The sequence below is a fragment of the Mesorhizobium sp. WSM4840 genome, assembly GCF_055811755.1.
Genome location: NZ_JBVVQD010000016.1, coordinates 1 through 57,065 on the forward strand (window position 1 = coordinate 1; position 57,065 = coordinate 57,065).

Below are 57,065 nucleotides of genomic sequence, written 5' to 3' on the forward strand. Positions count from 1 at the left end.
CAAACCCCCCTTTGGGGGGGGGGGGGGAGGCCGCCCGCGGGGGGTTGGCGGGGGGGGGGGTTGGCCGATGGCGCACTGCTCGGCCGACCCCACCCGCCTCGCTTCGCGAGGCACCCTCCACTCAAGAGGGAAGGAAGGCACCCATCTTCGCCGCTATATCGCGCAGGACTGCCTCGTCGGCCGCCGCTCGCGTCTTCCGCGACGCGACAAGGCAGGCCTGCGAGCGCAGGATGACGCCGTCGGCCAGCACCTTCAGATGATTGGCGCGCAGCGTCGAGCCTGACGTGGTTATGTCGACGACGACATCGGCCAACCCCGCCGCCGGCGCGCCCTCAGTGGCGCCCAGGCTCTCGACGATGCGATAGACCTGGATGCCGTGCTTTTGCGAAAAGAACTGCTGCGTCAGCCGCCAGTATTTGGTGGCGATCCTGAGCCGCCTGCCGTGGCGCTGGCGGAAATCGGCGGCGACATCGTCGAGATCGGCCATCGTATCGACGTCGAGCCAGATGTCGGGCACCGCCACCACGACATCGGCATTGCCGAAACCGAGGCGGGCGACAATCTCCGCATGCGCCTCCCAGTCGGCGAGGCTTTCGCGCAACAGATCCTCGCCGGTGATGCCGAGGTCGACCGAGCCCTGGCCGATCTCACCTGATATTTCGGACGCCGACAGGAACGCCACCTCGACGGCTTCGACGCCTTCGATGCGGGCGCGGTATTTGCGCTCGTCGCCGGGCAGGCTGACGGCAAGCCCGGCCTTGGCCATCACCTCCAGCGCCTGCTCCTTGAGCCGGCCCTTCGACGGGATCGCCAGCGTGATCATTGCGCCTTCTCCCGCAGCGCTTCGATGCGGTCGAGCCAGACGGAAAAGCCGACGCCGGGGATCGGCGTTTTCGCGCCGAGCAGCGTCAGCAAGCGGTCATAGCGGCCGCCGCCGGCCAACGGCCGGTCGCTGTTTTGCGCCGCGATCTCGAAGACCAGGCCGGTGTAGTAATCGAGCGGGCGGCCGAAAGCGGCATCGTAGCGGATTTTTGCCGTGGGCAGGCCAAGGGCTTCGATCGCCTTGGCGCGTGCGGAAAAATTCTCCAGCGCCGCACCCAGCGAAAGCCCGGCGCCGGCCGCGAAGATTTCGAGCGCTTTTGCCGCGCCGTCGAGCGCCACATCGATCGCCAGAAAATCCTTCAGCGCCGAAAACGCCTCGTTCGATAGCCTGACGCTGCGCAATTCGGCCTTCTCGATCAAGCGTCGCGCAATGTCGGTCGGCGAGCGCCCGGCAGACGCCGACAGACCCGCTTGCTCCATGCCGCCGGCGATATGCGATGAGAGCGCTTCCAGATCGCCGTCGAGGACAAGGGCAGCGACCGGGCCGGCGAGTTGGCCATTGCGCGGCGGGTTGGCGAGGTCGGCCAGCGCTGCCTCCAGCATCGCCGCCGAACCGAAGGCCCGCGCCAGCCGCATACGCCAGCCGCGCGGCAGGCCGAGCGCAGCGAGCACCGCTTCGAATATGGTCTGGTCGCCGAGCGTGATCGCCAGTGCCTGGTCCGGCAGCACCAGCGAAAGCAGCGCATGCGCATCGGCCAGCGAACGGGCATCGGCCTGTGCGATGTCGCCATCGCCGAGATCCTCGATGCCGGCCTGGAAGAACTCATTGCCGCCCTCGCGGCGCTGGCGAAACACCTCGCCGAGATAGGAATAACGGCGCGGCGTGCCGGCCTGGCTGGCGATGTGGTCGAGGCAGACCGGAATGGTGAACTCTGGCCGCAGGCAAAGTGTGAGGCCGGTCTCGCTTTCGGTGAGGAAAATGCGGCGGCGCAGATCCTCTCCCGCCATGTCGAGGAATGGGTCGGCCGGCTGCAGCACCGCCACCTCGACCGCATGGGTGTTTCGCGCGGCGAAGAGTTTTGTGATGTCTGATGCGATGGCGGGGTAGCGGGAGGTCATGGCAGGCGCCCTTCCCTTCTCCCCCTGTGGGAGAAGGTGGATTGGCGCGAAGCGCCAAGACGGATGAGGGGTGCTGGACGGAGCACCGGCGTTGAGTTTCTTCCAACACCCCTCATCCGACCGAGCTTCGCTCGGCCACCTTCTCCCACAAGGGGAGAAGGGAAGACTGGCGTCCTACTTGCCACGCGCCCGCTCCTCGGCCTGCGCCGCAAGTATCTTCCTGACCTCGGCGACCAGCTCGCTTTCCGCCGCCGTCACCTGCGCCGGCCGTGCCGCGCGCCATTCGGCGTTGTCGGCGATTTCAGCCGACATGCGGGCGCCTTCGATCAGATCCTTGATCTGCACCTCGCCTTTGGCGCGCTCGTCGCCGCCCTGGATGATGGCGACCGGGCTGCCGCGGCGGTCGGCATATTTGAGCTGCGCCTTCATGCCGGCGCCGCCGAGATACATTTCGGAGCGGATGCCGGCGGCACGCAGCCCGGCCACCATCTTCTGGTAGCGGCCGAGGCTGTCCGTATCCTTGTCCATGGTGAGCACGACGACCGGTGCGATCACATCTGACGTATCGAGCTTGCCGAGGTTCTTCAGCGCCGTCATCAGCCTGGAGACGCCGATGGAAAAGCCGGTCGCCGGCACCGGCTCGCCGCGGAAGCGCGAGACAAGGCCGTCATAGCGACCACCGCCGCCGACCGAGCCGAAGCGCACGATCTGGCCGTCCTCATTGGGGATTTCCGCGAGGAGCTCGGCTTCATAGACCGGGCCGGTGTAGTATTCGAGGCCACGGACGACGGAAGGATCGATGCGGATGCGGTCCGGACCATAGCCGGCAGCCAGGACAAGCGCTTCAATCTCTTTGAGTTCAGCAAATCCTGCTTCGGCGGTGTGGTTGGCCTCTAGTGCCCTGTTCCATTTTCCTACATCGTTTTTGAGCCCAGCCTCAACGTGTTGGTTGTGAAGAACGACGGCGACAACGAACGCTGCTTGGACTTCGTCTAGCCCAGCCCCCTTTGTGAAATCCCCCTCGCCCTCTTTACCGCCGTCCCAACGACCTTTGCCCAGCAAAAGCTTGACGCCTTCCGGTCCAAACTTGTCCAGCTTGTCGATCGCCCTGAGCACCTGCAACCGGCGACCAATATTCTCATTGCCGCCAAGGTTGATCGCCTCGAGCACGCCATCGAGCACCTTGCGGTTGTTGACGCGGATGACGTAGTCGCCGCGTTTGATGCCGAGCGCCTCCATCACGTCGGCCATCATCATCGCCATCTCGGCGTCCGCCGCCACAGCCGGCGTGCCCACAGTATCGGCGTCGAACTGCATAAACTGGCGGAAGCGGCCGGGGCCGGGCTTCTCGTTGCGGAACACCCAGCCGGAGCGGTAGCTGCGATAGGGTTTCGGCAGGCGCTCGTAATTCTCGGCGACGAAGCGCGCCATCGGCGCCGTCAGGTCGTAACGCAGCGACAGCCACTGGTCGTCGTCGTCCTGGAACGAGAACACGCCCTCGTTCGGCCGGTCCTGGTCGGGCAAAAATTTGCCCAGCGCATCGGTGTATTCGATCAGCGGCTGGTCGACCGGCTCGAAGCCGTACAGCTCATAGACCGAGCGGATCGTCGCCATCATCTTCTCGACGGCGCGGATATCGTCTGCGCCGCGGTCGACAAGCCCGCGCGGCAGCCGCGCTTTCATCTTTTCCGATTTGTCGGCCATGGCATGGGTCTTTTTGCTAAGTAAAAACTGACTTATTTCGAGTGGGCGTGTCCTAACCGATGGGGCTTGGCGCGGCAAGGGTTTGCCGCCCTGCCTTCTCCCCCGTTCGGATGAGGGGTGCTCCAGCTTGGCATCGACCGCGCTCCGTCCAACACCCCTCAACCGTCTCGGCGCTGCGCGCCGATCCACCTTCTCCTACAAGGGGAGAAGGAAAAAGCTGAAACAATTCCGCCATGAGCGCGGCATCGTACCGACACAATCGCAGCCGATAAAGCACGCCGAAACAAGGGGTTCGGGCCATGACCACGGCACGGAAATTCGACATCATCGACAGCGGCGCCCGCGAGCTGCTCCGGCTGCGGCCGGCCGATCATCATGCACCGAGACCTGCAGCCCAAATGGCGGGACCATTCGAGGTTGCCGCAGACAAGCGTACGGGACCGACCATGCGCGATGCGCTGATAACTGGCCTGCTGGTCATCTATCCGGCCTTCGCCACCGTGGCGGCCATCGTCGCCGGGCTCGTTCTCGCGGGCGCCAGCGGCGCTTGAGTTTTTGAGTGCTCCTTTCCTTCTCCCCTTGTGGGAGAAGGCAAGAAGGATGCTACTTCGGCCGCTTGAACGCCTTGCGCTCCGCCTCGACCTGCTCACGGCAGACGCAGCCCTCCAGATGGTCGTTGACCAGCCCCATGGCCTGCATGAAGGCGTAGACGGTGGTCGGGCCGACAAAGCTCCAGCCGCGCTTTTTCAATTCCTTCGAAATCCGCACCGAGACCGCCGTGGTCGGGTTGGCGCGCAGATGGGCGAGATCGACGATTTCGGGCCGTTCGTCCGGGCTGGGTTCGAACTTCCAGAACCAGGCCGCCAGTGAGCCGGCCTCGTCGGCCAATTCACGCGCGCGCTTGGCGTTGTTGATAGTCGAGACGATCTTGCCGCGGTGGCGGATGATGCCGGCATTGCCGAGCAGGCGCTCGACATCCTCGTCGGTAAAGGCGGCGATCTTGTCGACATCGAAGCCGGCGAACGCCTCGCGGAAGTTCTCGCGCTTGCGCAATATGGTCAGCCAGGACAGGCCCGATTGAAAGCCTTCGAGACAGATCTTTTCGAACAGCCTGCGGTCGTCGGTGACCGGCCGGCCCCATTCATGATCGTGGTAGTGCAGATAATCCGGCAGATTGCCGTGCCAGAAGCAGCGCGCGATACCATCGGGGCCGGCGAGCAGGCCTGTCTTCTCATCCATGGCGGAATTCCATTCGTTAATGCGCCTCAGCGCTGCCTTTACCGCGGCTTTACCAGATTCCTGAACCGGCCGGTAACCACACCGAAAGCTTTACTGACAATGGAGCATTTTACGCATTCCGATTCATGTTTCGGTTGCTGCTCCGCGCCCAATGTCCGCGAACCGGGGACGCTTTTGCGCCCGGCGTGTTCGACGATCAAGGTGCGTTCCGATGAAGACATTTTTGTTCCCGCTGCTCGGCGCGGCAGCCGTGCTGGCCACTGCCGCTACATCCTCCAGCGCCAACGACCGCTATGCTGACAGGCCGCCGGTGATGGTGAGCCCCGACCTTTCGGCGCCCTGGGTGCTGCAGCTTGGCCGCGCGCCGGGCATCGTCCGCCAGAACCGGCAAGAGATGCAAAAGCCGCAGCGCCGTTCTCAACGGCAGGCGCAACCGGCTCAGCTGCACACGGCGGCGATGCAGGCGCCGGCCAAGAAGCGCCTGGTGGCGCGCCCGCAGATCAACCCGATCTACCTGCCGCAGGAAGTCGCCTATGACGGTCCGGAGAAGCCGGGCACGATCGTCATCGATACGAGGGAGAATTTTCTCTACCTAGTCGAGAACAACGGCAAGGCGCGGCGCTATGGCGTCGGCACCGGCAAGCCGGGCTTCGAATGGGCCGGCACGCACAAGATCAGCAACAAGCGCGTGTGGCCGGACTGGCGCCCGCCAGCGGTGATGATCGCCCGCGAGGCCGCCAAGGGCCGCTATCTGCCGACCTATCTTGCCGGCGGCATGGAAAACCCGCTCGGCGCGCGCGCGCTTTATCTCGGCTCGACGGAATACCGCATCCACGGCACCAACCAACCCTGGACGATCGGCGGCGCGGTGTCGTCCGGCTGCATTCGCATGCGCAACGAGGACGTCGTCGACCTCTATGAGCGGGTCGATGTTGGCACGACGGTTGTGGTGATGTAATCTGCAGTTGATTTTATCGTCGATTCTGTCCAGAAGACTCTGGATCATCGGATACGGGGGACGGGCCGTGTGGGGATGCGGTCAGTCACGAAAGGGCAGCGCGGTTTGCCGCGCTGCCCTTTTTGTTTCTGGGAAACGATAGGATCAGGCGTGGCGGGATCAGGCTTGGCCGGTACGTCGCGCCAGAGGTATGGCGGTTCGCATTCTCGCTGCCATTCTTCTCGTTATTTTGCTATGTCGGCTGCAACGCTTCCAGACAAAGGCCTATCTCCATGTCCCTGTCCGATGACAGCCGCTATCTCAAAGGCGGCCCGGTCGCCCAACGCATCATCGCTGCCGTGCGCGAGGATGCAGCGGTCGCCACCGCCGAAGGTTTTCCGCCCAACCTGATATCGATTACCGTCGGCGACACAGCTGCAGTCGATGTCTATGTGCGCAACCAGCGCGCCAAGGCGGCATTGGCCGGTATCGGCTTCGAGGAAAGGCGGTTTGCCGCCGACATCACCGCCGGCGAACTCGAAGCGGCGATCCACGGCCTGAATTCCGATCCGCGCGTCACCGGTATCATCATCCAGCGGCCGGTGCCGGCGCATATCCCGATCAAGATCCTTCAGGCGGCGGTGCATCCGCTCAAGGATGTCGAGGGCATGCATCCGGCTTCGATCGGCAACATCGTCTATAACCAGCTCGACCTCGCGCCGTGCACGGCGGCAGCCTCGGTCGAACTGCTCAAGGAGACCGGTCTCGATCTGAAGGGGCTCGAGGTCGTCATCGTCGGTCACTCCGAGATCGTCGGCAAGCCGATCGCCTTCCTGCTGATGAGCGAGGGCGCGACGGTGACGGTCTGCCATCACATGACGCGCTCGGTGGCAGCGCATGCGCGCCGCGCCGACGCGCTGTTCGTCGCCGTCGGCAGGCCGCGGCTGATCAAGGCCGACATGGTCAAGCCTGGTGCAGCCGTCATCGACATCGGCATCAATGCCGAGACAGGACCGGACGGGGAGAGCCGCATCGTCGGCGACGTCGACGCCGAGAGCGTCAAGGAGGTGGCGTCATGGATCACGCCGGTGCCAGGCGGCGTCGGCCCCATCACAGTGGCGATCCTTTTGCGCAACACGATGGTAGCGCTCAGCCGGCAACGCGCGCGCTACCAGGCGACCTACGGGACGGCGGAGAGGCTCGCGGCGGAGTAGCTGGTGGCGTCACGTGTATTGCGGCAGATGGCATGTGATCCGGCTATCCTCATCCCAAAAGACGTAAAGCATCCCACCGCTGCCCCAGCACAAGCCGGCGAGTGAATCGAACTGAAGAAGAAATTTCATTTTCCGGTCCGTTCCGGGAACGACTGGAAACTGGGGCCCCTGAATCCATGAGGGCAGCCCGCCAAGCCGAAACAGGTTTTGCCTTGAATTGCTTATCCCGTACGACTGCCTGAGCCATCGCTGCGGCGTCGGCGCCAGACGGGCGATGCTCTCCTTGGTCGCTCGTTCGGAAGCGAAGTCATCGGAGGAATGGAACGGCGCGATCGGTGTCGGCACCCCGGCGGCGTTATGGGAATAGTAGGTCGGCTCGAGAGACCCCTCGCAAGTTTCAAGGCGGAGCCGAGGAAATGCGCCTCTTTGCCCTCCAAGATCGTTCAAGGTGACGAGATGCACCAGCCTGTTGCCGCAAGCCGGACAGGTGGCCATCCCCTCGCCGCCAACCGCAAATTACGGTCCTGCCTCCGGCAGGTGCCAGGTGGGATGGTTGCGATGCGTCGGAAACGACATGTCGCTCGGAGCGCCCTCCTCAAAGATGAAGTGATGGCACGCGGGCGGCGAATGAGGATCATCATGCGTCAGCCAGTCTGCGAAATCGGGAATGTCGCCCAAGGTGCTGGCTGGCAACAATTCCGGCGCCTGCAAGGCGACGTGAGCAACCAGATCCTCGACGTCTATTTCGCGTTTCACTTTTCCTTGCAGAAAAAATGCCAGACGGGCCAAATGCGTGTCGTCGAGAAACGAAATCACGTCGTCAATCAGATTGGTCTGGTGAACGTCGGCTTCGACTGCTGCCTTTATCAGCTCAAATAGGAATTCGGACCCGTCCTTGAGATGCAGAGCGATGATTGTCTGGCATTCGCTATAGCGGGCCTGGATCGTCGTGCGCGACCCGTCCGATAGCAACCGAACGATGGTTTCAATCTCTTCGGACTCTGAATCGAGCACTTCTGCATTCTCATTAGTAGGTGGGCCGCAATCAACTCATTCTTGGTGGTTCGCCACCATAGGCCCAGTCGAGCAGTTTTATCGTGTGCACCACCGGCAGCTTCGCAGCCGAGGCGATCTGGGTGATGCAGCCGATGTTGCCGGTGGCGACGATTTCTGCACCCGTCGCCTCGATATTCCTGACCTTGCGGTCACGCAGCTGAGCCGAAATCTCGGATTGCAGGATGTTGTAGGTGCCGGCCGAGCCGCAGCACAAATGCCCCTCGCGCGGTTCGCGCACGATGAAGCCGGCTTTGGCCAGAAGCTCCTTCGGCTGGCGGGTGATTTTTTGGCCGTGCTGCATCGAGCAGGCGGAGTGATAGGCGACGATCGTGCCGGGCTTGCGCACCGGCTCGGGCAGGTCGAGGCTCACGAGATATTCGGTGATGTCCTTGGCCAGCGCCGACACCCGCGCCGCCTTTTCGGCATAGGCCGGATCGAGGCGCAGCATGAAGCCGTAGTCCTTGATCGTGGTGCCGCAGCCGGACGCGGTGATGACGATGGCATCCAGCCCGCCCTGGTCGATCGCGCGTGTCCAGGCGTCGACATTGCGCCTGGCCGAGGCAAGGGCTGCCTCCTCGCGCCCCATGTGATGGACCAGCGCGCCGCAGCAGCCCTCGCCCTCAGGAACCACGACATCGACGCCGAGCCGCGTCAGCAGCGCGATCGTCGTGTCGTTGATGGCGGGATCCAGCACGGATTGTGCGCAGCCGGTGAGAATGGCGACGCGGCCGTTTTTTGTTGCGCCCTGCCCAGCATGGATGCCCGGCGAAGCCATTGGCGAGGCCGCGGGAATCGACGCCGGGGCGAGCATGAGCATCGCGCCCAGCGGCATCAGCGCCTGGATCTTTTCGAACAGACCGGCGAATGGCTGCGCGAGCCTCGCCAGCTTGAGCGCAGCGCGAAAGCGCGAGGGATAAGGCAGGACCAAGGCCAGCATGGCGCGCGTCAGCCGATCGGGCAGCGGGCGCTTGTACGTCTCCTCGATATGGGCGCGGGCATGGTCGACCAGATGCATGTAGTTGACGCCTGACGGGCAGGTTGTCATGCAGGCGAGGCAGGACAGGCAGCGGTCGATATGGGTGACGATCTCCTTATCGGCGGGGCGGCCGTTCTCCAGCATATCCTTGATCAGGTAGATCCGCCCGCGCGGCGAATCCAGCTCGTTGCCAAGCGTCACATAGGTCGGACAGGTGGCCGTGCAGAAACCGCAATGCACGCATTTGCGCAGGATCTTTTCCGATTCCGCGACATGCGGATCGGCAAGCTGGGCAGCTGAGAAATTGGTCTGCACGCAAAAAGTCCTTACCGTTTGAGCATGATCTTTTCCGAAAACCGGTTCCCACTTTTCGGGATCATGCTCTACAATCCGAGGAACCAACTTTCCGGGTCTTTGACCGCCTCGCCACGCTGCAGCGCCTGCAGGCCGAGAATGCAGCGGGCGATGAACCAGACGACGACGGCGAAAATCAGCACGACGCCTATCGCCACCATCATCAGCACAACCGAAATCAGCGCATAAAGCAGGCCGATCCAGAAGGTGCGGATCAGGAATGTGTAGTGGCTCTCGACGAAGCCGCCAGCCTTGCCGCGGTTGATATAGGTCAGAACGATGCCGACAATACCGGTGACGCCGATGACGAGGCTGGCGAGATAAAGGATGTAGATGACCAGTGCGTTGGTCGAACCCGGCTCCAGCCAGCGGTCGGTCTGGCGCGGTGCGGGCTTTTTTGAATCAGCCGGGCCTGAATCAGCCGGGCCTGGATTGATGTCGCTCATGATGCTGCTCCCTCGGTTGCCGGGCCAAGAGTAGCAGAGCTTGCCGCCGCCGCCATACGGCCGGGATTGAGGATATTCTTGGGATCGAATTCGGCTTTGAGCCTGGCCGACAACGCTGCCAGTTGCGGCGCCTGCGGCTCGAACACCGGCACAGCGGCGCGATGCGAAGGGGCGGCGCGCACCAGCGTCGCATGGCCGCCGCCATACTGCCTCAGCAGTCCGCGCAGAAGATCGGCTTCGGGATCGCCATGCTCCATGCGCAGCCAGATCAGTCCGCCCTGCCAGTCATAAAAGGCATCGACGGCCGCCTGCATGCGCAGCGCCAGCACCATCTGGTGGCCTTGCGCCGGCGCCATCGACACGCGCCACACCGGCTTTTCGCTGCCGTCGGCAAACGGCGCACAATCGCGGATATCGAGCCAGACGGAGCGCGAGATCTCGCCCGAAATTTCCTTGAACGGCCCGGCTTTTCCGAGCAGGTCTTTCAGCGCGGCGATGCGGTAGGCAACAGACGGACCGAAGCCCTCGACGCGCAGCAATGTCGCCGCGGCGCTGCCGAGACTGCCGCCGGCGACCCGTGCGGCAACGCGTTCGGGAAGATGGGCAGCGCTCGACACTTCGGCGCTGGAGCCGAGCGCCAGCGCCATGGCGGCAGCGGCATGATCGTCAAGCAGGCCGCGCAAAGCGAGCGTGACTTCGGTCTCGGCTGATGGCAGCACCTTGAAGGTGACGTCGGTGAGGACGGCAAGCGTGCCCCAGCTGTTGGCCATGAGCTTGGAGAGGTCGTAGCCGGTGACGTTCTTGACCACGCGACCGCCCGACTTGAACGCCTCGCCCCGACCCGAAACCGCTGCTATGCCAAGAATATGGTCGCGCGCCGACCCCGCCTTCAGCCGGCGCGGGCCGCAAAGGTTCGCAGCCAGCACGCCGCCGATCGTGCCTTTTCCCTTTTCGCCGCCGAGCAGCGGGCCATAGTCCAGCGGCTCGAAGGCCAGCTGCTGGCCGTTTTCGGCGAGCAGTCTTTCGATCTCGGCCAGCGGCGTGCCGGCCTTGGCCGACAGCACCAGTTCGGCCGGCTGGTAGAGCATGACACCGGAAAGTTTCGACAGATCGAGCGTGTGTTCGGTCTGCAGCGGACGGCCGATGCCGCGCTTGGAGCCATGGCCGATGATTTCGAGCGGCGATTCTTCCGCGGCAGCCCAGGCGACGGTGGCGAGGGTTTCGGCGGCGCTGGACGGGGTGAAGGTGGTCATGGGACCGACGCGCCATTTGCAAATTCGGGAACGCCGCGTTCCTTCGCGCCCCCCTCTGTCCTGCCCTCTTTGCCAAAACTTGGCATCTCCCCCTCAAGGGGGGAGATCAGATGTCGCGTCTGGCTTCGCCAATCTTCAACGTTGAAAGAAGGGTGAGGCGCGCGAGCTGCCAATCTCCCCCCTTGAGGGGGAGATGTCCGGCAGGACAGAGGGGGGTGTTCAAGCGCCAACGTACCCACTCAAAACCTCGGAATGTCCGGAAACGCCGTCTGGCCGCGATGCACGTGCATGCGTCCGAGCTCGGCGCAGCGCCGCAGCTGCGGAAACACCTTGCCCGGATTGAGCAGATGGTTGGGGTCGAAAGCGCATTTGACCCGCATCTGCTGGTCGAGGTCGATCTGGTTGAACATTTCCGGCATCAGGTCACGCTTCTCCACCCCCACGCCGTGCTCGCCGGTCAGCACGCCGCCGACCTTGACGCAGAGCCGCAAAATGTCGGCGCCGAAACTTTCCGCCTTGTCGAGCTCGCCCGGCACATTGGCGTCATAGAGGATGAGCGGATGCAGATTGCCGTCGCCGGCATGGAAAACATTGGCGACGCCGAGCCCGTATTTTTCGGAGAGTTCGCGCATGCCGTGCAGCACCCGCGGCAGTTCCTTGCGCGGGATGGTGCCGTCCATGCAGTAATAGTCTGGCGAAATGCGGCCGACCGCCGGAAAGGCAGCCTTGCGGCCGGCCCAGAAGCTCAGCCGCTCCTGCTCCGATTGCGAGATGCGGCATGTGGTCGAGCCGTTCCTATAGGCGATCGCCTCAACCAGGCCGATCAAATGATCGACCTCGACGCCCGGCCCGTCGAGTTCGACGATCAGCAGCGCCTCGACATCCATGGGATAGCCGACATGGACGAAATCCTCGGCCGCGTGGATCGCCGGGCGGTCCATCATCTCCATGCCGCCCGGGATGATGCCGGCGCCGATGATGTCGGCGACGCATTGGCCGCCCTGCTCGCTGGTCGGGAAGCCGATCAGCAGCGCGCGCGCCGTCTCCGGCTTCTTCAGTATGCGCACGGTGACCTCGGTGACGACGCCGAGCAGCCCTTCGGAACCGGTCATCACCCCGAGCAGGTCGTAGCCTTCCGCATCGAGATGCTTGCCGCCGAGCCGCACCACCTCGCCGTTCATCAGCACCATCTCGATGCCGAGCACATTATTGGCGGTGAGGCCGTATTTCAGGCAATGCACGCCGCCGGAATTCTCCGCGACATTGCCGCCGATCGAGCAGGCGATCTGGGAGGATGGATCGGGGGCGTAATAAAAGCCCTCCTGCTCGACGGCGGTGGTGATGCCGAGATTGGTGACGCCCGGCTGGGCGACGATGATGCGGTTGGGAAAATCGATCTCGAGAATGCGGTTGAACCTGCTCATCACCAGCAGCACGGCGTCTTTCAGCGGCAGCGCGCCGCCGGACAGAGAGGTGCCGGAACCGCGCGGCACAACGCGGATGTTGCGGTCGTTGCAATATTTCAGCACGCGCGAGACCTGCGCCACCGTTTCGGGCAGCACCACGACCAGCGGCAATTGCCGATAGGCGGTGAGGCCGTCGCTCTCGAAGGCGCGCATCGAATTGGTCGCGTCGACGACGCCCTCGCCGGGCACGATAATGCGCATATCGGCGACGATCTCGTCGCGCCGGCGCATCGTGGCGTCGTCTGGCTTCGGCATCAGCAGGCCGGACATCAACAGTCTCCTTCGATCGACTGGTAAAAATCTTTTACCAGCGGCAGGCGCCTGTTGCAAATCCTGCTTTGGCCGAAATCGGAGCCGACACCTGCACCGCCTTCCGCGGCGACAATCTGCCGCTGCAGTTTTACCCTCTCCCTTGTTTGGACCGGGACATCGCGAACAGGTGTGCGAGGACATCGCGAACAGTTTGGCGCGCTTTGCGCCGGGAGGTTCGAGATGCCATTCGAGGACACGAGCGCGATGTCCCGGTCCAAACACCCCCTTGTGGGGAGGGTCGCGAACGAAGTGAGCGGGTGGGGGTCGGCGAGAGGGACGCGCTTTATGAGCATCCCCACCCCGTTTCGCAAACTTCGCTTCGCTCAGCTTGCTCGCCGACCCTCCCCACAAGGGGGAGGGTAAGGCTTTTACTCCGCTGCCTGCTTGGCGGGTTCGGAGTGCAGGCGGCGCACACGGCGCACGCCCCACCAGACCAGCAGGATGGCGAGCGGCACCGAGGCGGCGGTGACGACCTCGGGCGCGAAGGCATGGCCGAAGATCGAGGCACCCTTGGCGACGTAGCCGATCAGGCCGACGACATAATAGGAGACGGCGGCGACCGAGAGCCCTTCCACCGTCTGCTGCAGCCGCAATTGCAGGCGGGCGCGATTGTTCATCGACGCCAGCAGATCGCGGTTCTGCTTCTCGACCTCGACGTCGACCCAGGTGCGCAGCAGCGTGGTGGCGCGGGTGAGCTTCGTCGACAGATTGGCCTGACGCTCCTCGACCGAACGGCAGGTGCGCATGGCTGGGGCGACGCGGCGCTGCAGGAATCCGCCCCAGGTGTCGTAGCCGGGCACCGCCTCTTCTTCCAGCGCCTCCAGCCGTTCGCGGACGATGCCGTCATAGGCGCGGCTGGCGCCGAAGCGATAGAGGCTGGAGGCTGCATCGGCCTCCAGTTCGGCGGCAAGCTCGGTCAGGTCGGCAAGCAGCGTCTGGTTGTCGCGGGTTTCGGCGACTTTCATTTCCAGTGTGGTCTGTGCCAGCCTGTCCTCAATGCGGCGCGCGCGACCGGACAGCATCAGCGCCAGCGGCAGGCCAAGCATGGCCAGCGTGCGGTAGGTTTCGATATCGATCAGCCGTTGCGCCAGCGCGCCGGTGCGTGCCGGCGTCAGGCCGCGGTCGAGCACCAGCATGCGGGTCATGCCGTCACCGTCCTGGCGGAAATCGGTGACGATGGCGGCGTTGCCGCGCTCGACCAGCGAATAGCACAGGCTGGTCGGGTCGAAGCCGGCGATCAGCCTTTCGCTCGCCTGCGTCCATTTGCGGATTTCGAGTCTGATGCCGGAAATCACCGTTCCCGGCGGCGAAAACCCGTTGCCGAAAGGCGAACCTTCCTGGCGCTGGCCGCTCTCCGAGAGCGGTCCTTCCCACAGATAGGTGGAGAATTCCGTGTGCCGTTCCCAGCGCAGCGAGCCCTTGCCCCACTTCATCGCGTGGTGGCGGGCATGAGGGTCAGGCACGGCGATGCCGAGGCGCCGCGACAATTCGGAAAGCACGGCTTGGTCGACGCCGGACCCAGCTTCGGTCATGAACGAAAGCTGCACCAGCACGCGCGGTTTCTCGACCAGCGGATGCGGACGGGCGTGAACCTCGCCGAGCGCGCCAGGCCGTCCCTCATGCGCGGGAAAGCCCATGACGCTGCCCTCGACGCGCGGCTGAAATTCGAGATTGGACGGGTCATCTGCCACGGCTGGTCCCCCGGGCTCGGTGCACTCGCGTCCCTCTAGAGCCAATTGCCGGGGGACGCAAACGACAAGTTAGCCGAAAGCGATATGCCTCGACGGGGCTGGACCCGGCCAAGCGGGCGAATTGGATAAATAATTTGACCAGTTGCTGACGCTGGCTTTATCTTGCGCGTCACCGGTTCAATCCCCAGGCATCCCCGTTGAGCGACATTTTCTCCAGGATCGAGCATTCCCGCACCGCCGACGAGGTGGTGCAGCAGATCGAGAGTCTGATCCTCGAAGGCGTTCTGCGCACCGGCGACAGGCTGCCGGGAGAACGCGAGCTGGCGCGCCGGTTCGAGGTGTCGCGGCCGATCCTGCGCGATGCGCTGAAGGCGCTGGAGGGGCGCGGGCTTTTGACCACGCGGCCAGGCGGCGGCACCCATGTCGCCGACGTCATCGGCCAATTGTTCACCAAGCCGGTGACGGACCTGATATCCATGCACCGCAAGGCGGCGACCGACTATCTGGAATACCGCCGCGAGATCGAGGCGGTGGCGGCCGAGTATGCGGCGCGGCGCGTCACATCAGACGACCTGGCGCTGCTCGACCGCATCATGGCGCGCATGGACGAGGCGCACCGGACCGGCAATTTCGACGACGAGGCGGAAATCGACGTCGAGTTCCACCACGCGATCTGCGAATGCGCGCACAACATCATCCTTTTGCACACGCTGCGCTCGTGCTACCGGCTGCTGTCGGAGGGCGTCTTCCAGAACCGGCTCCTGGTGTTCAACGTGCCGGGCGCGCGCGAAGCGCTGCTCTCGCAGCACCGGGCGATCTACGCGGCGGTGAAGGCCGGCGATCCGGCGGGCGCGCGGCAAGCGGCGATGGACCACATCACCCATGTCGAACGCACCATGGCCGAGGCCGAGCGCAGCGGCGACTGGCAACGTGTGTCGCGGCTGAGGCTGATGCAGCGCTCCGAAGCCGCCGACAGCGAGCCGGCAAGAAAACGCTCGTGAGAGCCGGCTAAGAATTACGACGAATTAACGAACAATCAGCGGGAAGCCCATGAGCATGATCCTTACCATCGCCGATCTCAAGGACCTGGCGCGCCGCCGCGTGCCGAAGATGTTCTTCGACTATGCCGATTCCGGTGGATGGACCGAAAGCACCTACCGGGCCAACGAGGAGGATTTCCAAAAGATCAAGTTCCGCCAGCGCGTGATGGTCGACATGAGCAACCGCTCGCTGGAATCGACCATGATCGGCGAGAAGGTGGCGATGCCGGTGGCGCTGGCGCCGACCGGCATGACCGGCATGCAGCACCCCGACGGCGAGATGCTGGCGGCGCGGGCGGCGGAGGAATTCGGCGTGCCGTTCACGCTGTCGACGATGAGCATCTGCTCGATCGAGGATGTTGCATCAGTGACCAAGAAGCCGTTCTGGTTCCAGCTCTATGTGCTGCGCGACAAGGATTTCGTCCTCAGTCTCATCGACAGGGCGAAGGCGGCGAAGTGCTCGGCGCTGGTGCTGACGCTCGACCTGCAGATCCTCGGCCAGCGCCATAAGGATATCCGCAACGGGCTTTCGGCGCCGCCGCGCTTCACGCCGAAACACATCTGGCAGATGGCGACCAGGCCGGGCTGGTGCATCGGCATGGTGGGGACCAAGCGCCGGACCTTCCGCAACATCGTCGGCCACGCCAAGGGCGTCGGCGACCTCACCTCGCTGTCGTCATGGACGACGGAGCAATTCGATCCGCATCTGTCGTGGAAGGACGTTGCCTGGATCAAGGAGCGCTGGGGCGGCAAGCTGATCCTGAAGGGCATCCTCGACAAGGAAGACGCGCTGATGGCAGCCAAGACCGGCGCCGACGCGATCATCGTCTCCAATCATGGCGGACGCCAGCTCGATGGTGCGCCGTCGTCGATCGAGGTGCTGGAAGAGATCGCCGACGCGGTCGGCGACACGATCGAGGTGCATATGGATGGCGGCATCCGCTCGGGCCAGGACGTTCTGAAGGCGCTGTGCCTCGGCGCCAAGGGCACCTATATCGGCCGGCCTTTCCTTTACGGCCTCGGCGCGCTAGGCAAGGAAGGGGTCACAAAAGCCTTGGAAATCATCCGCAAGGAGATGGACATAACGCTGGCACTGTGCGGAAAGCGTCTGGTAACCGACATGGGCAAGGATCAGCTTCGGCGTTAGACGCCCGTGACGGCATGATCACGGAGATGGACGCATTGACCACCCCCGGCATCCACTTTCTCGACGCGCGCGGACCGGAAGGCATGCGCATCTATGCGGTCGGCGACGTGCATGGCCGGCTCGACCTGCTCGCCGCCATGTACCGACGGATTGCGGTCGAGATCCGCCAGGCGCGGCCGGCCGACTGGCGTGTCATCCATCTCGGCGACTATGTCGACCGCGGCCCGGACTCCAAGGGCGTCATCGATTTCCTGATCGAAGTGCGAAAACGCGACCCGCGCCACCTGATGCTCGCCGGCAACCACGATATCGGCTTTCTCGACTTTCTCGATAGCCCTGATCCGGACGGGCTTTTCATACGCTATGGCGGCATCCAGACCGCGCAATCCTATGGCGTGGCGATCAATGAAGGCGGCGGCGCGTGGTTTGGCAGGTCCGAGGCGGCACTGCGGCAAGGCCATGCCGCGCTGGTCGAGGCCGTGCCGAAAAGCCATGTCGACTTCCTGCAGTCGCTGCCGTTTTCACTGACGTTCGGCGACTTCTTCTTCTGCCATGCCGGCATCCGGCCAGGCATTGCGCTGGAAAGTCAGAGCACGCAGGACCTGATCTGGATCCGCGATGTCTTCCACAACCATTCCGGCCTGCATCCGAAGATCGTGGTGCATGGCCACACGCCGGTGCCCGAGGCAGAAGTGATGGTCAACCGCGTCAATATCGACACGCTCGCCTACCAGACGGGGAACCTCAGCGCGCTCGTTGTCGACGGCGCCGACAAGCGTATCCTGGTGGTGTCAGGCGAGAAGGCTTAAAGCGCGTGGCGCTTCAAGGCTTTGTTTTAGCGAAGCGCGGCGGTGACGCCGTAGCCGTCGACGGCGTTGTGGTTGTTGGCTGCGTCGCCGGCGTAGGTGCCGAAGCCGCACAACACTATGGCCGACAACATGACAAAGGACAGAAGCGCTGCTTTCACGGACGTCATCTCTTGTTGAGCTTTCTGCATCTGTGCACGAGGCGGGTTACGAATGGGTTGAAACGGAAAATGCGTCTCAAGGTTTCGACGATTTCGCGCTTCTAGGCAGCTTCTGTATCGGCGGTGTGTCGCGCGAGTGACACAAAAGGTTCATCGCGTTGCACGGAAGATGCAGAGCGCGTGCCTTCTAAGGTGGCGGGCGGCCACAAGCCAAGGAGGAAACAAGCTGTCCACAGCGGATTTTTGCCGGCGTGCCAAATATGCAACGTCGGCACCGACAGCCGTCAGATCGTCGCCACCCAGGCGCGGGCGATGGCCAGCCCGGCGGCATCGGCATCCGCTCCGTTGCGGGCCATTTCGTCGTCGAGCCGGTCGCTCCAGTCTGGATGCCGTTCGGCAATGAGCGATGCGAAGGATGTGCTCCAGTCGCGGACCATCGGCCGGTCCGCCTCGAAATGGAACTGAAAGCCGTAGACGGCGCGGCCGATGCGAAACGCCTGGTTCTCGGCGATTTCGTTGCCGGCGAGCCGCACGGCATCTTCTGGCAGCACAAAGGTGTCGTCGTGCCACTCGAAGATGGGGAAATTTTCGGGCAGCGCGGCGAGCACCGGATCGGCCTTCGCCGCCTCAGTGAGCGAGACCTTGTGCCAGCCGAATTCCGAGGCGCCGCCGATCCGGTTCTCGCCGCCGAAGGCGCGAGCCACCAGCTGGCTGCCAAGGCAGATACCGAGCACGGCGCGATCCTTGCCGGCAAAATCGCGCGTCAGGTCGAGCAGTTCAGGAAAATACGGGCAAATCTCGTCGTCCAGCGCATTCTGGGCGCCGCCGAGCACGACCATGGCGTCGTGCCCAGTGCTGTCGTGCGGCAGCGCCTCGCCACAATAGGGCCGGCGCAGGTCGATATCGGCGCCCGTCTCGACAAGAGCTGCGCCGATCTGGCCAAGGCCCTCACTGTCGAAATTCTGGACCACCAGCACCCGCATCGACAAACCTGCTGACATGAAAATGATGCGACGAGCGATATCATGCTGCCGTCATTCCGGCCAAGATGCGTATTCGGGGAGAAAGCTATGCCACTGCAGAATCGGGTCGACCCGTTCGGCGTCATCCACGCCGTGCCGGAGCGCGGCCTGTTCATGGGCAATCGCGGCATCATCCATGACCCCGAAACGAAGACGCTGCTGAAAAAGCGCTGGGCGCTGCAGGCCTGGATCATCTGCGTCTGCGAATTCCGCGATGTACGGCGCGAGCCGATGGGCCGCAACAGGAATGGTGGCAAGGCCGGCTGGACCGAGCTGTTTTTCCTGGACGAGGTGACCGCGCTCTCGGCCGGGCATCGGCCTTGCTTCTTCTGCCGGCGCGACCGGGCCAGCGATTTCGTCCAGCGCTTCGGCATGGCCTTCGGCATTGCCGAGCCGCGTGCGCCGCAAGTCGACAAGCGCCTGCATAAGGAGCGGCTGGCGTCGGGTGGGCCGGCACCGGTCGTATCTGCAGAAGAGCTTGCCGGGTTGCCGGACGGCGCCATGGTTGCGGACGGCGGCAACGCCTACGCGATGCGCGGCGGCAAGGCACTGCGCTGGTCGTTCGCAGGCTATGGTGATCGCGTGGGGGGCGAACCGGTAGCGTTCGGCGGCTTCGCCGACCGCCCAATCCGCCTGCTCACGCCGACAACCACCGTTTCCGTGCTGAGGCAAGGCTACGAACCGGTCTGGCACGCGAGCGCTGAGGCTTGACGTCAAGGTTTGGCTCGCCCATTCCTCGGCGATGCGCGCCAATTACAAGATGCAGCGGCTGTTCGTGCCGGACGACCTCGGACCGGATATCGAGTTCGAGGCGAGCCCGCAGCATAGCCACTACCTGATGCATGTGCTGCGGCTCGGCGAAGGTGCCGAAGTCCTGTTGTTCAACGGCCGCGACGGCGAATGGTCGGCGGCGATCGCCGCCAAATCAAAAAAGGCGGTACGCCTGAAGGTGCTGGTCTTGCAGCGGCCGCAGCCGCCGCTGCCAGATCTCGTCTACTGCTTTGCGCCGATAAAGCAGGGTCGGCTCGATTATCTGGTGCAGAAGGCGGTCGAGATGGGCGCCGGCGTCCTGCAACCGGTCATCACCCAGCACACGCAAGTGGCAAAGCCCGGCATCGAACGCGTGCGTGCCAATGTCGTCGAGGCCGCCGAACAATGCGGCATCCTGGCGGTGCCGGACGTGCGCGAAGCGGAAAAATTCGAACGCCTGCTGGCCGGCTGGGACAAGGAGCGGCGGTTGATCTTCTGCGACGAGGATGCCTCCACCAACAATCCGCTGCCGGCGCTGCAAGCGCTACGGGAGAAGAAGTTCGGGCTGCTGGTCGGGCCCGAGGGCGGGTTTTCCGACGAGGAACGGAGGATGCTGAGGGCGCTGCCTTTCGTCACGGCCATTCCGCTCGGTCCGCGCATCCTGCGCGCCGACACGGCTGCGGTGGCGGCACTGGCGGTGATACAGGCGACGGTCGGGGATTGGTGATCAATTCCAATTACCCTGTGGCTCAGGATTTTTCGCTTGATCGCCTACTGACATTTCGTCCATCTAGCGCCGGCGGTCGTCCGGCCGCCTACAGCGCCGCGTGTCCTTTCGGACGCGCATAGGACGTTGTAGCACTTGGTTTGGCGCATGATCCCCAGCGAAAATCGATGCCGATTTTCGGGTCATGCGTCGGAGGGCTGTTCATGGCGCGCGACACAACCGATTTCCGGCCGATCGAAGGCGTCGACGAGCTTGTCGAGCATCTGGCTGAAGGCAACAAGCCGCGCGACAAATGGCGCATCGGCACCGAACACGAGAAATTCCCATTCTATGTCGACGGCAATGCGCCAGTGCCCTATGGCGGCGATCACGGCATCCGCGCCATTCTCGAAGGCATGCAGGAAAAACTCGGCTGGGATCCGATCATGGATGCCGGACGCATTATCGGCCTGGTCGAGCCGACCGGCCAGGGCGCGATCTCGCTGGAGCCCGGCGGCCAGTTCGAATTGTCCGGCGCGCCGCTGGAGACGATCCACCAGACCTGCCGCGAGGGCAATGCGCATCTGGCGCAGGTGCGCGAGATCGCCGAGCCGATGGGCATCCGTTTCCTCGGCCTCGGCGGCAGCCCGAAATGGTCGCTGGCCGAGACGCCGAAAATGCCGAAATCGCGCTACGAGATCATGACGCGCTACATGCCCAAGGTCGGCACCAAAGGCCTCGACATGATGTACCGCACCTGCACCATCCAGGTGAATCTCGACTTCGAGAGCGAGGCCGACATGCGCCGCAAGATGCAGGTGTCGCTGAAGCTGCAGCCGCTGTCGACGGCGCTGTTCGCCAACTCGCCGTTCACCGAGGGCCGGCCCAACGGATTTCAGAGCTGGCGCGGCGACATCTGGCGCGACACCGACAACCAGCGCTCGGGCCTGCTCGACTTCTGCTTCTCGCCCGATTTCGGCTTCGCCGACTATGTCGAATGGGCGCTCGACGTGCCCATGTACTTCGTCATCCGCGACAGCCAGTACCACGACATGACGCACGTCACCTTCCGCCAGTTCATGGCAGGTGCGGCCCTCAACGAGATCCCCGACGGGCTGCCGACGATGGGCGATTGGGCGAACCATCTGTCGACGCTGTTTCCCGACGTGCGATTGAAGCGCTTCCTTGAAATGCGCGGCGCCGATGGCGGACCGTGGCGGCGCATCTGCGCGCTGCCGGCCTTCTGGGTCGGGCTGCTCTATGACGCGGCGGCGCTCGACGCGGCCGAGGCGCTGACCTCGAGCTGGACCTATGAAGAAGTGCTGGCGATGCGCAACGCCGTGCCGGAACAGGGCATTTCGGCGCCGTTCCGCAACATGACGCTGCGCGAGATCGCCCGCGACGTGCTCGTCATCTCGCGCATGGGGCTGAAGAACCGCGGCCGCAAGAACCGCGACGGCTACGACGAAACGTCGTTCCTCAGCACGCTGGACGAAGTCGTCGCACGCGGCACCACCAGCGCCGAGGAGCTGCTCTCCGCCTATCATACCCGCTGGGGCGGCTCGATCGAGCCGGTGTTCATGGAATATGCGTATTAACCGTTATGGAAGCGAATAAGGGCGCCGCGCGTCCGTTTGGACCCGCGAAGGACGCTCTAGGTCTCTTTGAGCCTACGCATCGGTGCTTTTCCGAAAATCGATTCCGATTTTCGGGCCGATGCGATAGGCTCGCTCCTACGAGAATTTCCCCGAGGAGAAAACCAATGCCTTCCTTGTTCGACATTCTGGCGCAGGCGCAGAACGGCAATGGCATGCTGGCCCTGGCCCAACAGTTCGGGCTTTCGCAGCAGCAAGCGCAATCGGCGGTCGAGGCGCTGCTGCCGGCCTTTTCACAGGGGCTGAAGCGCAGCACCTCCGATCCTTACGGGCTCGGCGCGTTCATGACGGCAATGGCCAGCGGCCAGCACGCCAAATATTTCGAGGACGCAAGCCGGGCCTTCTCGCCGCAGGGCGTCGATGAAGGCAACGGCATTCTTGGCCATCTGTTCGGCTCAAAAGAGCTGTCCCGCGCCGTTGCCAGCCAGGCTGCGCAGGCGAGCGGCGTCAGCCAGCAGGTCCTGCAGCAGATGCTGCCGGCCGTGGCTTCGATGATGATGGGCGGACTGTTCAAGCAGACCACAAATCAGATGCAGGCAGCAGGCGGATTCGGCGGCGGCGGCAATCCGCTCGGCGAGATCATCGAGCAGATGATGCGGCAAGCTGGCGGCGGCGCACAGGCGCCGGCACCACAGCAGCGCCAGGGGCCGCAGCCCGGCCCGATGGACAATCCGTTCGGCAAGGTGCTGCAGGACATGTTCGGCGGCGCGCAGCAGCCGCAGCAGGCACCCAATCCCTATGGCGACAATCCGCTCGGCAAGGTGCTGCAGGATATGTTCGGCGGCGGCGCGCAACAGCCGCAGCGCGAAGCGCCGCAGCAGCGCGAAGCGCCGCAGCCACAGGCCAATCCGAGCGGCAGGCCACGCAATCCGTTCGATGATTTGTTCGGCAAGATGTTCGAGGCGGGCGCGCAGCAGCGTGACGATTACCAGAAGGGCATGGAATCGATCTTCGATCAGTTCAAGCGAGGCATGGATCGGCGCTAAACCGACGAGGCGGCCGCAATCTGATCTTGAGCGTCGCCCAAAGAAAAATGCCCGATCCTTGGGAGGACCGGGCAGTGTGCAGGCGGGCCGGCGGGGAACCGGCAGGGAGTGGGAGCCTGCGAAATCCTATAGCGCCGCGCACCCCAAGGGCACGCAACCAACGCGATCAGGTCACTTTGCGGGCAAGATCCTCGATCGTGTCTACGCGATCGGCCGCGATGACGCGAAGCCTCTCGGTTGGATCGCGGCCGAACGGCACCTCGATGGCGACGTGGAGATCGGCGCGCGTCAAGCCGATGTCGGCAAGTTCGGCATCCGACATCTCGCCAAGGCGATAGAAGGCGCGGCGGTTTTTCCAGGCGCGGTAGACGTTGGAGATGGTGTTGACCACGCGCGTCGCAATAGCCGGACGCGACGTGATGCGCGAGGTCTCGGTGGCGAAATCAAACGTAGCCATGTCAGTCTCCTTCAGTCGAACGGACGAAGACGGGCGATCGGCGCTGGTAAGCGGCCGTTCCGGTCCCGATTCACATGCCGTCATGTGGACAGTCGTAAATTTGCCATCGTTCGATTGATTAATCCAACGAATGTTTCTAATCTTTAACATCAACAGCAGTGATGGATGGGAACGATGAAAGCGCCACTCGATCTCGATCAGTTGCAGACCTTCGTCTCAATCGTCGACACCGGCAGCTTCACCCGCGCGGCGGAAGCCGTGCATCGGACCCAGTCGGCGGTGTCCATGCAGATGCGCCGGCTGGAGGAACGGATCGGCAAGCCGCTGTTCGAAAAGGACGGGCGCACCAACAGGCTGACCGAGGAAGGCGACAGGCTGCTCTCCTACGCAAGACGGCTGCTGTTCCTCAATCGGGAAACGCTGGCCGCCTTCGACGACCGGCGGCTCGAAGGCACGATCCGCATCGGCACGCCGGACGACTATGCCGATCGTTTCCTGCCCGAGATCATGGCCCGCTTCGCCCGTTCCAATCCACGTGTCGAGCTGACCGTGATCTGCGAGCCGACGCCGGGCCTGGTCGATCATATCAAGCGCGGCAATCTCGATCTGGCGCTGGTGACGCACAATGACGCACACGGCCAGTCGGAAGTGGTGCGGCGCGAACCGCTGCTGTGGGTCACTTCGGCCAACCACGCCACGCATGAACAGGAAGTTCTGCCGATGGCCTTCGGCCGGCCGAACTGCATCTGGCGGCGGGCTGCGGTCGACGTGCTCGACCGGCAGAACCGCGACTACCGCATCCTGTTCACCAGCTTCTCGGCAACCGTCATCACCGCCGCGGTGCTTTCCGGCCTGGCGATCTCGGTGCTGCCGGAATGCGCGCTGCGGCCCGGCATGCGGGTTCTGGGCGAACCCGACGGGTTCGGCGCGCTGCCCGATTGCCGCATCGGCATCATGCGCGGCCAGACGTCGCGGCCGGAGATCGTCGACGCGCTGGCCCGCCACATTTCGGAAAGCCTCGACAATATTTCAGTGCCGCTCGGCGAAGATACGGGAAGCTTCGACTTCCCGGCATTTGCCTTCTCTAAGACGAAGCGGACCAAGCCGAACCAGATCTCGCCGGGCTGGTGAAAAACCCCCGCAATTGGCCGGCACCGGACACAGCCGTCTTGACGCGGACGGACAACCGCCCCCCAATCGGCCAATGAGCGACGCAGTATCCGAATCACGCACCAACGCCACCGAATACACGGTGAGCGAGATTTCCGGCGCGCTGAAGCGCACAGTCGAGGACGTCTTCGGCAATGTGCGGGTGCGCGGCGAAATATCAGGCTATCGCGGGCCGCATTCCTCCGGCCATGCCTATTTCTGCCTCAAGGACGACCGCGCACGGCTCGACGCCGTGGTCTGGAAGACCGCGATGAGCCGGCTGAAATTCCGCCCCGAAGAAGGCATGGAGGTGATCGCCACCGGCCGGCTCACCACCTATCCCGGAAAGTCCACCTACCAGATCGTCATCGACAATCTGGAGCCGGCCGGCGCCGGGGCGCTGATGGCGCTGCTGGAAGAGCGCAAGCGCCGGCTGCAGGCCGAAGGCCTGTTCGATGCCGGCCGCAAGCGTTTGCTGCCGTTCATGCCGCGCGTCATCGGCGTCGTCACCTCGCCGACAGGCTCCGTCATCCGCGACATCATACACCGGATCAAGGACCGGTTTCCGCTGCACGTGCTTGTCTGGCCGGTACGGGTGCAGGGCGAGACGGCAGGCGCGGAAGTGACCGCCGCCGTCAACGGCTTCAACGCGCTGGCGCAGGATGGCATTATTCCGCACCCCGACCTGTTGATCGTGGCGCGCGGCGGCGGCAGCCTCGAGGACCTTTGGGGGTTCAATGACGAGGCACTGGCCCGCGCCGTCGCCGCCTCACGCATTCCGGTGATCTCCGCTGTCGGCCATGAAACGGACTGGACGCTGATCGACCTGGCGGCGGATGTGCGGGCGCCGACGCCGACGGGTGCCGCCGAAATCGCCGTGCCCGTGCGCGCCGACCTCGAAGTAACACTTGCCAGCCTTGGTGCGCGGCTCAAGACTGCGGCATCGCGCAATTTCGAACGCAAGCGCCAGGCGGTGCGTGCCGCCGCGCGCGCGCTGCCCTCGCCCGACCAGCTGCTGGCGCTGCCGCGCCGGCGTTTCGACGAGGCGACGAGCCGGCTCGGCCGGGCGCTGTCCGTCAGCGTCCAGCGCAAGCGAGCCAGGCTTCAAGCGGAGCGGCTGACGCCGGCCACCCTGTCTCGACGCATGAACGAGGCGCGCACGCTGGCCGGCCGTGATCTCGCCCGTGCGCAGGCGGCGTTCTTCGCCATCGTGCGCGAGCGGCGAACGCGGTTTTCGCGCACCGCGGCGCGGTTGTCGCCCGCGCCGATCGCAAGGCGGCAGAAATTGCAGGCCGATGCCCTGGCGGCGCTGTCGCGGCGACAGGACCGGGTGATTTCGGTGCGGCTCGAACGCTTGCGCGGAAAACTGACCCAGGCCGACCGGCTGCTGGCGACGCTGTCGCACAAGGCGGTGCTGGCGCGGGGCTTCGCCTTGGTGAAAGACGCCGACGGCGCAGTGATCAAGCAAGCTGCGGAAGTGGTGCCGGGTATGGCACTTTCGCTGGAGTTCGCTGACGGAACCGCCGATGCGATTGCGACCAGCGGTACCGCAAGACCGAAAACAATTGCAAAGCCGGCCGCCAAAGCCAAGGAGCCCGGCAATCAAGGCTCCCTGTTCTAAGTGCCCAATGATTATTTTCAGGCGCCCATAATCCCGATGACTTCTGAATGCCCATGACCGGCAATCCACATCACCGGACGCCTTCCGGCAGGTCGCGTGCAAGAGCCTTCGGCATTAGTTTTGACGGCACGCCCGGACCGTTCAACGCCATCACCGATGTGGCTGGCGTTGCGGTTGGCTATTCGACGCTGATTTCGGGCGATGGTGCGCTGGTGGTCGGCAAGGGACCGGTGCGCACCGGCGTGACCGCTATCCTGCCCAGACCGCGCGACGATCTCGCCACGCCGGTCTTTGCCGGTATCTTCAGCCAGAACGGCAATGGCGAATTGACCGGCTCGCACATCATCGAGGAAACCGGTGCCTTCAATTTGCCGATCACCATCACCAACACGCATTCCTGCGGCGTTTCACGCGACGGAACGCTGCGCTGGATGCAGCGCGTGCTGCCGGCCGCGCTCGACAGCGGCTGGGGTCTGCCGGTGGCGGCGGAAACCTATGACGGCTTCCTGAACGACATCAACGGCCACCATCTCAGGTTCGAACATGTCGCCGCGGCACTCGATGGCGCGACCAGCGGATCGATCGAGGAAGGCAGCGTCGGCGGCGGCACCGGCATGATCGCCTTCGCTTTCAAGGCAGGCTCCGGCACGGCATCGCGCATCGTCGAATGGCACGGCCGGCGCTACACGGTCGGCGCGTTCGTGCAGGCGAATTTCGGCAAGCGGAGCAATTTCACCATTCGCGGCTTGCGCGCCGGGCCAGATCTCGTGGAACCGGCGATCCGCGAAAGCACGCCGCGCGCCGAAAAGGGCTCAATCATCGGGATCGTCGCCACCGATGCGCCGTTGCTGCCGCATCAGATGAAGCGGCTGGCCCGCCGGGCGCCGCTCGGCGTCGCCATGACCGGCGGCTTCGGCTATCATAGCTCGGGCGATATTTTCCTCGCCTTTTCGACCGCCAACCGCGAGGCGGCGCTGGCGCCGTCAGGCCGCATCGCCAGCGCCGATTTTATCCCGGATACCGACATCGACCCGTTCTTCGACGCCGTGATCGAATGTGTGGAGGAAGCAATCCTCAATGCGTTGGTCGCCAATGACGACATGACCGGGCGCGACGGCAATTTCGTGCCGGCGCTGCCGAAGGCATGGCTCAAGGGCAAATTCGGTGCGAGTCAGGGAAAGTAGGACTGTGTGGCGTGTCACGCGTCGCACAGGTCTTGGAAATGGTTGAGCCTGGTAAATAGATGCCTTTCGCCGGGTCGGCATGTCACTCGCTAAAGCGCGTCGCGTTTGAAGGGATTCATGCGACGCGCTTTAGTTCTTTGTTTTATGCATGTCGTTATCCCAAAACCGCTGCGCACTTTTGGGCGACATGCATTAGTCCGAATTCTTTTCGTCCTGGTCGGCCTCAGCCGCCTCTTCCAGCCTCGACGCGATAAGTTCCTGAATGTCGCCGACCTCTTCCTGGATATCCTCCAGCGGTATGCCGGCCTCAGCCGCCTTGGCCGCGCATTCCCTGGCGAGGGTCTCGGCCTGCTCTTCGATCCTGTCCAGCGAGGACTGGCAGTGGACCTTTTCGCCGATCCACTCCTGCAAGAACTCGATCGCGTGTTCGCTCATGCTGCTGTTCCCTGGCGGCTGCGCCGGTTGGTAATCATAAACGCCGGCATCCCCGAAAAGATGCACGCTCCTATTCCAACCGAGTCGCCGTCACCCGGCAAGCCGATCTTGCCCAAGCTCCACAGGGCTGACGGAAATCGAAGGTTCAAGGAGCACATTCTAATTCTTGAGGAGATTCTATTTTCTTGAGGAGACTGGCACCGTTGGCTGGGATCATGTCCCGGATCGCGCCATTGTTTCTACTTGCTTTTTTCCGGCAATCCAGTCAATTTGTATGACAATAGATGTCACATACGTGGCACGTTTGCGGCGCCATTCGCTGCGCGATCCTACGGGTACGCGGCCAAAGCCGCCGCTATATAGTGACATCCTCAGGCAATGTCGACTCTGCTCGCCATCCGGTGGTGGGTCAGTTTGAAATTCGATCAAGACGGATTGCCGAAGATAATTGCAACGAGGGTGGCCGCGCCCAAGCTGCTGAGATAGACAATAGCGCCGTATCTAATCACCCGGCGCGCTCGCGCTGTCAGGAAACGGGGTGACAACCATTCAGCATAGAGCCTTGCATTTTGCTGCCCAAGGCGTTCGCTCCATGGAAGGTTCTGCTCATCAACTGATCCGTAGAAATCGGTCTGCAGAATAATGCTCAGGATTGCGACGAACATGGCTGCGAAACTCAGGACAGCGACAACGACACAGGCTGTAATTGGAATAATCAATTGAGAATTGTTCGCCCACTCATACTTCAAATGTCCTCACTCCCCTTTTTGTACGAACCGCGAACCAATCGGTTTCTTTGCCTCTTTGGCCTCGATCAGCGCAACGATATCCCTGAATTCCCATAGCTTGTTAGCAACGTCAGCGGACCTTGCCGGCGTCATGCGCAGCGAAGCATGACGCGGCGCATTGGCGAAAGCGCCTATTTTGATCGAGGCGCAATTTCAAGCTAACCGAGCGCATTGAGATGCAGAGCAGCCTGGCGCGGTAGCGCCGGCGGTCCTGCCGCGGTCGCTTCTCGCCGGAGAATTGCCGTGGCGGCCCGCTTTGCCAGCCCGCCACTCGGGAAGCTCACTCCCTCGGGTCGCGTTGCTTCAGCAATCGAAAAGTTCGGCCTATCCGCCAACCATGAGCTTGACGACTTCGTCATGGTTGGTCTCCGAGATCTTGCGCTCGCCGGCCTGAACGCCGCGGCGCAGCACGACGATGCGGTCGGAAACGGCGAAAATATCCTGCAGATTGTGCGAGATGAAGATTACGCCCCGCCCTTGCGCCTTGAGCTGGTGGATGAGCGAAATGACCTTGCGCTGCTCCGGGACTCCGAGGGCCGCGGTCGGTTCGTCCATGATCAGGATCTGCGCGTCCCAATAGACGGCCCGGCCGATGGCAACGGCCTGCCGTTGACCGCCGGAGAAATTGCTGACCGGGGCGTCGAGCCGGCTGACATGGAAGTCCAGCCGTCCCATGGTCTGCTTGGCGGCGACGGCCATGGCCTTGCGATCGAGCACCGGCAAGAAACCGAAGGCCTTGCGCATGGGTTCACGGCCGAGGAAGATATTGGCGCCGATGGACAAATTGTCGGCGAGAGCGAGATCCTGGTAAATGGTCTCGATGCCTTTTTCGCGCGCCTCCTGCGGCGTCGCGAACGTCACCGGCTGCCCTCTCAGCAGAATTTCACCGCCGGTCGGCTGAAAGACGCCCGATATCGCCTTGATCAGCGTCGTCTTGCCGGCGCCGTTGTCGCCCGCCAGGGCCACCACTTCGCCCGGCCGCACGGCCATGGAGAAATCGTTCAGCGCCTGCACCGCACCGAAATGCTTGGAAAGGCGTCGGACTTCGAGAAGGGGGGTGGTTTGTTCGGAACTATTCATCCTGGCGAGCTCCACTGAACCGGCGCTGCGCCTGGTCGATAAGGACGGAGATAATGATGACGAGACCGACGGCGATGAACTGCCAGAACGGCTCGACATTGACGAAAACCAGCCCGTATTGAATGACCGCGATCACCAAGGCGCCGGCAACCGTCCCGAAGATGGTGCCGGAACCACCGAACAGGCTGGCGCCGCCGATCACCACCGCTGCGACACTGTCGAGCAGCAAGGGTTCGCCGGCCTGGGCGGCGCCCGCGGTGAAGCGCGCTGCATAGAGCGCGCCCCCGAGGCCGGCGCACATCGCCGAAAGCACGTAGAGGCGCAGGATGTGGCCCCTGATGTCGATGCCGGCGCGACGCGCCGCCTGCACATTGGCGCCGATGGCGTAGTTGTGCTGGCCGAACCGGGTCTGGCTCAGGATGTAGTGCATCACGACGACAAAGACGGCGGCAATGATGACGAGATAAGGCACACCGTAGAACCTGCCGTTGCCAAGCAGCGCGAACCAGGAATTCTGGACCGGTACTGTTGTGCCGCCGGCCAGCAGGAACGCAGCGCCACGCGCCACGCCAAACATGCCAAGCGTGCCGATGAAGGGTGGAATTCTGAGGCGCGAGATCAGCAAGCCATTGATGACGCCAGGCACTCCGGCGACGATCACGGCCGCCAGAATGCCCAACGTCATGGCCAGAGGCACCGGCATGGCGATGCCAGCCATATTCGTGGCGTGGGCCGCAACCACGGCCGCGAGACCCATGATGAAGCCCAGCGAGAGGTCGATGCCTCCCGAAATGATGACGAAGGTCTGCCCGGTCGCCAGCAGCAGCGGCGCCACGGCAAATATTGCAATGGACTGCACGTTGAACGGGTTGAGCACGAAGGTCGCGCCGAAGGAGAGCCTGGACCAGACCTCGAAACAGATGATCAGGCCCGCGAGGAACAGCCAGGCGCGTCCTTCGGCGATGCGTGCGAGCCAACTCCTGGCCGGGTCACCGTGATCCGCCTGAGGAGCGACATGCGTTTCGATTGGTGATGTTGAAGTCATGAATGGTTCCGATCCGCAGAGCGGCCTCCGACAAACAGGGTCAAGAGACCCGGCGCAGGTCTCCTTCCGGCAGGCCGGAAGGAGACTGGCTGGACTTATTCGGAATAGAGGTACTTCGAGATGTTCGGGTCGGCGATGTTGGCCTTGTCCATGATCGTAAAGCCGGTGCCGACCGCAACCGGGATCGACTGGTCCGTCAGATGGGCATAGGCCGACATGACGCCGAAATAGCCGATTTCCGCGGGATGCTGGGCAATCGCCACGTCGACAAGGCCGGTGTTGATGTTATCGACAATGCTGGTCGGCGCGTCGAACGCCACGACCTTGACGGTGCCGGTCTGCCCGGCCTGCTGGACGCCATTCGCTGCGCCGAGCGCCGAGAACAGATTTGCACCGAACACCCCAACGAGATCGGGATTGCGCGCGAACACAGCCTGCAGCTGCGAGGCGGCCTTGTTGGCGTCGTTGTCATTGAACTGGGTTTCGAGAACGGTGATGCCGGGATGGTTGGCCGCCATCTCCTTCTTGAAGCCCTCTTCACGCTGGTCGGTGGTCGAAATGCCGGGCTTAACATTCGAAACGTAGACCTTGCCCTTGTCGCCTATGGCCTTGGCCAATGCCCGCGCGGCGATCTCGCCGCCCAGAATATTGTCCGAAGCGATATAGGACAGTGGGAAATCCGCCTCGCCGGCGCCGGTCTGGTAGACGCCGCTGCCGATGAAAGTGTCGACGGTGATCACCGGAATGCCGGCATCGTTGGCCTTGCGGAGCGGCTCGACCAATTGAACCTTGTCGGTCGGCGCGATCAGGATGGCGTCCGGCTTCTTGGCGATGACCGCGTCAAGCACGGGGACTTGCGTTACCGGATTGAAATCCGGGGCGCCCTGGAAAACCAGGGTCACGCCAAGGGCATCGGCTGCCGCCTGGGCTCCCTTGCGCATGGTGATATAAAAGCCGTCGGTGGTAAGACCCGGAATGAGCGCAATGGTGAACTTTTTGTCCTGCGCCAACGCCGGCGTGACCAGCGCCGCTGCGCAGATGGCGAGAGCCGCCAGGGCGGCAACAATCTTCTTCATAACATCCTCCCCATGGTGTTGGCAGATTTGCCGTTGCGATCGACATTGAAATGGCCGTCAATTCGTTCCGGCTATGTGAAGTGCTGGCGGCGAGAACCAGGTTCGCCTGCTTGCTGTTATGGGCAGCTTTCCTCCCGAGCGCCCCCCAGTCGTTAGGTCGGCCAGTCGAAACCGACCAGCTGATGCGCAGTCCCGTTCCTAGCCTCCGCAAGGTGCAGGGAACAGCGCCGCTCGGCGCGCATGCTTGCCTAGCCGCAAGGTTGTAACACTTTGCTGAAAGAAATTGCAACCGGGTATTTCCGAGATCGAAACGCTTTCAAACCGGACACCATCTGTCTGCTCCGCAGAGCCCTCACGCAGACTATTGCCCCAACTCCTTGACGACACAACTGATGACTTCGCGGCGGCGGGCTCACGAGCCGCGTCTGATGTCGATCAGTTTGGGATCGATCAGGTGTGCCGATGTCACACATCGGCGTGCCACCATTATCGGGGCAAGAGAGCCTCGAGGATGGCCTGGGCCGTCTTCGTGTCTGTAACCAGCGCGTTGATAAGCCCGGCGCGGACGGCACCGATGATGGCCATCGCCTTCTCCGGCGAGGCGGCAACGCCGATCGACAGGGGGACGGCTCGAAGCTGGGCCGGCGACATTGCGATCATCCGGCCCTCCCCCTCCCACGGGATGAGCGTGCCTTCGGCGTCGAAGTAATGACGGATAACGTCTCCAGCCGCATGAAACAGGGCCTGTTCGCTCAGCGTGGCCGCACTCGCTTCGGGCGGATTGATGGCATGGGGCAGGCCGACGCCGACGATCGCAACGTCGGTCCGGTCCCAAAGCGCGACGCTGTCGCGGATGGCCGCATCGCCGAGGAAGACCTCACGCAACTCGGAGGACGGCAGATAGGGCGCATGGATGAAATGCGGCGTCCCGCCGAACTCTTCGGCGGCGAGCCGGACAAACTCGTTGATCTGAAAATGCGGCGCCTGCTGCTGCATACCGCCGGTGGCAGCGACGGTAAGAACGCCGGGAATGCGAGGCAGGCCTGCCTGGATAACCTCGCGAATGGCTCGCCCCCAGCCAATGGCGACCACGGAGCCGGCCGTCAGTTCCGCTTGCTTGAGCAAGGCGCCGAGCGGCGCAGCGAGGGCCGTCAGCGCACCGGCCGCCGGCGTTTCGATGACCGTCGCGACGCGAAGTCCGAGTCCCTCGACCAATTGCGTGGTGATGCCTTCGGGCGTTGCAAGATCGAGAACCTCGATCCGCACGATGCCCTCTGCTCTCGCCCGCTGCAGGAGACGCGATATCGTCGCGGTGGAGACACCAAGCCGCCGCGCGATATCGACCTGCGACATGTCAGCCTCATAGTGCAGTTTGGCGACCGTATGCAGCATCGTCCGCGATGCGGCCGCATCTTGTGCGGGAGGGACAGCCAGCTTGCAATTCCTTTCAGCAATGTGTTACAGACCTCGACCGATGGCAGTTATCGCGCAAATTCGGCTGACTCGCAACGTGGGCTCGTTTCCACGGCAAATTGCGGGGCCAGGGCCAAATTTCTCGGTTCGATAGCGCATCAAAGCGGCAAATTCTCCCGCCGACAGGCAGGTAAGAACTAAACCTTTCTTGTTCCACGGATCTGCGCCCTGGTGAATGGGCGCGCCAACATCGGACAGAAGACCATGACAAAGATGACGACCGCAGAGTTGCGCGGGTACCAGCAGATATGCGGCCAAGACGGGGCCATCATGGCCATCGCCTGTGACCAGCGTGGCGGCATGCGAACCTTGCTTGCGGCGGATCCTGCAGAACAGGCCAAGATCACCAACGACATGCTCGGCGACACCAAGTCGGACATCACGCGATACCTCGCGAGCCAGGCGTCCTGCGTGCTGCTCGACCCGCTCTGCGCGGTGCCGCGGGTTGTCGATGAAGGGGTGCTGAACCGCGATACGGCTCTGCTCATCGGCCTCGATGCCTCGGGCTTCGACGTCTCGCCCGCCGGTTACCGCCTGTCGCGCCTCGCTCCCGGCATCGGCGCGCGCCGCGTCCGCGAGCTCGGCGGCACCGGCGGCAAGATCATGGTCTATCTCAGGGCCGACAGGCCTGAGGCGAATGAGCACAATGTCGCCATTCTGCGCCAATGCATCGCCGACTTCGCGCAAGAGGACCTCCTGCTCGTCGTCGAGTTCCTGACCTATCAGCTCGAAGGGGAAAGCCTTGAAGACTATACGGCCAAGGTCCCCTGGCTTGTCGAAGAGGGCACCCGGATTTCGCTGGAATGCGGGGCAAAGGTGCTCAAACTTCCTTATCCCGGAACGTCGGAAGCCTGCGCCAGGATCAGCAGCATGGCTGGCGAGGTGCCATGGGCGGTCCTCTCCGCCGGCGTAAACCACGCGACATTCCTGGGCCAGGTCGAGATCGCGATGAGGAACGGCGCGTCAGGCGTCATCGCCGGCCGGTCGTTGTGGAAGGACTGCATCTCGCTTGACCGTGACATTCAGCGGGAAAGGCTTAAGACCATCGCAGTGTCGAGATTGCGCGAGCTTCAGGCGGTGATCGGAAACTACCGGCAGAAGGCCGCTTAGTCCATGACAGGACGTCATGCCTCTTAGTTCGATGGCCATAGGAATCGATATCGGCGGCACCAATCTGCGCGCCGCCCGTATTTCCAGCACGGGCGAAATCCTCGACCGCATTTCCGAGAAAAGCGCGCCGGACCCGGAGCTCGTGCTCTCCCGGATCGCCGAAATGGTGCGCCGGCTCGATTCTCCCGAAGTTGCCGCCATCGGCATCGGCGTCCCCGGACGCGTCGATGCGCGGCTTGGCGCGGTCTTGTCCGGAGGCTATGTCAACCTTGCCTCGATCTCCCTGGCGCAACGACTGGAAAGCCTGGCGGGCAAGCCCGTGGTGATCGACAATGATTGCAACATGGCACTGATCGCGGAAATGGCTCTCGGCGCCGCCAGAGGCCATGAAAGCATCGTCATGTTCACGATCGGGACCGGCATTGGTGGTGCCGTGGTCCAAGACCGGCGGATCGTCCGCGGCAAGGGGACGGCGGGGCAGCTCGGCCATATCACGGTCGACATATCAGGCGAAGCGTGCGTCTGCGGCCGGCGCGGCTGCGTTGAAACCACCAGCTCAGGCACAGCGCTTGGCCGTCACATCGCGCGGGCAGGCCTCGGTCCGGATGTTTCGGTCGATCAGCTTTTTGCCCGGGATGCGGGCGGCGATCCCTTGGCGCGCGGCATACTGGAAGCCTGGGCCGGCCCGCTGCGTGCGGCAATCGATACGACGGTTGCCATGTTCGCCCCTGACCTGGTCGTGCTCGGCGGCGGACTTGGCCTGGCGGCCCACAGGGCGCTTGCCAGGGCTCCCGCCTTGGCTCCGTGGTACCAATGCCCGGTCGAAGCGGCGCAACTGGGTGATGATGCCGGCGTCATCGGCGCCGGTCTGCAAGCGATCGCGACGAAGGCGGCAGTCGCGCCCGTGTCCTTACCATCTGCCCGGCTCGACCCCGGCCGGCTTGCCGTACCCGGCCGGCGTGCCGTGCCCGCCAGGCGCGCCGTGCCCGGCCGGCGTGCCGTGCCCGCCAGGCGCGCCGTGCCCAGCCGGCGCGCCGTGCTCGTCAACGGCATCCCCGCCAGCGGCAAAAGCACCGTTTCGCGCGGCATCGCCGAGCGCATGGGTTGGCCATTGCTCGCGCTCGATACGATCAAGAACCCGTTCCTCGAGGTGCTCGGCGGCGGCGATCGCGAATTCAACCGCACGCTCGGCCGCGCCAGTTACCACGCCATCTGGTCGGTCGTCGGCGAGGCTCCGGCGGGCACCATATTTGTCGTCGACGCCTGGTTCGGCTTCCAGCCGCGCCAGGTGCTCGAGGATCACCTGCGAAGGGCCGGCGTCGAGCAGACCGCCGAAATCTGGTGCCATGCTCCCGGTGGGGTTCTGGCCGAGCGCTATCGCGCACGGCTCGACCAGCGTCCCGCCGGCCATCCCGGCGCGGCCTACATCCCCGAACTGATCGAACTGGCCAAGCGCGCCGAGCCACTGCGGCGCGGACCGCTGTTTGACGTCGACACGACCAAACCGATCGCGTTTGATGCCATCACGCAATGGCTGCAGGCGACGATTGCGGCTGACAGATAGGCAGCGCGGCCGCCCAACAATTCAGTGATTTAGCAAATAAAGCGATGGTACCGTTGGCTGGGATCGAACCAGCGACCTCCGGATCCACAATCCGGCGCTCTAACCATCTGAGCTACAACGGCACGCTTGCCCGAGCGGGATCGAATGGACCGTTCATTCTCCGGGACCCGCTCTGTCGTTCGGCGATGCGTCCATACGGGCTATCGGAGTTTAATTCAAGGCTTTTGGCCGCGCATGACCCGAAAATCAGAATCGATTTTCGGAAAGGATCATGCGCAAAATCCAAAGCTCTACAGCGTCCTTTGCGCGTCCAAGAGGACGCGCGGCGCTGTAGGCAAAGATCGTCACCTTTCGCCGGGCAAAGAAAAAGGCCGGCGGGAGGAGGTGCCGGCCTTTTCCTGTTACAAGCCAGCGGGAGGAGGTGCTGGCTGGTCACCCCGGAGAGCAGAGGGAGGAGGTTCCACCCGCCGGGTATTTGCTTGACCACTATATCTCACATAATCCTCTTCGAAGAAATGCGACCTTTTGTTGCATCTTCGAAATATGCGCAAATATTAGGCGGCCTTAATTTCACTCATCGCCTTCTCGAAGGCGGACTTGATCGGCTTGGAGACGTCCTCGGCCGCCTTGGAGGCGACGGCCTGGAAATCCTTTGCCTGCTCGACGGTCATCTCGACGCGCTTGCGCAGGAATGCGGTCTGCAGCTCGACGACTTCCGACAGCGACTTGGCGCCGATCAGCGCTTCGAAATGCGAAAAGCCGGCTTCGGTATTGGCGCGCAGAGCGGCGATGGTCTTGAGCGACAGGTCGTTGGAAACGGTCTTGGCGGTCTCAAAGGTCGACTCCAGAGCCTTCTGGGTCTCTTCGGCGCCGGTCTTCAGCTTGGCATAGGCCTCTTTCGACTGCTCGACGCCCTTTTCCGCGAAAGCGCGGATCTGGTCGGTGGCCTTGGAAGCGTCGAAGCTCGGGAATTCGACGTTTTCAGCGGTCTTGGTCCTGGACATATTCCATCCTTTGCAGTGGCAGCGGCTTCGACAGAAAGCCGTCTCGTTCATGTATGATGGCAATATAAAGGCAAATTTTGTGCATTGCAATATCTTTGTTGCAGCGCACCATAGAATTTCTCTCCCAGCGTTAACCACGAGGCCAGAGATTCCGGCGGTTGCACGCTATGGCTTGTGGACCTTCGCGCCGTCGGCTTTTATTAACAAAGCGTTAACCGCAAACTGCCGCTGTGTGAGGGCTCCCAAAGCGCATGCCGTCCGAAAACTACTCCTTCCTCGACGTCGCCGTGCTCGACGCGGTCCGCCAGCGCTTTGCCGCCGGCGACGCGATCGCGCTTCTGTCGGCAGACCTCGAACAGGTGATCTGGGCAAACGGACCAGGGGCAGCGGTGTTCGGCTATCCCGACATCGAGGCCATCATCGGCGCCTCGACAGGCTTGCCGCTGATCGCCAGGCGCCAGATCATGGCGACAAGCGGTTTTCCACAGATCGGCCGCGACCGCGCCATCACGCTGCGGCTGGCAACCGGCCTGACCAGCCGCGCGGTTGGCTTTCTGGCCAGCACGGTGACAATGCCTGACGGCGAAAACGCGATTATGCTGGCGGTGCCGGCGGCGCAGACCGGCTCGCGCAGCGCCGCCGAGATCGCCGCTCGGGCCATCAGCGGCTTTACCGAAGACGGTCATTACATCGCCTTCGTCGACGCCAAGGGCAACATCGAGGCCGCTTCCGATGGTTTTTCGGCGCTCGGCATCTTGCCCGAAACGCTGGCAGCGCTTGTGGCCGATGTGGCGCACGAGAGCGACCGCATCGTCAAACGCCTCGTTCCAGGCGGCACCACTTCCTATCCGGCCGGCCTGGCCCGGCTGACGGACGAGCGGCACCTGCTGGTGGTGATCGACGAGGACCGGCTTGACTCCGAAGAAGCCTCTGCTGGCGAGCGCAGCGCGGGGATGGAAACCGCAACCGGTGCGGCGGCGGCCGTTGCCGCAGTCCGGCCAAAGGCAGAACAGGACAATGCGCCGGCAGCAGTCGCGAAGACGGATGCGGCAGAGACAGTCCCGGCAGCCGGCGAAGACACATCGGTGTCGGCGGAGCATGACGTTCCCGATGCCATCGGGCCCGATTCGACCCGGCCCGATTCGACAGGACCTGATTCAACCGCGCCTGATTCGACCGAGCAGGGTCCGGAAGCGGCCGGCGGAATGCCTCCACAGCATGACCATTGGTATTTCAGCGCCAGCGAGGATGAGGCGCAAAAGCCGGGACCGGATGCGTCCGGACATGTCGAGGCGGATGCTTCGGCGGAAAGTTCCGCACAGGATGCCATCAGGGCCGCCTCCCCGACTGAGCGTGCCATCCCCTCGATCGACCGCGCGGCGCCGCCCCTGCGTTTCGTCTGGCGAACCGACGCCGAAGGCAGGTTCAGTGCGCTGTCGCCGGAATTCGCGGAACTCGTCGGCAAGCCTGCCGCCGATGTGATTGGCCGGCGCTTCAGGGACGTCGCGGCCACCTTCGACCTCGATGCGTCCGGCGAGATCGCCGGCCTGCTCGACCGACGCGACACCTGGTCCGGCCGCTCCGTGCTGTGGCCGGTTGCCGGCACCGATTTCAAGATACCCGTCGACCTGGCGGCGCTGCCTGTCTACGGCCGCAGCCGTGCCTTCGAGGGTTTTCGCGGCTTCGGCGTTGCTCGCACCAGCGATGCAGTGGTCGATCCCGAAGCGATCGGTATGGCGCTTGTCCCCAATGCAGAGGCCACCGCAGCTGTGGAGCCGGAAGTCGCCGCAACGCCTGACGAAACCGACCCGTTCCAGGGCGAGGTGCCGGCGCTGACCATCGTGCCGAAGCCGGAGCGGCGCTTTGCCGACAAGGTGATCCGGTTGGCCGAGCACAGGCAGCCGGCCAACGACAAAGGCCTGTCGACGCTGGAACGCAGTGCATTCCGTGAGATCGGCGAGCGGCTCAAGAAGGACAATCCCCCGACCGAACAGCCCGATGCTGCAATACCGGCTGCGGCGGAACCGACCGAAACCGATGTCGAAGACGAGAACGATGTCGCAAGGCTCGACGGCGAGCAGCCGGAAGCAACCGTGTCCGGCATCTCAGGCTCGCTGCTCGATTACGCCGACCGGGACTATGTCGCCGACAACAGCGACGGTGCGCCGGTTTCGGAGCCGGACAAGGCGGCGCAAGAGGTGGTCGAACCCACCGACACGAGTGGTCGATCGACCGCCGCCGAAGACAACGACAGCATGACGGCTGCCGATTTCCGTGACGCAGAAGACGACGAGGATTGGGCGCGGCCCGATGACGACGAAGCCGGTTCGTCAACCGATGACATCGGCGATGCCGGCGACGTGGAGCCGGCGCCGATCGAACCGCCGCGCCTGCCGGTGCCGCCGCTCAAGCTCGAAGGCTTCGTGCCATCGGCTTTTTCGACCGCAGATGACAACAAGGCTCCGGATATCTCGATCCTCGGCAAGCTGCCGGTGCCGCTGCTCATCCATTCCGGCGACGATCTTCACTATGCGAATGAGGAATTCCTCAGCCTGACCGGCTATGACACGCTCGACGATCTGGAGGATGCCGGTGGCCTCGGCGCGCTGTTTGCCGATCCTTACGACGGCAGCGCCCCCGACGGAACCGATCACGCGTTGCGGTTGAAGACACATGACGGTCAGGAGTTCCCGATCGAGGCCATTCTGCGTTCGGTGCCGTGGCGTGGCGGCAAGGCGCTGATGCTGGTCGTGCGCCGTTCCGGCGACGACGAGGCAGCAGCTATTCCGCATGGCGCCGCCGACGACCATACGCAGCCGGACACTTCCGAACTCAAGGCACGCATCGCCGAGATGCGCACCATCATCGACACCGCGACCGACGGCGTCGTGCTGATCGGCCGAGACGGAACGATCCGCTCGATCAGCCGCCCGGCGGAAGCGCTGTTCGGTTTCGACAGCGACGAGGTGACCGGCAAGCCCTTCGTCTCGCTGTTCGCGATCGAAAGCCAGCGCGCCGCGCGAGACTATCTCGACGGACTGTCCGAGCCCGGCGTGGCGAGCGTGCTCAACGACGGCCGCGAGGTGATCGGACGCGAGGCGCAGGGGCGCTTCATTCCGCTGTTCATGACCATCGGCAGCCTGCCCAACGACAGCGGCTTCTGCGCGGTGGTGCGCGACATCACCCAATGGAAGCGGGCCGAAGAGGACCTGACCCAGGCGCGCGCTGTGGCCGAGCGCGCCTCCTCGCAAAAGACCGACTTCCTCGCCCGCATCAGCCACGAGATCCGCACCCCGCTCAACGCCATCATCGGGTTTTCCGAGCTGATGGTCGACGAGAAATTCGGGCCGGTCGCCAATGACCGCTACCGCGACTATCTGCGCGACATCAACCGGTCGGGCAACCATGTGCTCGACTTGGTCAACGACCTGCTCGACATTTCGAAGATCGAGGCCGGCCAGCAGGAGATGGCCTATGAGGCGGTGTCGCTCAACGACACGCTGGCCGAGACAGTGGCGATGATGCAGCCGCAAGCCAACCGCGAACGTGTCATCATCCGCTCCAGCTTCGCCTCACGGCTGCCGGAAGTGGTGGCCGATCTGCGCAGCGTGCGCCAGATCGCGCTGAACATCCTGTCGAATGCCATCCGCTACACGCAGGCCGGCGGCCAGGTGATCGTATCGACAGCTTACGAGATCTCCGGCGACGTCGTGATGCGCGTGCGCGACACCGGCATCGGCATGAGCCAGTCCGAGATCGAGCAGGCGCTCAAGCCGTTCAAACAGATCAACGCGCTGAAGCGTGGGCGCGGCGACGGCACCGGCCTCGGGCTGCCGCTGACCAAGGCCATGGTCGAGGCGAACCGGGCCCGGTTCACCATCAACTCGACCCCCGGCGAGGGCACCCTGGTCGAAGTCGCTTTCCCGTCGACCCGCGTGCTCGCGGATTAGTTAAAAAGAAAGGCGTCCAACAGGACGCCTTGAATGATTGGATTGCTGTTACATCGGGGGCTTGAGCGAATTCAGATCCTCTGGGGATTTAGAGGAACGGGATTTCTCCCTCAAGTTACGCACGACTATCGATGCCGGCCCTTAACAAAACCTTACCGGCGCCGCGAAAAATTTACCAATGTGTACCACTCATGAAATCTAGGTAAATTCGAGCGAGATATTTCGTTAACCATGCTCGGCTGCCGTTTGAACGCGTGACGGTTCTCATGTCTTGGAGATTAGTTGAAGCGTCCATCGCTTCGTCATCCTGGGGTCTCCGCGACGGAGCTTCGCTCCTGCTACGCCCAGGGATGACGAAGTTGAGGAGCTTCGGCCAATCTCGAACGTTTGCGATGGTTCACTCAACGAACCATGAAATCATGGCCACAAAGCAGGCCTGCAACCTGTCAAACTCGCTCACTTCGAGGAACTAATCGGCCAGTTCCGGCAGGTCGCGGAACAGCTCGAGCGCTTCGGGATTGGCCAGCGCCTCCTTGTTCTTGACAGCGCGGCCATGCACCATGTCGCGCACCGCGAGTTCGGTGATCTTGCCCGATTTGGTGCGTGGAATGTCGGCGACGGCGACGATTTTAGCCGGCACGTGGCGGGGGCTCGCGCCGCTGCGGATTTTCGCGCGAATGCGTTTTTGCAGCTCGGCATCGAGTTCAACGCCCGGAGCCAGCCGCACGAACAGCACAACGCGCACGTCGTTGTCGAAATCCTGGCCGATGCACAGCGCTTCCAGGATTTCCGGCATCTGCTCGACCTGATTGTAGATCTCCGCCGTGCCGATCCGCACCCCGCCCGGGTTGAGCGTCGCGTCGGAGCGGCCGTGGATGATCAGGCCGCCATGAGCGGTCCATTCGGCGAAGTCGCCGTGACACCAGACATTGTCGAAGCGCTCGAAATAGGCTGCGTGGTATTTCTTGCCTTCGGGATCATTCCAGAAGCCGATCGGCATCGCCGGAAACGCCTTGGTGCAGACGAGTTCACCCTTCTCCTGCCTGAGCGGGTGGCCGTCGTCGTCCCAGACATCGACGGCGAGGCCGAGACCAGGCCCCTGTATCTCTCCGGTCCATACCGGTTCGGTCGGCACGCCGAGCACGAAGCAGGAGACGATGTCAGTGCCGCCGGAGATCGAGGCGAGATGCACGTCCGTCTTGATGCCATCATAGACGAAGCGGAAGTCCTCGGGCGACAGTGGCGAGCCGGTGGAGGAGATCGTGCGCACGCTGGAAAGATCATGCGTTTTGATCGGTCTGAGGCCGGCCTTGCGCACGGAATCGATGAATTTGGCCGAGGTGCCGAAATAGGTCATCTTCTCGGCGTCGGCAAAATCGAACAGCACGTTGCCGTCGGGATAGAAGGGCGACCCGTCATAAAGCAGAAGGGTTGCACCCGATGCCAGGCCGGACACCAGCCAGTTCCACATCATCCAGCCGCAGGTGGTGAAATAAAAGAAGCGGTCGCCGTCGAGCAGGCCGGCGTGGAACCGTTCTTCCTTGACATGCTGGATCAGCGTTCCGCCGGCCGAATGGACGATGCATTTGGGGATGCCGGTCGTTCCGGAAGAAAACAGGATGTAGAGCGGATGCGCGAACGGCAACCGTTCGAAGGTTACGAGCTTGGCGGCAAAGGATGAGAGCGCCTCGTCCAGCGCAGTCGCCTTCTCTATGGTCGCCGCCACATCGGTCGACGTGCCGAGATAGTCGACGATCAGGATCTTGCCGACGGTGGGAAGCTTTGCGGCAACCGCCGCGATCTTGTCGGCGACCTCGATCGCCTTGCCATTATACCAGTAACCGTCGGGCGCGATGAAAACGACAGGCTCGATCTGACCGAACCGGTCCAGCACGCCCTGTTCGCCGAAATCGGGAGAACAGGACGACCAGACGGCGCCGATCGAGGCTGTCGCCAGCATGGCCGCGACCGTCTCCGGCATGTTGGGCATCATGGCGGCGATGCGGTCGCCCTGTTTCACCCCGAGCGACAGGAAAAGCTGCTGCAGCCGCGAGGTCAGCGCATGCAGCTCATTCCAGGAGAGCCGGCGCTCGACCTTGTCCTCGCCGCGAAAGACGATGGCATCACCGAGCCCGGTTTTCTTCAACAGGTTCTCGGCGAAGTTCAGCTTCGCGTCGGGAAAGAAGGCGGCGCCGGGCATTTTCTCGCCATCGACAAGCACGCGCCCGCCGCCACTGATCCCGCCACTGGCGCCCTTGTCGCCCACGATCCCGCAAAAATCCCAGACCAGGCTCCAGAATGCCTCGCGATCGTCGATCGACCAACGATGTAGATCGGCGTAGGAGGAAAAAACCTTGCCGGTTGCGGCCGTGGCGGCCTGCATGAAGGCAGTCATCGGCGCGGCGTCGACCTGGTCTTTCGTCGGTGCCCAGAGCGGTACGTCGCCGGCCATGATCGTTCCTCCTTAAAGCACGTCACGTTTGAAGAGATTCACGCGACGCGCTTTAGACTTTTGTTTTTATGTGTGCGTTATCCCAAGACGATTTTGGCGACATGCATTGGCATCGCTTATGCATATCGCGGCGCAGCAGAGCAAGATTTTGTTCGGCCGAGCGACGTGGATGTGCGCAAATGCCATCGCTGGGCCATAAAGACTTGAAATGCGTCAGCCGTGGGTTACACCCGTCGGGCGATTCTTGTCGGAACGGAAGCATACGGGGCGACATGTCATCACCTTTGATCCGGCGCGGAATATGGGCGATCGGCGTTGCCGTGCTCGTCATCGCGCTGGCCGTTGCCGCCCTTCCGCTGGTCGCCTCGACCCGCATCGTGCGCGACCGCATCGCCTGGGAAATGAGTGCATGGAGCGGTTTCAGGGTCAACATCGACGGGGCCCCGCGGATCGAGGTCTGGCCGAATTTCCGGGCCATCCTGTCCGACGTGACGCTTTCGCAATGGACAGAGAGCGACGCGCCGCCTGTGATCGAAGCCGAACGGGTCGAGGTCAATCTCTCCGCCATGGCGGCGTTGCAGGGCGATGTGGTGTTCTCGACGGCGCGGCTGATCCGGCCGACGATCAGGGTTCAACGCGCAGCACATGGATTTTTCCTGCCTGCCCTGCCTTCAGGCGGACGCATCACGCGTTCCATCGACATCGCTCGCGCCGTGGTCAGTGCCAATCCGGCCAAGCCGGACCTGAGCAAGCTGCCGGCTGATCCATTCGGCACCGTAGAGTTCAGGAACGGCCGCGTGGTGACCTCCGTCGATGGCAAGGACGCTGAGATACTGAGCAGCCTGAGCGGACAGGCGAACTGGGGTGCAATGAACAGCAATGCGACGCTGTCGGCGACCGGGATCTGGCGTGGCGAAAGCGTCGCTGTGGATGCCGCATCGTCGAACCCGCTGGTGCTGTTTGGGGGTGGTGCGGCGCCGATGACGCTTTCCTTCAAGGCGCCCCCTGCCAGTTTTTCCTTCGACGGCGTCGCCAGCATGTCCGAGAACGCCTATTTCGACGGCCAGGCGAAATTTGCCGCACCCTCGCTCAGGCGCGTGCTCGAATGGTCGCGGGCCGGCATCGCGCCGGGCGCGGCAATCGGCTCGGTTTCCGTTTCCAGCAAGGTTACGGCGACCTCCGGCCGCATTAAATTCGAAAACACCGAGATCGCTCTGGACGACAATCCGGGAATGGGTGCGCTGGACTTCTCCTTTGGCGAGGCGCGGCCGGTGATCGCCGGTACGCTCGCCTTCGAGACGCTCGACTTGCGGTCCTTTCTCTCCGCCTTCACACCCCTGGCGCCTACGAGCGGCGTTGGCCCCGGCGAAATCGACATAAGCGTCGCCGACCGGATCGATCTCGATCTCAGACTGTCGGCAGCTCAGGCCACCGCAGGCGCTATCCAGCTTGCCGACGTCGCTGCCGCCGCCCAGGTCAAGAACGGTCTTGCCGTCTTCGATATTTCCGATGCATCGGCCTTTGGCGGCAACATCCAGAGCAGTCTTCGTTTCGACCGCAAGCCGGGAGGCACGCAGGTCGAGATCAGGCTGCTCGCCTCCGACATCGACGGCGGCGCTTTTGGCACCGCAGCCGGAATGACGCGACTGGTGCCGATCGGCACGGGAACCGTTTCGGTCATCCTCAAGGGGCCGGGCAGAACCTGGGATTCCATTTTTGAAAACGCCGACGGCTCGGTTTCGGCGAAATTCGGCCAGGGCGCGTTGAGCCGGTTCAACCTGCCGGCGTTTCTCAAACACAACGAACAGGGCGGGTTCTTCGCGCTCGACGATATCTCCGACGGAACGCTGCCGATCGACGGGGCAGAACTCAAGGCGAGCATCTCGAACGGTGTAGCGAAGATCGACAAGGCCGAAGCGAATTCGGCGAAGTACAAGATCTGGCTTTCCGGCATCGCCTCCTACGCCGGGCGCGGGCTGGCGCTGTCCGGCGGCATCATTCAGGCGGACCAGCCAGCCACGCAGACAAATAACCAGGGTCCCAACCAGTCTTCGTTCTTCGTCGGCGGAACGTGGAGCACGCCGTTCATTTCGCCGATAAGCCGCGGGGTTTCCGGAAAGTAGGCAGCGAGGCTGCCGCGGTCGTCGTCAGGAGTGCTTCCTGCCGGCTTTTCACCCACGCTGCGCGGCCTGCTCGTCCCGCTGGCGCTGCACCTCGCGACGCTTGTTGGCGAGCGAAGCGATGATGACGCCGACCGCCACGACCGCGATCAGGATGGTGCAGGCGGCGTTGATCTCCGGCGTCACACCGAGACGAACCTGGCTGTAGATCTTCATCGGCAGCGTGGTGGCGCCGGGCCCTGAGGTGAAGCTGGCGATGACCAGATCGTCGAGCGACAATGTGAACGCCAGCATCCAGCCAGACACAATCGCCGGCATGATGACCGGCAGCGTGATCTGGAAGAAGGTCTTCACCGGCGGCGCGCCAAGATCCATCGCGGCCTCTTCCAGCGAGCGGTCGAACGTGATCAAGCGCGACTGCACGACGACGGCGACGAAGCACATGGTCAGGGTGATATGGGCAAGCGTGACGGTGAGAAAGCCGCGGTCGAGACCGACGGCGACGAAGAGCAGCAGCAGCGACAGGCCGGTGATGACTTCCGGCATGACCAGCGGCGCAAACACCATGCCGGAAAACAGCGTCCGGCCCTTGAAGCGCGTGTAGCGGGTCAAGGTGAGAGCTGCCAGCGTGCCGAGCACGGTCGCCACGGTGGCCGAGATGACGGCGACGCGGGCCGTTACCCAGGTGGCGTCCATGAGGCCCCGGTTGTGGAACAGCGAGACGTACCATTTGGTCGAGAAGCCGCCCCAGACAGTGACCAGTTTCGACTCGTTGAAGGAGAAGACGACGAGCAGGACGATCGGCAGGTAAAGAAAGGCAAAGCCGAGCACGATCGAAGTGATATTGAAGCGGCTCCAAGTCGGGTTCATTTGTCCTGCTCCTGGGCGCGGGCCTGGGCCCGCTGGAAGAGCATGATCGGCACGATCAGCAGCAACAGCAGGATGACGGCGACGGCCGACGACACCGGCCAGTCGCGATTGGCGAAGAACTCGTTCCACAGCGTCTTGCCGATCATCAGCGTCTGCGAGCCGCCGAGCAGGTCGGGAATGACGAACTCGCCGACGGCGGGAATAAACACCAGCAGGCAGCCGGCGATGACGCCAGGCAGCGACAGCGGAAAGGTGATCTTCCAGAAGGCGCTGGTCGGCGGGCAACCGAGGTCCTTGGCCGCCTCGATCAGCGAATAATCCATTTTCTCGAGGGCGGAATAAAGCGGCAGCACCATGAACGGCAGATAGGAATAGACGATGCCGATGAAGATTGCCGTGTAGGTGTTGAGGATGATCAGCGGCTGGCTGATGACGCCGGTGGCGAGCAGCAGCTGGTTGAGCAGCCCCTCGGGCTTGAGGATGCCGATCCAGGCGTAGACGCGGATCAGGAACGAGGTCCAGAACGGCAGGATCACCAGCATCAGCAAAGTCGGGCGCAGCATCGCCGGCGCGCGGGCCATGCCATAGGCGATCGGGTAGCCGACAAGCAATGTCAGCACCGTCGAAATGGCGGCGACAACGACGCTCGTCACATAGGCGTTGACGTAGAGCGCGTCCTGCGTCAGCCATGTGTAGTTATCGATGCTGAGCTGTTTCAGCTGAGCAAAAAAACCGGAAAGCCCATCCCCGAAGCCAAGTACCGGCGTGTAGGGCGGTATAGCGATCGCCGTCTGCGACAGCGAAATCTTGAAGACGATGACGAACGGAATGAGGAAGAAGAAGACCAGCCAGAGATAGGGGATGATGATGACAAGGCGGCCAACGAAGGCCTCGCCCAGTCTGGCCAGGGCGGATTTGCCCGCGTCGGCGGCCCGAGAGCTTGTTGCAGCGGTGACAGCGGCATTCGACATGACCGCCTCTATCGCGTCAGCACGACGCCGGCGTCCGGCCTGAACGACACCCAGGCACGGTCGTTCCAGCTCAGCGGATCCTCGGTGATGCGGGCCGCGTTCATCGTGCTGGCCCGCACCACGTGGCCGTCGTCCAGCCTGACGTGATAGACGGTCATGTCGCCGAGATAGGCGATATCGTAGACCTCGCCTTCGATGGCGTTGACAGCGCCCGCCGGTCTCGTCGAGGATATCTTGATCTTCTCCGGCCTGATGGCGAAGGCGACGGCCGCGCCGGTGGCGGCATCGCCGGCATTCTCGGCCCGGATGGTGATGCCGTTGCCCGCATCGATGCTTGCCGCGCCGGCCTCGCCATGCGCAATCTTGCCTTCGAACATGTTGACGTTGCCGACAAAGCCGGCGACGAAACGGGAGCCCGGCGCCTCGTAGACTTCCGCCGGCGTCGCTACCTGCATCACCTCGCCCTTGTCGATGATGGCGATACGGTCGGCCATGGTCATCGCCTCTTCCTGGTCGTGGGTGACGACGACGAAGGTGAGGCCGAGTGACTGCTGCAGGTCCATCAGCTCGAACTGTGTTTCCTCGCGCAGCTTCTTGTCCAGCGCGCCCAGAGGCTCGTCGAGCAGCAGCACCTTCGGCCGCTTGGCGACCGAGCGGGCAAGCGCGACGCGCTGGCGCTGGCCGCCGGACAGTTGGTGCGGCTTGCGCTTGGCGAACTGCTCGAGCTTGACCAGCTTCAGCATCTCTCCAACGCGCGCCGCGATCTCGGGCTTCGGCATGCCGTCCTGCTTGAGGCCGAAGGCGATGTTGTTCTCGACCGTCATATGTGGGAACAGCGCATAGGACTGGAACATCATGTTGACCGGCCGCCGGTATGGCGGGATGCCGCGCAGATCCTGGCCATCGAGCAGGATGCGGCCGGCGGTCGGCTCCTCGAATCCGGCGAGCATCCGCAAAAGCGTCGATTTTCCACAGCCCGACGCCCCGAGCAGGGCAAAAAACTCGCGCTCGAATATGGTCAGCGACAAATTGTTGACGGCGGTGAAGTCACCGAACTGCTTGGTGACCTTGTCGAACTGGATGTATGGCTTGGCGTTCGGGTCGTTCCACGGCGCGAAATCCCTGCGGATGCTGCCAAGCGATTTCATATCCCACTCCGTCCTGCGTCCTATCCCCAGAAGATTTGACCCCGGCAGCACCTGCCGGGGTCGTTGATTGTCGCTTACTGCCCGGTGACGATCTTGGTCCAGGTGCGGGTGACGACGCGCTGGGTCTTGGAATCGTAGGGGGCGATGGTGAACAGCTTCGCCAGCGTCGCCTCGTCCGGGTAGATCGCCGGATCCTCGAGTATCTCCTTGTTGATGAACTGCTGCGACGCCTTGTTGCCGTTGGCGTAGAAGACGTAGTTGCTCGACTTGGCGATCACCTCCGGCTTCATCATGTAATTCAGGAATTCATGCGCCTCGGCGACATGCGGCGCGTCGGCCGGGATCGCCATCTGGTCAAACCACATTTCGGCACCTTCCTTCGGCACGGAATAGCCGATCTCGACGCCCTGATTTGCCTCCGTCGCACGGTCGCGCGCCTGGAACACGTCGCCCGACCAGCCGACGGCCAGGCAGATGTCGCCATTGGCCAGGGCGTTGATGTATTCCGACGAGTGGAACTTGCGGATGTAAGGCCTGATCTTCAGCATCAGTTCTTCCGCCTTGGCGAAATCGTCCAGCGACGTGGTCTCGGGATCGATACCCAGATATTTGAAGGCGTTCGGGAGGATGTCGCTCGGAGAGTCGAGGACATAGACGCCGCAATCCTTCAGCTTGGTCAGCTTTTCCGGGTTGAAGAACACGTCCCAGCTATCGATCTTGTCGGTGCCGAGCGCTTCCTGCACCTTCTTGATGTTATAGCCGAGGCCGACCGTGCCCCACATGTAGTTGATCGAATATTCGTTGCCGGGATCGTACTTGGCTGTGCGCTCCGAAACGACTTCCCACATGTTGGAAATGTTGGGCAGCTTGGACTTGTCGAGCTTCTGGAACACACCTGCCTGGATCTGGCGTGCGAGGAAATTGGCGGTCGGCACGACGACGTCGTAGCCGCTGCCGCCGGCAAGCAGTTTCGTCTCCAGGAGCTCGTTGGAATCGAAGGTGTCGTAGGTGACCTTGATGCCCGTTTCCTTGGTGAAATCCTCGATAATCGAGCTGTCGATGTAATCCGACCAGTTATAGACATTGACGACGCGGTCCTGGGCATGAGCGCCGAGGGTGAAAAGCGTCAGAAATGCCGAGGTCGCCGAAAGCCAGAATGCTTTGCGGGTCATGAGTGTCTCCTTTGATGAGTGTTCCATCGCCAGCTCGTCGCGGGGCTGCGCGGCTGGGCGTTTGCTTCAGATTATTGGGCTTTCCGACAAGCGACAAGCGCGAACCGCCGACACCCTGGTGGTTCGATGTGCAGCGGCCGAGTCCCCCGTTCCCATGTCGTGATCCAGGTGGCATTCCGGCGCCGTCAAAGGCTCTCGCCACGGCGCGGGCAGGGATACGACGATGTTGTCCGGTCTCGGTCGGGCCGGAGGGGAGACTTGGCAAGATGAGCCTGTCTTGTTGTTGCCGTATTTGCAGCCTGCCCGCGCGGCTGCGCCATTGTCAATGGCTCATCTCGCTTTGGCGCGTGCGCTGCAATCAATTAGGCGACGGCATGCCGGTGACACCCGGCCGCACCGGCCGCGCCTGACGCTTGAATTCGAGCCCGATATGGACGAGCAGCGCCGTGACCACCACCGCGCCGCCAAGGATGGTGCGTCCCGACGGCACCTCGGAATGGATGAGCCAGACCCAGATCGGGCCGAGGATCGGCTCGAAAGTGCCGAGCAGTGCTGCGATCGCTGCTGGAACGAGCCGGGCGCCGGTGGCGAAGAAGGCAAGGCCGAGACCCAGATTGACCACGCCGAATGCAAACAGGAAGCCCATGTCGCTGCTGGAAACGCCGAATTGCGACGCCTGCGACGCGGCGAATGCGGCGGCAAGCATCGTGCCGAGGCAGGTCGCCGGCGTCATGCGCACATGGGCAAAGCGTCGCGTGATGACGGTGGCGATCGAAAACATCACGGCGATGAGCAGCGCCAAGCCGTCGCCGATAGGCGACACGGCGCCATCAAGCGACTCCGATACCATGATGGCAACGCCGGCAATGACGGCTGCAATCGCCACCCAGGTCGCCACGGCTACCCGTTCGCGAAACAGCACCCAGGCAAACAGCGCCGCCAGGAGCGGCACGCCTGCCTGCATCAAAAGGATATTGGCGACGGTGGTGTAGGCAAGCGCCACGACGAACGAGGTCGATGCGGTGGCGAAGCAGAACGCCACGGCAAGGCCGGGCAGGCCCATGCCGCGGAACAACCTTACCGTGCCGTGCCAGCCGTCGCGCCAGATCATGAAGCAGATGAGGAAGGCGGCGGCCCAGACCGAGCGCCAGAACACCACCGTCCAGCTGTCCCCGGCGTCGATGAAACGGGCGATGGCGCCGCCGAAACTCCACATCAGCGCCGACAGGAATATCAACAGGAGCCCGACACGCTCGTCACGCGGCGAGACAGCAGGGGAGACGGCTATCGCTGATGATGAATCGGTCATGAGTGCGACTGTCGGCGATTTCGGGGCAGCACGATGCATAGCGGACGACAGAAACGTGCATTAATCGCGTAACGCAAAGACGAAGGTCGGGCGTGATCCAGCGCCGTATTCCGTTTGGCGCACTGACTAGCGCAGGGACGAGGCAAGACGGTCGGGCGGAGCTGGCAGGGATAGTTTACGATGCGAGGCTGGACGGCTACTGCGTGACAAGAGAAGCCCCGTGACCGACGTAAATAACATGTATAGGGCGACCCATGGATGAGCCATTCTACAAGACGGCTGCGATTGGCTATGACGAGCTGTTCGCCCGCGCAACGAACTCGTTCATCCCATCCTTGCTGAAGGCAGCGCAAATTGCGCCTGCCCATCGGGTGCTCGACGTCGCAACGGGTACAGGAGCAGCAGCGCAAGCTGCAGCGATCGTGGTAGGCCCATCCGGCTCTGTCACTGCCGGCGATATCTCGCCGGCCATGCTCGAATCTGCCAAACGCAATTTGAAGAACCAGCCAATCATCCTCGCAAGGTTTGACGCTCACGCGCTCCCTTACGAGGATTGTCGGTTCGATGCGGTGATCTGTCAGCTTGGGCTCATGTTCTTCTCAGACCCGCTTGGAGCGCTTTCTGAGTTTCGTCGGGTTCTGCGCCCCAACGGCTGGACTGCAGTTAGCGTGACGACGACGCCGGAGCGCTCGCTGTTCGCCAGAATAGGCGCGGTAATCGCCCGTTGCGCACCTGAAAAAGCCGAAAAGCTAAATCGCTTCTTCTCCATCCCTGACGCGACATGCTTGCATTCCTTGCTCCACCGCGCCGGGTTTCAAGAGGTCTATGTCCAGCTTGAAACTCGGCCCATCAAATTCTCATCTTTCGACGATTATTTCAGCGGAATCACCAAAGGAGCAACATTGAGCGGTCAGGAGTATGTCCAGCTTCCTCCAGACATGCAGGTCACAGTGCGCGAGGAAGTCTGGCGCGGGCTGGCTTCGCCGAGCGTTGGAGAGCCGCTGACGATTGAGATGGACGTTCTGATAGGCAGCGGTGGGCGATAGAACAATGCGCCGAGCGCAATTTGATGGAAACGCTGTGCCCGTCACTGGAAATCGAACGCGCTTAGTCCGGTCACCATCTCGTCAAGGCCGAGCGGGCGCGTCACCGGCGGCTCGGCGCGGGCGAGGCAGCCGATGCGTTCACACAGCCGGCAGGCCGGGCCAATCGGCGTGGCCGGATTGGCGCCCTGTCCGGCTTTTCCGGTCGCGGCGGCGGCTGCCCCCGGCAGTGCCGCGCCGTAGACGATCTCGTCACGAAAGCCGATATCGCAGCCCAACAGAAGGGCGGTACGGCGCGGTCGCTCCGAAAACGAGCCTTGCGGTCCTTCGAGCGTGCGGGCGACGCAGAGGAACTCGGCGCCATCGGGCATTTCCACCGCCTCTACGAAGATCTGGCCGGGCTGGGTAAAGGCGGCATGCACGGGAAGCTTCGGACAGCCGCCGCCGAAGCGGCTTTGCGGAAAACCCTGGCTGCCCGCCTTGCGGAAGCGGTTGCCGGCATTATCGACCTCGAGCATGAAGAACGGCACGCCCGGCGTGCCCGGCCGCTGCAGCATGGTCAGGCGGTTCGCCGCCTGCTCGAAGGAGACGCCGAAGCGCGAGCGCAGCACGTCGATGTCGTAACGCGCGCGTACCGCGGCTGCGTGAAAGGATTGATAGGGCATCATCAGCGCGTGGGCGGCGTAGCGGCCAAGCTCGAAGCGGGCAAGCCGGCGGGCTTCATCCGTGGTCAGCTTCAGCGCCTGGATCTCGCTTGCCACCGCGACCGTCATGCGGATCAGGCAGGCCTCCATCGCCACCTCGCGCAACTGATCGAACGGCGACAGGCGCTCGGACAGAAACAGGCGTTGCGAGTGGCGGTCGTAGCGGCGGCGCCAGTTCGGCATGGTGGCGACCGGCAGCACCTTGACGACGATGGCGTATTCGCGCTTCAGCCAGGCCTTCAACGCACCGAACAGATCGTCGCCGGGATCGAGAACCGACGTGAATGCCTCGGCCTCCTCTTCGAGCGCGGCAAAATGGTTCGGCCGGCGCTCGAAAATCTCGTGCACCTCGTCGATCGGCAAGCGGGCGCCGGAGAGTGCCGTCGCTTTGCCCTCACGCGCGAGAAGCTCGTTGAGGTCGGAAAGGCGCTCGGCCTGCTCGCGATAGGCGCGAAACAGTTTTATCACCGCGGCGGAAGCGTTGGGCGCCGCCTCTGCAAGCTCGATCAGTTCCTGGTCACCAGGCAATTCGCCGACCAGCAGCGGGTCTGAAAATACTTCCTTCAAGGCAGCGACCGACCCCCGAGCCTCGCCCTGCAATTCATGCGGGTCGACCTTGTAGACGGATGCCAGCTTGAGGATCAGCTGAACCGTCAGCGGCCGCTGGTTGCGCTCGATGAGATTGAGGTAGGACGGCGAGATGCGGAGCCCTTCGGCCATCGCGGTCTGGGTCAGGCCCTTGGCGCTGCGGATGCGGCGGATGCGCGGCCCGGCGAAGATCTTCTGATCGGCCACTCGTCTGTCCTTGACAGAAATTTACATGACTCTGCACGGCGATGCCATGCCGGCTTTTTTACAATCATGACAAATTTACAGCGTCTAGTTGTCAAACGCAACACAAGTTTTCTCTTATTTTCCAGCCAATCCGCCGGTTTTTCTCGCCTGCTTCGCGCCAGAATGTAAATGCTGTCACACCAAAACGACGCAGAAATCTCCATGAGGCGGCGTTTCCATCCCAGCAGCGATTTACTCGGAGTGACCAATGACCGATTTTTACAACCTCGTCCCCTCGGCGCCGGAAGGCCGCTTCGACGGCATCGAGCGGCCCTACTCGCCGGACGACGTGAAGCGGCTGCGCGGTTCGGTCCAGATCCGGCAGAGCCTCGCCGAAATGGGCGCCAACCGGCTCTGGCAGCTCATCCACGAAGAGGACTTCGTCAACGCGCTCGGCGCCATGTCGGGCAATCAGGCGATGCAGCAGGTCCGGGCCGGGCTGAAGGCGATCTACCTGTCTGGATGGCAGGTCGCCGCCGACGCCAACACGGCATCCGCCATGTATCCGGACCAATCGCTTTATCCCGCCAATGCGGCGCCCGAACTGGTCAAGCGCATCAACCGCACCCTGCAGCGCGCCGACCAGATCGAGACCTCCGAAGGCAAGGGACTTTCGGTCGACACCTGGTTCGCGCCTGTTGTCGCCGATGCGGAAGCCGGCTTCGGCGGACCGCTCAATGCCTTCGAGATCATGAAGGCCTTCATCGAGGCGGGTGCCGCCGGCGTCCACTACGAGGACCAGCTGGCGTCGGAGAAGAAATGCGGCCATCTCGGCGGCAAGGTGCTGATCCCGACCGCCGCACACATCCGCAACCTCAACGCCGCGCGACTTGCCGCCGACGTAATGGGCACGCCGACGCTGGTCGTCGCACGCACCGACGCGGAAGCGGCAAAGCTGCTCACCTCCGACATCGACGAGCGCGACCAGCCCTTCGTCGACTATGGCGCCGGCCGCACGGTGGAGGGCTTCTATCACGTCAGAAACGGCATCGAGCCTTGCATCGCGCGGGCCGTCGCCTACGCGCCCTACGCCGACCTGATCTGGTGCGAAACCTCCAAGCCCGATCTGGCGCAGGCCAAGAAGTTCGCCGAGGGCGTGCACAGGCACCATCCCGGCAAGCTTCTCGCCTATAATTGCTCGCCGTCGTTCAACTGGAAGAAGAACCTCGACGACGCCACGATCGCCAGGTTCCAGAAGGAACTCGGCGCCATGGGCTACAAGTTCCAGTTCATCACGCTGGCCGGTTTTCACCAGCTCAATTTCGGCATGTTCGAACTCGCCCGCGGCTACAAGGCGCGGCAAATGGCGGCTTATTCCGAGCTGCAGGAGGCTGAATTCGCGGCGGAAGCCCACGGCTACACCGCGACCAAGCACCAGCGCGAAGTCGGCACCGGCTATTTCGACGCCGTGTCGATGGCGATCACCGGTGGCCGGTCTTCGACCACGGCGATGCATGAATCGACCGAGCACGCCCAGTTCAAACCGGCGGCAGAATAGCCAGCAACGCAACAAAATAGAGGAACGCCCCAAAGGGGTATGAAGGAGAAGACCAATGGCATCGATAAGCCGCGTCAAGGAACGGGCCGAAGAACAGGCCACCACCATGACCGTCGACCAGCAAGCGACCATCCGCATGCTGGCGAATGACCTGCACAGGCTCAACCAGTCGGTGATGAAGGCGGTCGAGGCCGGTGTGTCGGTGGAGCTGGTGCGCTCGGCACGGCACCATGGCGGCGACGGCAACTGGGGCGACCTGCTGATCCCGGTGATCGTCACCCAGCGGAGCCTCGGCTGACCGAAATCCGACCGAAGCCTGTCGGTGGATCCAGCATCACCTGCGCAGTCTCTGCGCAGGTGATCTGCGTCTGCAGGACCAGTTTGCATAGGGGCAAGAACAGAACTCGCTTTAAATTTTAACGTTTCTTGCGATATTTTGGATATCCGCCATTTCAGCTTGACACAGGCAGCGATCTCACTGCAATTGTTTCTAAAGTTTCAACCCTGCATTGAAACCAGACGAGTGCCCCCACGCTCATGCGCCCCATGAACCGCGACCCCAGAACCGTAAGCCACCTGACTTGGGGGAGCCGGAATGTGGACCCCGAGATGCTCACGGACTTCACCCGCGTGCTCGTCGTCGGGAAGTCGCCGGTCAACCGGGTGGTGGTTTCGAAAATCGTCGAACGATCCGGGCTCAAACCGATCTCGGAATCGCCCGAAACGGCAGCAACGACGTTGCGATCGCTCATTCCCGGAGCTGTCGTCCTCGATGGCGGAGCGGACAACAAGGACTGCGACGCGCTGATGTCCGGTATCGATGCGCTGCGACGCGCCTCGGGCAGGCCGCTTCCCTCGGTGATCCTGCTTTCGACCAAGAACGGCACACCGGAGAGCCTTGGCCTGTCGAGCGTCATCGATGCGGTGGTCGTCAAACCGATCACGACCGAACGGCTGCAGCCGGTGATCGACCACCTGATCGGGCTCGGACGTAACTAGCCAGCATCCGATCCGGCTCACACGCCCTTCCTTGCTTCTTGCGATCGGATCTGGATATCTCTATGTCAGTAGGTGACCGCCTGACAGCGAACCCAGTCCGATGTCCTTTTGCAATTGCGACGCATCTGGGGTAGCAGCTTCGAACAAATCCGCAGGCATGTTCCGACTTCGCGACATGGCTGTCGATATTGGCGGATCATGACATGTCCTCAGAACAGACCATCGCCGCGCTTTGCAGGAAACTCGGACTGCGCATCACCGGTCCGCGCCGCGTCATCATGCGTGTTATATCCGAATCCAGCGACCATCCGGATGTGGTGGAACTCCATCGCCGTGTTGTCGCCATCGAGCCGACGATCGCGCTCGCCACTGTCTATCGCACCGTCAGCCTTCTGCGCGAAAAGGGCATTCTGGAGCGGCACACCTTTGGCGATCGGCGCGCCAGATACGAAACCGTCCCCCGTGAGCATCACGATCATCTCATCAACATCGAGACGGGAGACGTCGTCGAATTCCAGTCGGCGGAGATCGAGCGGCTCCAAGAGGAAATCGCTCGACAGCACGGATTCACGATCATCAGCCACAGACTGGAGATCTACGTGAAGCCGATCCAGAAAACGCGACGCTCTCGTCAATCCGGAGAATGACCGCCCGTTTCTAGCGTTCCTCGCCAATCTCCATTCGGCTCACTTTGAGTGTGGTAACGGCGAAGGCCGCGATGAAGGCGGCGGACAGCATGAGAACGATGGTCGGCGCCGGTGCGCTGTCGATGAAGAAGGACAGATAGACGCCGAGAAACGACGCGGCGACCGCGATCGTCACCGACAGGATCAGCATGGCGCTGAACTTCCTTGTCAGCAGGAAAGCGATGGCGCCAGGCGCGATCAGCATGGCGATGGCCATGATGATGCCGACCGCCTTCAGCGCGCCGACGATGGTGAGCGAGATCAGGCAAAGCAGGCCGTAGTGGAGCAGGTTGACCCGAAGACCAACCGCGCGAGCCTGAGCCGGGTCGAAGGCGTGCAGCAGGAAGTCGCGCCACTTGATCCCGATGATGCCGGCCGTGATCGCAGCAATGAGCCCCGTTTCGACGATGTCGCGCAGGCCGATGCCCAGCACGTCGCCGAACAATATGTGGTCGAGATGC

Annotated in this window: 50 protein-coding genes and 1 tRNA gene (1 of these 51 running past the window's edge); 22 read left to right on the plus strand and 29 right to left on the minus strand. The window is 63.1% G+C overall.

Annotated features, from left to right (window positions below; all coding sequences use genetic code 11):
* Positions 1 to 121: 121 nt before the first annotated feature.
* The 3 genes from hisG to hisS form a co-directional block, all read right to left on the minus strand.
* A complete protein-coding gene (hisG, locus tag AC0L3I_RS21040) occupies positions 122 to 823 on the minus strand; it encodes an ATP phosphoribosyltransferase (protein ID WP_473528088.1) in 702 nt (233 codons plus the stop codon).
* Positions 820 to 1,941, minus strand: a complete 1,122-nt coding sequence (locus AC0L3I_RS21045; RefSeq protein ID WP_473528089.1) for an ATP phosphoribosyltransferase regulatory subunit — start codon at positions 1,939 to 1,941, stop codon at positions 820 to 822. The genes hisG and AC0L3I_RS21045 overlap by 4 nt, the downstream gene beginning before the upstream one ends.
* Before the next feature lie 174 nt (positions 1,942 to 2,115).
* Positions 2,116 to 3,645 (minus strand): histidine--tRNA ligase, encoded by a 1,530-nt coding sequence (gene hisS / locus AC0L3I_RS21050; protein ID WP_473528090.1) that lies wholly within the window; start codon positions 3,643 to 3,645, stop codon positions 2,116 to 2,118.
* A gap of 299 nt (positions 3,646 to 3,944) precedes the next feature.
* On the opposite strand from hisS, the gene AC0L3I_RS21055 reads away from it, so the two are divergent.
* A complete protein-coding gene (locus tag AC0L3I_RS21055; protein ID WP_473528091.1) occupies positions 3,945 to 4,196 on the plus strand; it encodes a hypothetical protein in 252 nt (83 codons plus the stop codon).
* 52 nt (positions 4,197 to 4,248) lie between these two features.
* On the opposite strand, the gene AC0L3I_RS21060 is transcribed toward AC0L3I_RS21055, so the two are convergent.
* A complete protein-coding gene (locus AC0L3I_RS21060) occupies positions 4,249 to 4,884 on the minus strand; it encodes a DNA-3-methyladenine glycosylase I (protein ID WP_473528092.1) in 636 nt (211 codons plus the stop codon).
* A 211-nt stretch (positions 4,885 to 5,095) separates the two neighbouring features.
* Here AC0L3I_RS21060 and AC0L3I_RS21065 point away from each other — a divergent pair, with 211 nt between their 5' ends.
* Positions 5,096 to 5,842 (plus strand): L,D-transpeptidase, encoded by a 747-nt coding sequence (locus AC0L3I_RS21065; RefSeq protein ID WP_473487137.1) that lies wholly within the window; start codon positions 5,096 to 5,098, stop codon positions 5,840 to 5,842.
* Positions 5,843 to 6,114: 272 nt separating this feature from the next.
* Positions 6,115 to 7,035 carry a bifunctional 5,10-methylenetetrahydrofolate dehydrogenase/5,10-methenyltetrahydrofolate cyclohydrolase gene (locus tag AC0L3I_RS21070; protein ID WP_473528093.1) on the plus strand — a complete coding sequence of 307 codons (921 nt, stop codon included), beginning with the start codon at positions 6,115 to 6,117 and terminating at the stop codon, positions 7,033 to 7,035.
* A gap of 516 nt (positions 7,036 to 7,551) precedes the next feature.
* Here the strand turns inward: AC0L3I_RS21070 and AC0L3I_RS21075 are convergent.
* From AC0L3I_RS21075 to AC0L3I_RS21100, 6 genes are all read right to left on the minus strand, one after another.
* Positions 7,552 to 8,049, minus strand: a complete 498-nt coding sequence (locus AC0L3I_RS21075; protein ID WP_473528094.1) for a hypothetical protein — start codon at positions 8,047 to 8,049, stop codon at positions 7,552 to 7,554.
* A 31-nt stretch (positions 8,050 to 8,080) separates the two neighbouring features.
* Positions 8,081 to 9,382: a glycolate oxidase subunit GlcF gene (gene glcF, locus AC0L3I_RS21080; protein WP_473528095.1), complete on the minus strand. Its 1,302-nt coding sequence runs from the start codon at positions 9,380 to 9,382 to the stop codon at positions 8,081 to 8,083.
* A 68-nt stretch (positions 9,383 to 9,450) separates the two neighbouring features.
* The gene (locus AC0L3I_RS21085) at positions 9,451 to 9,867 is read right to left on the minus strand and encodes a DUF4870 family protein (protein ID WP_473487141.1); all 417 of its coding nucleotides are present in this window, start codon (positions 9,865 to 9,867) and stop codon (positions 9,451 to 9,453) included.
* Positions 9,864 to 11,120 (minus strand): FAD-binding protein, encoded by a 1,257-nt coding sequence (locus tag AC0L3I_RS21090; RefSeq protein ID WP_473528096.1) that lies wholly within the window; start codon positions 11,118 to 11,120, stop codon positions 9,864 to 9,866. The genes AC0L3I_RS21085 and AC0L3I_RS21090 overlap by 4 nt, the downstream gene beginning before the upstream one ends.
* A 239-nt stretch (positions 11,121 to 11,359) precedes the next feature.
* Positions 11,360 to 12,856: an FAD-linked oxidase C-terminal domain-containing protein gene (locus AC0L3I_RS21095; protein ID WP_473528097.1), complete on the minus strand. Its 1,497-nt coding sequence runs from the start codon at positions 12,854 to 12,856 to the stop codon at positions 11,360 to 11,362.
* A gap of 410 nt (positions 12,857 to 13,266) precedes the next feature.
* Positions 13,267 to 14,589, minus strand: coding sequence for a DUF3422 family protein (locus tag AC0L3I_RS21100; RefSeq protein WP_473528098.1), 1,323 nt, complete (start codon positions 14,587 to 14,589; stop codon positions 13,267 to 13,269).
* 197 nt (positions 14,590 to 14,786) lie between these two features.
* On the opposite strand from AC0L3I_RS21100, the gene AC0L3I_RS21105 reads away from it, so the two are divergent.
* From AC0L3I_RS21105 to AC0L3I_RS21115, 3 genes are read left to right on the plus strand one after another with little or no spacing between them, the layout of a single operon-like run.
* Positions 14,787 to 15,590 (plus strand): FadR/GntR family transcriptional regulator, encoded by an 804-nt coding sequence (locus AC0L3I_RS21105; protein WP_473528099.1) that lies wholly within the window; start codon positions 14,787 to 14,789, stop codon positions 15,588 to 15,590.
* Between the two features lie 49 nt (positions 15,591 to 15,639).
* Entirely contained in the window at positions 15,640 to 16,776 is a 1,137-nt protein-coding gene (locus AC0L3I_RS21110) for an alpha-hydroxy acid oxidase (protein WP_473528100.1), read from the plus strand.
* Positions 16,777 to 16,811: 35 nt separating this feature from the next.
* Entirely contained in the window at positions 16,812 to 17,585 is a 774-nt protein-coding gene (locus tag AC0L3I_RS21115) for a metallophosphoesterase (RefSeq protein ID WP_473487198.1), read from the plus strand.
* 26 nt (positions 17,586 to 17,611) lie between these two features.
* Here AC0L3I_RS21115 and AC0L3I_RS21120 read toward each other — a convergent pair whose 3' ends face one another.
* Together AC0L3I_RS21120 and AC0L3I_RS21125 are read right to left on the minus strand one after the other, a co-directional pair.
* Positions 17,612 to 17,743: a hypothetical protein gene (locus AC0L3I_RS21120; protein ID WP_258124092.1), complete on the minus strand. Its 132-nt coding sequence runs from the start codon at positions 17,741 to 17,743 to the stop codon at positions 17,612 to 17,614.
* Positions 17,744 to 18,027: 284 nt separating this feature from the next.
* Positions 18,028 to 18,726, minus strand: a complete 699-nt coding sequence (locus AC0L3I_RS21125; protein WP_473528191.1) for a type 1 glutamine amidotransferase — start codon at positions 18,724 to 18,726, stop codon at positions 18,028 to 18,030.
* 87 nt (positions 18,727 to 18,813) lie between these two features.
* Between AC0L3I_RS21125 and AC0L3I_RS21130 the strand changes: the two genes are divergently transcribed.
* The 4 genes from AC0L3I_RS21130 (at position 18,814) to AC0L3I_RS21145 (ending at position 22,862) form a co-directional block, all read left to right on the plus strand.
* Entirely contained in the window at positions 18,814 to 19,476 is a 663-nt protein-coding gene (locus AC0L3I_RS21130; RefSeq protein WP_473487147.1) for a hypothetical protein, read from the plus strand.
* A 31-nt stretch (positions 19,477 to 19,507) separates the two neighbouring features.
* A complete protein-coding gene (locus tag AC0L3I_RS21135) occupies positions 19,508 to 20,242 on the plus strand; it encodes a 16S rRNA (uracil(1498)-N(3))-methyltransferase (RefSeq protein ID WP_473528101.1) in 735 nt (244 codons plus the stop codon).
* 203 nt (positions 20,243 to 20,445) lie between these two features.
* Positions 20,446 to 21,819: a glutamate--cysteine ligase gene (locus tag AC0L3I_RS21140; RefSeq protein WP_473528102.1), complete on the plus strand. Its 1,374-nt coding sequence runs from the start codon at positions 20,446 to 20,448 to the stop codon at positions 21,817 to 21,819.
* 164 nt (positions 21,820 to 21,983) lie between these two features.
* Positions 21,984 to 22,862 carry a DUF937 domain-containing protein gene (locus AC0L3I_RS21145; protein WP_473528103.1) on the plus strand — a complete coding sequence of 293 codons (879 nt, stop codon included), beginning with the start codon at positions 21,984 to 21,986 and terminating at the stop codon, positions 22,860 to 22,862.
* A 166-nt stretch (positions 22,863 to 23,028) separates the two neighbouring features.
* Here the strand turns inward: AC0L3I_RS21145 and AC0L3I_RS21150 are convergent, their stop codons facing one another.
* The gene (locus tag AC0L3I_RS21150) at positions 23,029 to 23,319 is read right to left on the minus strand and encodes a DUF1127 domain-containing protein (protein ID WP_095491361.1); all 291 of its coding nucleotides are present in this window, start codon (positions 23,317 to 23,319) and stop codon (positions 23,029 to 23,031) included.
* 174 nt (positions 23,320 to 23,493) lie between these two features.
* Here AC0L3I_RS21150 and AC0L3I_RS21155 point away from each other — a divergent pair, with 174 nt between their 5' ends.
* From AC0L3I_RS21155 to AC0L3I_RS21165, 3 genes are all read left to right on the plus strand, one after another.
* Positions 23,494 to 24,450, plus strand: a complete 957-nt coding sequence (locus AC0L3I_RS21155; protein WP_473487150.1) for a LysR substrate-binding domain-containing protein — start codon at positions 23,494 to 23,496, stop codon at positions 24,448 to 24,450.
* Positions 24,451 to 24,523: 73 nt separating this feature from the next.
* Positions 24,524 to 26,089, plus strand: coding sequence for an exodeoxyribonuclease VII large subunit (xseA, locus tag AC0L3I_RS21160; protein WP_473528104.1), 1,566 nt, complete (start codon positions 24,524 to 24,526; stop codon positions 26,087 to 26,089).
* A 53-nt stretch (positions 26,090 to 26,142) separates the two neighbouring features.
* Positions 26,143 to 27,273: a DmpA family aminopeptidase gene (locus AC0L3I_RS21165; RefSeq protein ID WP_473528105.1), complete on the plus strand. Its 1,131-nt coding sequence runs from the start codon at positions 26,143 to 26,145 to the stop codon at positions 27,271 to 27,273.
* A 192-nt stretch (positions 27,274 to 27,465) separates the two neighbouring features.
* Here AC0L3I_RS21165 and AC0L3I_RS21170 read toward each other — a convergent pair whose 3' ends face one another.
* The 6 genes from AC0L3I_RS21170 to AC0L3I_RS21195 form a co-directional block, all read right to left on the minus strand.
* The gene (locus AC0L3I_RS21170) at positions 27,466 to 27,708 is read right to left on the minus strand and encodes a DUF768 domain-containing protein (protein WP_095491365.1); all 243 of its coding nucleotides are present in this window, start codon (positions 27,706 to 27,708) and stop codon (positions 27,466 to 27,468) included.
* Between the two features lie 425 nt (positions 27,709 to 28,133).
* On the minus strand, positions 28,134 to 28,457 hold the full coding sequence (locus AC0L3I_RS21175; RefSeq protein WP_473528106.1) for a hypothetical protein: 324 nt from the start codon (positions 28,455 to 28,457) through the stop codon (positions 28,134 to 28,136).
* 363 nt (positions 28,458 to 28,820) lie between these two features.
* Positions 28,821 to 29,576, minus strand: a complete 756-nt coding sequence (locus AC0L3I_RS21180) for an ATP-binding cassette domain-containing protein (RefSeq protein WP_473487155.1) — start codon at positions 29,574 to 29,576, stop codon at positions 28,821 to 28,823.
* Positions 29,569 to 30,621 (minus strand): ABC transporter permease subunit, encoded by a 1,053-nt coding sequence (locus tag AC0L3I_RS21185; protein ID WP_473487156.1) that lies wholly within the window; start codon positions 30,619 to 30,621, stop codon positions 29,569 to 29,571. Before AC0L3I_RS21185 ends, AC0L3I_RS21180 begins: the two co-directional genes overlap by 8 nt.
* Before the next feature lie 95 nt (positions 30,622 to 30,716).
* Positions 30,717 to 31,697: an ABC transporter substrate-binding protein gene (locus AC0L3I_RS21190; protein WP_473487157.1), complete on the minus strand. Its 981-nt coding sequence runs from the start codon at positions 31,695 to 31,697 to the stop codon at positions 30,717 to 30,719.
* 486 nt (positions 31,698 to 32,183) lie between these two features.
* On the minus strand, positions 32,184 to 33,089 hold the full coding sequence (locus tag AC0L3I_RS21195) for a sugar-binding transcriptional regulator (protein ID WP_473528107.1): 906 nt from the start codon (positions 33,087 to 33,089) through the stop codon (positions 32,184 to 32,186).
* A gap of 285 nt (positions 33,090 to 33,374) precedes the next feature.
* Here AC0L3I_RS21195 and AC0L3I_RS21200 point away from each other — a divergent pair, with 285 nt between their 5' ends.
* Together AC0L3I_RS21200 and AC0L3I_RS21205 are read left to right on the plus strand one after the other, a co-directional pair.
* Positions 33,375 to 34,280: a tagatose-bisphosphate aldolase gene (locus tag AC0L3I_RS21200; protein ID WP_473528108.1), complete on the plus strand. Its 906-nt coding sequence runs from the start codon at positions 33,375 to 33,377 to the stop codon at positions 34,278 to 34,280.
* Between the two features lie 16 nt (positions 34,281 to 34,296).
* Positions 34,297 to 35,844, plus strand: a complete 1,548-nt coding sequence (locus AC0L3I_RS21205; RefSeq protein WP_473528109.1) for an ROK family protein — start codon at positions 34,297 to 34,299, stop codon at positions 35,842 to 35,844.
* 45 nt (positions 35,845 to 35,889) lie between these two features.
* Here the strand turns inward: AC0L3I_RS21205 and AC0L3I_RS21210 are convergent.
* Positions 35,890 to 35,966: transfer RNA gene (locus AC0L3I_RS21210), tRNA-His, on the minus strand.
* 432 nt (positions 35,967 to 36,398) lie between these two features.
* Positions 36,399 to 36,848: a phasin gene (locus AC0L3I_RS21215; RefSeq protein WP_473528110.1), complete on the minus strand. Its 450-nt coding sequence runs from the start codon at positions 36,846 to 36,848 to the stop codon at positions 36,399 to 36,401.
* A 251-nt stretch (positions 36,849 to 37,099) separates the two neighbouring features.
* Between AC0L3I_RS21215 and AC0L3I_RS21220 the strand changes: the two genes are divergently transcribed.
* Positions 37,100 to 40,798 (plus strand): PAS domain S-box protein, encoded by a 3,699-nt coding sequence (locus AC0L3I_RS21220; protein WP_473528111.1) that lies wholly within the window; start codon positions 37,100 to 37,102, stop codon positions 40,796 to 40,798.
* Between the two features lie 469 nt (positions 40,799 to 41,267).
* Here the strand turns inward: AC0L3I_RS21220 and AC0L3I_RS21225 are convergent, their stop codons facing one another.
* On the minus strand, positions 41,268 to 43,250 hold the full coding sequence (locus AC0L3I_RS21225) for an acetoacetate--CoA ligase (protein WP_473528112.1): 1,983 nt from the start codon (positions 43,248 to 43,250) through the stop codon (positions 41,268 to 41,270).
* 272 nt (positions 43,251 to 43,522) lie between these two features.
* On the opposite strand from AC0L3I_RS21225, the gene AC0L3I_RS21230 reads away from it, so the two are divergent.
* The gene (locus AC0L3I_RS21230) at positions 43,523 to 45,373 is read left to right on the plus strand and encodes an AsmA family protein (protein ID WP_123146706.1); all 1,851 of its coding nucleotides are present in this window, start codon (positions 43,523 to 43,525) and stop codon (positions 45,371 to 45,373) included.
* Positions 45,374 to 45,421: 48 nt separating this feature from the next.
* Here AC0L3I_RS21230 and AC0L3I_RS21235 read toward each other — a convergent pair whose 3' ends face one another.
* The 5 genes from AC0L3I_RS21235 to AC0L3I_RS21255 form a co-directional block, all read right to left on the minus strand.
* Entirely contained in the window at positions 45,422 to 46,240 is an 819-nt protein-coding gene (locus AC0L3I_RS21235; protein WP_473487166.1) for an ABC transporter permease, read from the minus strand.
* Complete coding sequence (locus AC0L3I_RS21240) at positions 46,237 to 47,211, minus strand: ABC transporter permease subunit (RefSeq protein ID WP_473528113.1); 975 nt, start codon at positions 47,209 to 47,211, stop codon at positions 46,237 to 46,239. Before AC0L3I_RS21240 ends, AC0L3I_RS21235 begins: the two co-directional genes overlap by 4 nt.
* 8 nt (positions 47,212 to 47,219) lie before the next feature.
* Complete coding sequence (locus AC0L3I_RS21245; protein WP_473528114.1) at positions 47,220 to 48,359, minus strand: ABC transporter ATP-binding protein; 1,140 nt, start codon at positions 48,357 to 48,359, stop codon at positions 47,220 to 47,222.
* A 74-nt stretch (positions 48,360 to 48,433) separates the two neighbouring features.
* The gene (locus AC0L3I_RS21250; RefSeq protein ID WP_473528115.1) at positions 48,434 to 49,531 is read right to left on the minus strand and encodes a polyamine ABC transporter substrate-binding protein; all 1,098 of its coding nucleotides are present in this window, start codon (positions 49,529 to 49,531) and stop codon (positions 48,434 to 48,436) included.
* Between the two features lie 358 nt (positions 49,532 to 49,889).
* Positions 49,890 to 50,840 (minus strand): DMT family transporter, encoded by a 951-nt coding sequence (locus tag AC0L3I_RS21255; protein ID WP_473528116.1) that lies wholly within the window; start codon positions 50,838 to 50,840, stop codon positions 49,890 to 49,892.
* Positions 50,841 to 51,094: 254 nt separating this feature from the next.
* On the opposite strand from AC0L3I_RS21255, the gene AC0L3I_RS21260 reads away from it, so the two are divergent.
* The gene (locus tag AC0L3I_RS21260) at positions 51,095 to 51,886 is read left to right on the plus strand and encodes a class I SAM-dependent methyltransferase (RefSeq protein ID WP_473528117.1); all 792 of its coding nucleotides are present in this window, start codon (positions 51,095 to 51,097) and stop codon (positions 51,884 to 51,886) included.
* Between the two features lie 41 nt (positions 51,887 to 51,927).
* Here AC0L3I_RS21260 and AC0L3I_RS21265 read toward each other — a convergent pair whose 3' ends face one another.
* A complete protein-coding gene (locus AC0L3I_RS21265) occupies positions 51,928 to 53,382 on the minus strand; it encodes a helix-turn-helix domain-containing protein (RefSeq protein ID WP_473528118.1) in 1,455 nt (484 codons plus the stop codon).
* A 247-nt stretch (positions 53,383 to 53,629) separates the two neighbouring features.
* On the opposite strand from AC0L3I_RS21265, the gene aceA reads away from it, so the two are divergent.
* The 4 genes from aceA to AC0L3I_RS21285 all read left to right on the plus strand — a co-directional run bounded on the left by aceA (position 53,630) and on the right by AC0L3I_RS21285 (position 56,565).
* Complete coding sequence (gene aceA / locus AC0L3I_RS21270; protein WP_123146699.1) at positions 53,630 to 54,919, plus strand: isocitrate lyase; 1,290 nt, start codon at positions 53,630 to 53,632, stop codon at positions 54,917 to 54,919.
* 55 nt (positions 54,920 to 54,974) lie between these two features.
* Positions 54,975 to 55,217: an SMc00767 family acetate metabolism repressor gene (locus tag AC0L3I_RS21275; protein ID WP_077379645.1), complete on the plus strand. Its 243-nt coding sequence runs from the start codon at positions 54,975 to 54,977 to the stop codon at positions 55,215 to 55,217.
* Positions 55,218 to 55,528: 311 nt separating this feature from the next.
* Positions 55,529 to 55,918 (plus strand): response regulator, encoded by a 390-nt coding sequence (locus AC0L3I_RS21280; protein ID WP_244602699.1) that lies wholly within the window; start codon positions 55,529 to 55,531, stop codon positions 55,916 to 55,918.
* Positions 55,919 to 56,121: 203 nt separating this feature from the next.
* Positions 56,122 to 56,565, plus strand: coding sequence for a Fur family transcriptional regulator (locus AC0L3I_RS21285; RefSeq protein WP_095491384.1), 444 nt, complete (start codon positions 56,122 to 56,124; stop codon positions 56,563 to 56,565).
* A 10-nt stretch (positions 56,566 to 56,575) separates the two neighbouring features.
* On the opposite strand, the gene AC0L3I_RS21290 is transcribed toward AC0L3I_RS21285, so the two are convergent.
* Positions 56,576 to 57,065, minus strand: partial view of a metal ABC transporter permease gene (locus AC0L3I_RS21290; protein ID WP_473528119.1) — the 3' portion only. The gene runs 356 nt beyond the window's last position; 490 of the gene's 846 nt are visible here — the last part of the coding sequence; its start codon lies beyond the right edge, outside the window; the stop codon is at positions 56,576 to 56,578.

Excerpts from the sequence above, each read along its gene's own strand:
- AC0L3I_RS21275 (WP_077379645.1), top strand. The coding sequence starts at position 54,975 with ATGGCATCGATAAGCCGCGTCAAGGAACGGGCCGAAGAACAGGCCACC.
- AC0L3I_RS21280 (WP_244602699.1), top strand. The coding sequence starts at position 55,529 with ATGCTCACGGACTTCACCCGCGTGCTCGTCGTCGGGAAGTCGCCGGTC.
- AC0L3I_RS21260 (WP_473528117.1), top strand. The coding sequence starts at position 51,095 with ATGGATGAGCCATTCTACAAGACGGCTGCGATTGGCTATGACGAGCTG.
- AC0L3I_RS21060 (WP_473528092.1), bottom strand. The coding sequence starts at position 4,884 with ATGGATGAGAAGACAGGCCTGCTCGCCGGCCCCGATGGTATCGCGCGC.
- hisG (WP_473528088.1), bottom strand. The coding sequence starts at position 823 with ATGATCACGCTGGCGATCCCGTCGAAGGGCCGGCTCAAGGAGCAGGCG.
- AC0L3I_RS21070 (WP_473528093.1), top strand. The coding sequence starts at position 6,115 with ATGTCCCTGTCCGATGACAGCCGCTATCTCAAAGGCGGCCCGGTCGCC.
- AC0L3I_RS21125 (WP_473528191.1), bottom strand. The coding sequence starts at position 18,726 with ATGCGGGTGCTGGTGGTCCAGAATTTCGACAGTGAGGGCCTTGGCCAG.
- AC0L3I_RS21155 (WP_473487150.1), top strand. The coding sequence starts at position 23,494 with ATGAAAGCGCCACTCGATCTCGATCAGTTGCAGACCTTCGTCTCAATC.
- AC0L3I_RS21165 (WP_473528105.1), top strand. The coding sequence starts at position 26,143 with ATGACCGGCAATCCACATCACCGGACGCCTTCCGGCAGGTCGCGTGCA.
- AC0L3I_RS21240 (WP_473528113.1), bottom strand. The coding sequence starts at position 47,211 with ATGTCGAATGCCGCTGTCACCGCTGCAACAAGCTCTCGGGCCGCCGAC.
- AC0L3I_RS21285 (WP_095491384.1), top strand. The coding sequence starts at position 56,122 with ATGTCCTCAGAACAGACCATCGCCGCGCTTTGCAGGAAACTCGGACTG.
- AC0L3I_RS21145 (WP_473528103.1), top strand. The coding sequence starts at position 21,984 with ATGCCTTCCTTGTTCGACATTCTGGCGCAGGCGCAGAACGGCAATGGC.
- AC0L3I_RS21055 (WP_473528091.1), top strand. The coding sequence starts at position 3,945 with ATGACCACGGCACGGAAATTCGACATCATCGACAGCGGCGCCCGCGAG.
- AC0L3I_RS21215 (WP_473528110.1), bottom strand. The coding sequence starts at position 36,848 with ATGTCCAGGACCAAGACCGCTGAAAACGTCGAATTCCCGAGCTTCGAC.
- AC0L3I_RS21045 (WP_473528089.1), bottom strand. The coding sequence starts at position 1,941 with ATGACCTCCCGCTACCCCGCCATCGCATCAGACATCACAAAACTCTTC.
- AC0L3I_RS21135 (WP_473528101.1), top strand. The coding sequence starts at position 19,508 with ATGCGCGCCAATTACAAGATGCAGCGGCTGTTCGTGCCGGACGACCTC.
- AC0L3I_RS21255 (WP_473528116.1), bottom strand. The coding sequence starts at position 50,840 with ATGACCGATTCATCATCAGCGATAGCCGTCTCCCCTGCTGTCTCGCCG.
- aceA (WP_123146699.1), top strand. The coding sequence starts at position 53,630 with ATGACCGATTTTTACAACCTCGTCCCCTCGGCGCCGGAAGGCCGCTTC.
- AC0L3I_RS21245 (WP_473528114.1), bottom strand. The coding sequence starts at position 48,359 with ATGAAATCGCTTGGCAGCATCCGCAGGGATTTCGCGCCGTGGAACGAC.
- AC0L3I_RS21205 (WP_473528109.1), top strand. The coding sequence starts at position 34,297 with ATGCCTCTTAGTTCGATGGCCATAGGAATCGATATCGGCGGCACCAAT.
- AC0L3I_RS21140 (WP_473528102.1), top strand. The coding sequence starts at position 20,446 with ATGGCGCGCGACACAACCGATTTCCGGCCGATCGAAGGCGTCGACGAG.
- AC0L3I_RS21085 (WP_473487141.1), bottom strand. The coding sequence starts at position 9,867 with ATGAGCGACATCAATCCAGGCCCGGCTGATTCAGGCCCGGCTGATTCA.
- AC0L3I_RS21090 (WP_473528096.1), bottom strand. The coding sequence starts at position 11,120 with ATGACCACCTTCACCCCGTCCAGCGCCGCCGAAACCCTCGCCACCGTC.
- AC0L3I_RS21150 (WP_095491361.1), bottom strand. The coding sequence starts at position 23,319 with ATGGCTACGTTTGATTTCGCCACCGAGACCTCGCGCATCACGTCGCGT.
- AC0L3I_RS21225 (WP_473528112.1), bottom strand. The coding sequence starts at position 43,250 with ATGGCCGGCGACGTACCGCTCTGGGCACCGACGAAAGACCAGGTCGAC.
- AC0L3I_RS21230 (WP_123146706.1), top strand. The coding sequence starts at position 43,523 with ATGTCATCACCTTTGATCCGGCGCGGAATATGGGCGATCGGCGTTGCC.
- xseA (WP_473528104.1), top strand. The coding sequence starts at position 24,524 with ATGAGCGACGCAGTATCCGAATCACGCACCAACGCCACCGAATACACG.
- AC0L3I_RS21180 (WP_473487155.1), bottom strand. The coding sequence starts at position 29,576 with ATGAATAGTTCCGAACAAACCACCCCCCTTCTCGAAGTCCGACGCCTT.
- AC0L3I_RS21185 (WP_473487156.1), bottom strand. The coding sequence starts at position 30,621 with ATGACTTCAACATCACCAATCGAAACGCATGTCGCTCCTCAGGCGGAT.
- AC0L3I_RS21250 (WP_473528115.1), bottom strand. The coding sequence starts at position 49,531 with ATGACCCGCAAAGCATTCTGGCTTTCGGCGACCTCGGCATTTCTGACG.
- AC0L3I_RS21095 (WP_473528097.1), bottom strand. The coding sequence starts at position 12,856 with ATGTCCGGCCTGCTGATGCCGAAGCCAGACGACGCCACGATGCGCCGG.
- AC0L3I_RS21065 (WP_473487137.1), top strand. The coding sequence starts at position 5,096 with ATGAAGACATTTTTGTTCCCGCTGCTCGGCGCGGCAGCCGTGCTGGCC.
- AC0L3I_RS21220 (WP_473528111.1), top strand. The coding sequence starts at position 37,100 with ATGCCGTCCGAAAACTACTCCTTCCTCGACGTCGCCGTGCTCGACGCG.
- AC0L3I_RS21190 (WP_473487157.1), bottom strand. The coding sequence starts at position 31,697 with ATGAAGAAGATTGTTGCCGCCCTGGCGGCTCTCGCCATCTGCGCAGCG.
- AC0L3I_RS21170 (WP_095491365.1), bottom strand. The coding sequence starts at position 27,708 with ATGAGCGAACACGCGATCGAGTTCTTGCAGGAGTGGATCGGCGAAAAG.
- AC0L3I_RS21200 (WP_473528108.1), top strand. The coding sequence starts at position 33,375 with ATGACAAAGATGACGACCGCAGAGTTGCGCGGGTACCAGCAGATATGC.
- AC0L3I_RS21195 (WP_473528107.1), bottom strand. The coding sequence starts at position 33,089 with ATGCTGCATACGGTCGCCAAACTGCACTATGAGGCTGACATGTCGCAG.
- hisS (WP_473528090.1), bottom strand. The coding sequence starts at position 3,645 with ATGGCCGACAAATCGGAAAAGATGAAAGCGCGGCTGCCGCGCGGGCTT.
- AC0L3I_RS21110 (WP_473528100.1), top strand. The coding sequence starts at position 15,640 with ATGAGCATGATCCTTACCATCGCCGATCTCAAGGACCTGGCGCGCCGC.
- AC0L3I_RS21130 (WP_473487147.1), top strand. The coding sequence starts at position 18,814 with ATGCCACTGCAGAATCGGGTCGACCCGTTCGGCGTCATCCACGCCGTG.
- AC0L3I_RS21235 (WP_473487166.1), bottom strand. The coding sequence starts at position 46,240 with ATGAACCCGACTTGGAGCCGCTTCAATATCACTTCGATCGTGCTCGGC.